Source organism: Pseudomonas syringae group sp. J248-6 (genome assembly GCF_032586995.1).
In the GTDB taxonomy this organism is placed as follows: domain Bacteria; phylum Pseudomonadota; class Gammaproteobacteria; order Pseudomonadales; family Pseudomonadaceae; genus Aquipseudomonas; species Aquipseudomonas amygdali.
The window spans coordinates 9,799-65,988 of record NZ_JAWHOP010000028.1; the positions used below are offsets into that span (position 1 = coordinate 9,799).

Genomic DNA, 56,190 nt, shown 5'->3' on the forward strand with positions numbered 1-56,190 from the left:
TAATCCCAACTGTCGTGCCGAAGCTCTTCAGCCATCGTGCGATGCTCCGCGTCGCATGCCGTTCTGGACGCTCCGCGTCCTCTCCTGAATAAGCGGTGTGGCGTAAATCCATGACGCAGAGCGTCACGAACGGCATTCCCATGCTGGAGCGTGCGGAACGATAATCCAACTGTCGTGCCGAAGCTCTTCAGCCATCGTGCGACGCTCCCGCGTCCGATCTTGCATTTGCGGTGCGGATTTATGACACTTTTATTTCAATGAATCCCACCCTGTGCGATGCTGGCGCCAAGGCTAATAGCCGACTAAAAGCTTAGTAGAGCGTTACACCCTTTCCCCGCTCGCTACATGCACATCTTTCAATTCATCGCCTGAACGGGCAAACCTCAGGGGGCTTTCAGCATGCTGACCCTGCTCGATTTGCTATCTGCCGTCGCCCTGCTGATCTGGGGCACGCATATCGTGCGCACTGGCATCCTTCGTGTTTACGGTGCACAACTTCGTCGTTTACTCAGCCAGAACATGTCCAAGCGACCACTGGCGTTCATCGCCGGCATTCTGGTGACAGCCATGGTGCAGAGCAGCAATGCCACTGCCATGCTGGTGACCTCATTTGTCGGCCAGGGGCTGATGACGCTGACACCGGCGCTGGTGATCATGCTCGGCGCCGATGTCGGCACGGCATTGATGTCCCGCGTGCTGACGTTCGATCTGTCGTGGCTGTCGCCGTTGCTGATTTTCCTTGGCGTGGTGTTCTTTCTGTCGCGCAAGCAGACCCGTGCCGGTCAGTTGGGGCGGGTCGGTATCGGCCTGGGCCTGATCGTGCTGGCGCTGCAATTGATCGTCGCAGCGGCTGCACCGATCACCCAGGCGGCCGGGGTCAAGGTGTTGTTTGCCTCGTTGACCGGCGACCTTCTGCTGGATGCGCTGGTCGGTGCCATGTTTGCGCTGATCTCCTATTCCAGCCTCGCGGCAGTTCTGCTGACGGCCACCTTGGCGGGCACGGAAGTCATTGGTCTGCCAGTGGCGATCGGCCTGGTGATCGGTGCCAATATCGGCAGTGGTCTGCTGGCGTTTCTCAGCACCAGCATGCAGAACGTTGCTGGTCGGCAAGTCGCGTTGGGCAGCCTGCTGTACAAACTGTTCGGCCTGTTGCTGATCATTCCGGTGCTCGACCCGCTGGTTGCCTGGATCGACACGCTGGGCTTTCGTCCGCAGGAGTTGGTGATCGGCTTTCACCTGATCTACAACACGTTGCGCTGCCTGATCATGCTGCCTACCGTCGGCCCGATGGCGCGGTTGTGCGCGGCCTTGCTGCCGCAGCAGAACGAGGTCGGTGGCCTGGCCAAACCTCGCCATCTGGACCTGACCGCATTGTCGACGCCCAGCCTGGCACTGGCCAACGCGGTGCGCGAAACCCTGCGCATGGGCGACTTGATCGAGAGCATGCTGGGCTCGATGCTCGCGGTGCTGCGCGGCACGCAGACGGCGGTCACTCAGGAAGTGCGGAGTCTCAACGATGACGTGGAAGTGCTCTATAGCGCGATCAAGCTTTACCTGGCGCAGATGCCGCGTGAAGACCTCGGCGAGCACGACAACCGACGCTGGGCCGAGATCATCGAGCTGACCATCAATCTGGAACTGGCCAGTGGCCTGATCGAACGCATGCTGCGCAAGATCCAGCAGCAGAAGACCTCGCACCGCCGCTCATTCTCGGAAGTCGGCCTGGAAGAACTCGCCGATCTGCATATCCAGTTGCAGTCGAACCTGCGTCTGGGGCTCTCGGTGTTCCTCAGCGGTGACGAGGAAAGCGCGCGTCAATTACTGCGTGAAAAACGCCGTTTTCGAGCCCAGGAACGCCGTCTGGCGCATGCTCACGTCAGCCGCCTGCGGCAGAAGGTTGTGCAGAGTATCGAGACCAGTTCGCTGCACCTGGAACTGATTGCCGACATGAAACGCCTGAACTCGCTGTTTTGCAGCAGCGCTTATGTGGTACTGGAAACGGCCGACACCGGGGCCTTGTCGAGCGAGAGCGAGCCCGAACGATCACTATGAACGTAAGGGCCGAGGTGAAGTCTGTTAAACATACCGGCCCGCCAGGAAAGCTGTTTTATGCGTTGCCTGCTGTTCGCTTGTCTGCTCCTCGGTTCACTCCCTTCGTTTGCCCTTGACCGCCTTCAGGTCGAGGGCTATCTGCTGCCCAATGGTTTGCAAGTCCTTCTCAAGCCCGGTTCCGAAAAGGGTCACGTCGCCATCCGCCTGGTGGTAGGCATCGGTTTCGATGACTTCCCCTGTCAGGACAAGGAGCTGCCGCACCTGCTGGAACACTTGCTGTTCAGCGGCGTGGATGACAGCGGTGAAGGGGGGCTGGAGGAGCGCATGCAGGCACTGGGCGGCGAGTGGAACGCCTTCACCAGCAACGCCGATACCACCTTCGTGATTGAAGCGCCTGCGCGCAACCAGCGCAAGGTGCTCGACCTGCTGCTGGAGATCATGACCAGAACCGAGCTCAGCCAGGCACGACTGGACGGCGTCAAACGCGTTGTAGAGCGCGAAGACGGCGGGCACTTTTCACACCTGCAGCGCCTGCTTGACCGGCGTGACTCGGGGCGCAGCGCCAGCAGTCAACTGGCGGTGGAGCTGGGCCTCAAATGCGCCGAGCGTCCTGAAGTGGATGGTATCAAGCTGGGCCATATCGAAGACGTCTTCGCCAACTGGTACGCGCCCAATAACATGACGCTGATCGTGGTTGGCGATCTGGACAAGCTGTTGCCGGCCTATCTGGAGCGCACTTACGGCAAACTGGCACCCACCGACCCCATCGATCACCCGCCGCTGGCGCAAAGCACGGGTTCAGCCGAGCCGCGACGCGAGCTTGAGCGCGGCGGGCTGGGCGAGAGTGTCAAGCTGCACCTGATCTACCCCGAGCCACAGCTCGACGACCAGCACGACGAAACCTGGGAGCTGGTCAAAGCCTATCTTGACTGGACGCTCTACACTGAGCTGCGTCTGAAACATAGCTTGTCGTACGGTCCTTCTGCCGAGCGGGAAGTGTTCGGCGATGTCGGGTTTTTGAGCCTGAATGCCGATGTCGAACGTGACGATGCCGATGAAGCCGAGCAGGACATCCGCAATATGGTCGAGCGCCTGCAAAAAGAAGGCATGCAGCCCGCTACATTTGCGCGGTTGCAACAGCTCGCCATCGACCGGCAATCGTGGGCCACACAGGGCAATAGTGCGCTGGCCGACTATTATTGGAGCGCGCTAAATGATTACGAAAACGGGCGCTTTGAGGACCCGGCCAAACGCATCAAGGCGGTGAAACTGGAGACAGCCAGTCAGGCCATGCGCCAGCTGCTCGCCCAGCCGGGCTACATGCGAATTGAAAAGCCTCTGTTCAGTTATGACGGCCTGTATTGGCTGATTGGCGGGGTGCTGGGCCTGATAGCCTTGTTGGCCGTGTGGCGCTGGCGTGTACGCAATAAATAGAATTCTGACGCCGAACTGCATTGGTGGTGTTGGCTGCGCGCCGCGCTTGTTACGCTGCGCGGTTTTTTGTATGAACAGAACCGAGTGACCCCTCCGATGCTTGACGTGAATCGCTATGTGACACCCGTGCTCAACTTGATGCAGCGCTACCCGGGGCTCATTGCAGCGTTTGGTTTCGTTTCCGGTATCGCCAGTTTCATTCTGGTCGATCGCCAGGCAGGACTGGCCACCTGGATTGCCGTGGTGATGCTGATCAGCTGGCTGTGGCTGATGGTCGAAAACACCATGGTCGGGCTGCTCAACAAGGCGCTGGGCCGCGAGATTCCGCAGGGTTTGCTGCGCTACGGCACGCAGATGATCCATCAGGAAAGCCTGTTTTTCGTGTTGCCGTTCTTTTTCATCACCACCACCTGGAACAGTGGTCAGGCGGTATTCACTGCGGTGCTCGGCGCCGCCGGGCTGATCTCGATCATCGACCCTCTCTACTACAAGTGGCTTGCGCCCAGACGCTGGCTGTTCATGACGTTGCACACTCTGACACTGTTCGCGGCACTGCTGACCGCGCTGCCGATCATCCTGCACCTGACCACCGCCGAGAGTTACAAACTGGCGCTGGGCGTGGCGATGCTGCTGTCGGCACCCAGCCTGATGTCGAACTTCCCGCTCAACACCTGGCGCAGCGCACTGGCCGTGATCAGCATCATCCTGGCCATCGGCGCGGCGGGCTGGTTGCTGCGCTCCTGGGTGCCGCCTGCGACGCTCTGGTTGACCGAAGTGGCGGTCAGCCCGGACTTTGATAACAAGAACCGCACACCGGGCGACAGTATTTCGCTGATCAGCGCCAAACAGCTGCGCAACGGCGGCCTGTATGCGTACACCGCCATCAATGCGCCGCGCGGTCTGGATGAGCGTATCTACCATGTGTGGTGGCATGAAGGCGAAGAGATGGACCGCATCGCGCTGGATATCCACGGCGGCCGCAAGGAAGGCTATCGCGCCTGGACACGCAAACAGAACTTCCCGGAGGACGTGACAGGGCGTTGGCAGGTGAGGGTGCTGACCGAGGACGGCCAGATGATCGGCGTGCTGCGCTTTGTGGTCACCGACAACGATCAACCGGCCGTTAAACGACCTACCGGGCGGATAATCAAACTCAAGCCGGGCGGCGACTCGGCTGAAGAAACCACACCTGAATCTGCACCCGCCGATCAGGCGAAGCAGGAAAAGCGGGAGGCAGCGCCTGCCGAGTCGGCACCTGCTGAATCTGCACCTCAGGCTCCGGCGCAGTGAGCCGTCAGGAAGCAGTCGCGCCGAAGAACCAGTAGCAGACGAAGATCGCGGCCACCACACCGGCAAACTCGGCCAGCAGTGCGCAACCCACTGCATGGCGAGCGCGCTGAATGCCCACAGCGCCAAAGTACACCGCTAGCACGTAGAACGTGGTTTCGGTGCTGCCCTGAATCGTTGCGGCGGCCAAGGCTGCGAAGCTGTCGACACCCTGGGTCTGCATGGTTTCGATCAACAGTGCCCGGGCGGCGCTGCCGGAGAAGGGTTTGACCATCGCGGTCGGCAACGCATCGACGAAGCGTGTATCCAGCCCCAGCCACTGCACCACATGCCGAATGCCTTCCAGGCCAAAGTCCAGCGCGCCGGATGCGCGCAGCACACCCACTGCGCAGAGCATGGCGACCAGATAAGGCAACAGGCTTTTGGCGACGTCGAAGCCTTCCTTCGCACCTTCGACAAAGGCCTCATAGACCAGCACCTTGCGTAACGTGCCGATGATCAGAAACATCATAATCAGGCCGAACAGCGTGAGGTTACCCAGAATGGACGACAGGCCCGCCAGCGCAGCCGCCGACAGCGTGCCGAGAAAGGCCATGAAGGTGCCCAGCAGCAGGGCGCCGGGGATGAGGTAGGCGAGCACCACCGGGTCCCACAGACGCAGACGCTGCATGAGCGCGACCGACAGCAGGCCGACGATGGTCGAGACGCTGGTAGCCAGCAGAATCGGCAGAAATACCAGGGTAGGGTCGGGAGCACCCTGCTGGGCGCGGTACATGAAGATAGTTACCGGCAGCAGCGTCAGCGAGGAGGCGTTGAGCACCAGAAACAGGATCTGCGCGTTACTGGCGGTGGTCTTGCTCGGGTTGAGTTCCTGCAGCGAACGCATGGCCTTCAGACCGATAGGCGTGGCGGCGTTGTCGAGCCCTAGCGCATTGGCGGCGAAGTTGAGGGTAATCAGCCCGAGTGCCGGGTGGCCGGGCGGCACTTCCGGCATCAGGCGCAGAAACAGCGGACCGAGAACCTTGGCCAGCCAGTCGACGATGCCCGCCTTCTCGGCGATGCGCAAAAAGCCCAGCCACAGCGTCAGTGTGCCGAACAGCAGCACCATGACCTCGACCGACAGTTTGGCCATGGCAAAGATACTTTCGACCATCGCCGCAAAAATGCCGGCGTTGCCGCCCACCAGCCACTGCACCAGCGCGGAAATCGTCGCCACGACAAAAAAACCAAGCCACAGGCCATTGAGCATCGGATAAGTCCCTCACAAGATGCGGCGATGATAGCGGCGGGGTGCGCTGGAGGGAAATCGGCGGAGGCCGTACGGCGCAATCAAGAGCGGACGCAGAGCGTCCAGAACGGCATGCGACGCAGAGCGTCGCACGATAGTTGCGATTATCGTTCCTCACGCTCCAGCGTGGGAATGCCGTGGGTGACGCTCCGCGTCACAAATCTGAGAGGCGCCGCATACTCAAGATCGGACGCGGATCGTCCAGAACGGCATGCGACGCGGAGCGTCGCACGGTAGTTGAATGGTCGTTCCTCACGCTCCAGCGTGGGAATGCAGTGGGTGACGCTCTGCGTCACAAATCTGCGCTGCGCCGCACACTCAAGAGCGGACGCGGAGCGTCCAGAACGGCATGCGACGCAGAGCGTCGCACGATAGTTGAATGGTCGTTCCTCAGGCTAAAGGAATGCCTTGGTTGTATTCAGCGCCCGGCCAGCAGTTCCTGACCGCGGACCACGGCGGTGCGGACCTGTTCGGGTGCGGTGCCGCCGATGTGGTTACGGGCGTTGACCGAGCCTTCCAGGGTCAGCACGGCAAACACGTCCTGCTCGATCTGATTGCTGAACTGACGCAGTTCTTCCAGGCTCATTTCTGCCAGGTCCTTGCCGGTTTCCACACCATATTTCACGGCATGGCCGACGATTTCGTGGCAGTCACGGAACGGCAGACCACGACGGACCAAATAGTCGGCCAGATCGGTCGCGGTCGAGAACCCGCGCAGCGCCGCTTCACGCATGATGGCGTGCTTCGGTTTGATTGCCGGGATCATGTCGGCGAACGCACGCAACGAGTCACGCAGGGTGTCGGCGGCATCGAACAGCGGTTCCTTGTCTTCCTGATTGTCCTTGTTGTAGGCCAGAGGCTGGCCTTTCATCAGGGTCAGCAGGCCCATCAGGGCACCGAACACGCGGCCGCTCTTGCCGCGTACCAGCTCAGGCACATCGGGGTTTTTCTTCTGCGGCATGATCGAGCTGCCGGTACAGAAGCGATCCGGCAGATCAATGAACTGGAACTGCGCACTGGTCCAGAGCACTAGCTCTTCGGAGAAGCGCGACAAGTGCATCATCGCGATGGACGCCGCCGAGCAGAATTCGATAGCGAAGTCGCGATCCGAGACGCCGTCCAGCGAGTTACCGCCCACGACGTCGAAGCCCAGCAGTTTGCAGGTCAGTTCGCGGTCGATCGGGTAGGTGGTGCCTGCCAGCGCAGCGCTGCCCAGAGGCATGCGGTTGAGACGCTTGCGGCAGTCGACCAGACGCTCGTAGTCGCGGCTGAGCATTTCGAACCATGCCAGCATATGATGACCGAATGTAACGGGCTGGGCGGTCTGCAAATGGGTGAAACCGGGCATGATGGTTTCAGCTTCGCGCTCGGCCTGGCCCAGCAGGCCTTGCTGCAGACGCGTGATTTCGCTCAGGATCAGGTCGATTTCGTCGCGCAGCCACAGACGGATATCGGTGGCGACCTGATCGTTGCGGCTGCGACCGGTGTGCAGCTTCTTGCCGGTGATACCGATGCGATCGGTCAGGCGTGCTTCAATGTTCATGTGCACGTCTTCCAGATCGACGCGCCACTCGAACTGGCCGGCCTCGATCTCGGCCTGGATGGTGTTCAGGCCGTCAACGATGGTGTCACGCTCGGCGTCGGTCAGAACGCCCACCTTGGCCAGCATCGTGGCGTGGGCAATGGAGCCCATGATGTCGTGGCGATACAGACGTTGATCGAAGGTGACGGAGGCAGTGAAACGCGCGACAAACGCGTCGACGGGTTCACTGAAGCGGCCGCCCCAGGACTGATTGGTCTTGTCGGTGCTCATGGATTCGCTCGTTGCTAACAGAAAGTGGCGTGCCCGTTACCTGGCACAAGGGCGATTGCGATGATAACAGGGTTGATGCATTTTTATCCCCGGACAGCTTGCCGCTGACGAGGCCAGGGCAGAGACTGGAGGCATGCGAATCGAACCTGTGAAACACGATGCCCGGCCTGTGCCCGGCAAAGACTTTTTCCTCCCCGAACTGTGCCTGCCGCAGGCATTGCTGGTGCTTGTCGTTCTGGCGGAGCTGCTGGTGCTGGTTCTGGTGCTGGTAGAACCGATGCGTACCGGCTTCGACTGGGTACGTCTGGCGCTGATGTCGCTGTTCGTGCAATGGATCGTACTGCTCTCCGCAGCGCTGCTGTGTGGTTTGCGACCCTGGCTGGCGCGCCTGACACCGGGGCTGGCAGGCATGCTCAGCTGCCTGCTGGTGGTCGGCCTGACGTTGCTGTGCACAGCCGTCACCGATGTCTGTCAGCTCACCGGACGGATCTCGATCGGCGGGATGGTCGAGCGCTACCTGCGCTACTCGACCATCGCGTTGATCATGTCCGCCCTGATGCTGCGCTATTTCTATCTGCAGAGTCAGTGGCGCAAGCAGCAACAAGGCGAGCTGCGCGCCAGGATCGAATCGCTGCAGGCGCGGATCCGCCCGCACTTTCTGTTCAATACCCTCAACAGCATTGCCAGCCTGGTTGCCAGCAACCCGGTCAAGGCAGAGCAGGCGGTACTCGACCTTTCAGACCTGTTTCGCGCCAGTCTGGCCAAGCCCGGCAGCCTGGTAACGTGGGGCGAGGAGCTGGCATTGGCAAAACGATATTTATCGATTGAGCAATATCGTCTTGGCGAGCGTCTACAGTTGGACTGGAGGGTGAGTGCAATTCCCGATGACTTGCCGATTCCCCAGCTAACCTTGCAGCCATTACTTGAAAACGCTTTGATTTATGGCATTGCTCCGCGAGTCGAGGGGGGCGTTGTAACGGTCGAAGCGAACTATGAAGGGGGAGAGTTCATATTGAGCGTCAGTAATCCCTATGAAGAAGTTGCCAATCGGCAGACTTCCAACGGTACTCAGCAGGCTCTGACGAATATAGGCGCACGTATTGCGGCACTTTTTGGCCCGCATGCCAGTCTGAGCGTGGAGCGCCGTGACGGTCGTCACTACACCTGTCTACGCTATCCTTGTGCGAGACTCACGCAGGAAGCCAGAGCTATATGAATGTCCTGATCGTTGATGACGAACCCCTGGCCCGCGAGCGATTGAGCCGCATGGTCAATGAGATTGAGGGTTATCGAGTACTGGAACCCAGCGCCTCCAATGGTGAAGAAGCCTTGGCGCTGATTGAAACTCACAAACCGGACGTGGTGCTGCTCGATATCCGCATGCCGGGTCTCGATGGCCTGCAGGTTGCAGCGCGCCTGTGCGAGCGGGAAGCGCCGCCTGCGGTCGTGTTTTGCACTGCCCACGATGAATTCGCCCTGGAAGCTTTCCAGGTCAGTGCAGTCGGCTATCTGGTCAAGCCTGTGCGCTCCGAGCACCTCGTCGAAGCATTGAGGAAAGCCGAGCGGCCAAACCGCGTGCAACTGGCGGCGTTGACCCGTCCGGCTGCAGAAAGCGGATCGGGCCCGCGCAGCCATATCAGCGCGCGGACCCGCAAAGGTATCGAGCTGATTCCACTTGACCAGGTTATCTACTTCATCGCCGATCATAAGTACGTGACCTTGCGTCATGAGGGTGGCGAAGTGCTGCTGGACGAGCCGCTCAAGGCGCTGGAAGACGAATTCGGCGACCGTTTCGTGCGCATTCACCGCAATGCACTGGTGGCCCGCGAGCGAATAGAACGGTTGCAGCGCACGCCGCTGGGGCATTTTCAGCTGTTTCTCAGAGGGCTTAATGGCGATGCGTTGATCGTCAGTCGCCGCCATGTAGCCGGTGTACGCAAGATGATGCAGCAGCTCTAGAGCTCCCCGCTCTGGAGCCTGGGCATCAAAACCGAGTCACGGAACTGGTCGGTTTTTCAGATCTGTGTGTTCTCCGGTTTGTCTGCGGGGCACCGTCCTGCCCCCTCAGCCGCTGGCCGATTCGGTGATCGAAGTCAGTGGGCTGACGCAAGTTTTCAGTCGGCGCTGAAGCCACCCTGGCTGAGCTGTTATTATCCGTCGCATTCACTCAGTACGGATTGTTCAATGTCCTCTCGCGAAATCCGCATCGCCACGCGCAAAAGTGCGCTGGCACTCTGGCAGGCAGAATACGTAAAGGCCCGTCTCGAACAGGCTCATCCCGGCCTGCTCGTGACGCTGGTGCCCATGGTCAGCCGTGGTGACAAGCTGCTCGACTCCCCACTGTCGAAAATCGGCGGCAAGGGTCTGTTCGTCAAGGAGCTGGAAACAGCGCTTCTGGAAGACAACGCCGATATCGCCGTGCATTCGATGAAAGACGTGCCGATGGATTTTCCACAAGGCCTGGGCCTGTTCTGCATCTGCGAGCGTGAAGACCCACGCGATGCGTTCGTGTCCAACACCTTTGCCAGCCTGGACGAACTGCCAGCCGGCAGCATCGTCGGCACCTCCAGCCTGCGCCGTCAGGCGCAATTGCTGGCGCGTCGTCCCGATCTGCAGATCCGCTTCCTGCGTGGCAACGTCAATACGCGCCTGGCCAAGCTCGATGCCGGCGAGTACGACGCCATCATTCTTGCCGCCGCGGGCCTGATCCGCCTGGGCTTTGAAAATCGTATCACCTCGGCAATCAGCGTTGACGACAGCCTGCCAGCGGGCGGCCAGGGTGCGGTGGGTATCGAATGCCGCAGCGTTGATGCCGAAATTCATGCCTTGCTTGCCCCCCTGCATCACGAAGACACCGCCGTGCGCGTGATTGCCGAACGCTCGCTGAACAAGCACCTCAACGGTGGCTGCCAGGTGCCTATCGCCTGTTATGCCGTGCTGGAAGGCGATGACGTCTGGTTGCGCGGGCTGGTGGGCGACCCGTCCGGGAGTGTATTGCTGCACGCCGAAGCCCGCGCGCCACAGACATCCGCCCAGGCGCTGGGTGTGCAGGTGGCCGAAGCACTGCTGGCGCAGGGTGCCGCCGACATTCTGAAAGCGGTGTATGGCGAGGCCAACAACGAATGAACACCTGGCGCCTGTTGCTGACCCGCCCGGCCGAAGAATCGGCAGCGCTGGCAAACGTGCTGGCCGAGGCCGGTATCTTCAGCAGCAGCCTGCCTTTGCTCGAGACCGAGCCATTGCCCTTGACGCCTGCACAGCGTTCGATCATTTTCGAGCTGCTCAATTATTGTGCAGTGATCGTGGTCAGCAAACCTGCGGCGCGGCTGGCCATCGAGCTGATCGACGAAGTGTGGCCACAGCCACCCATGCAACCCTGGTTCAGTGTGGGTTCAGCAACCGGGCAGATACTGCTTGATTACGGGCTCGATGCGAGCTGGCCGGAGCAGGGCGATGACAGCGAAGCCTTGCTTGAGCTGCCACGTTTGAAACAGGCGATTGCCGTACCGGGAAGCCGTGTGCTGATCATGCGCGGTGACGAAGGACGCGAACTGTTGGCCGAGCAATTGCGCGAGTTGGGGGTGGGAGTTGATTACCTGCCGTTGTATCGTCGCTACCTGCCGCAGCATGCCCCCGACGCCCTGCCGCAACGTGTTGCGGTGGAACGCTTGAACGGGCTGGTGGTCAGCAGTGGGCAGGGTTTTGAACATTTGCTTCAGCTGGCGGGTGATTCATGGCCGGACCTGGCCGATTTGCCACTGTTCGTACCAAGCCCCCGGGTTGCCAGCATTGCGCAGGCAGCTGGAGCCCGGACCGTTATTGATTGTCGTGGCGCCAGCGCCACGGCATTGCTGGCAGCGTTGCGGGATCAACCTCAGCCTGCCGTCAAGGCGTAATGATCGACACTTGTCGTTTACGCTATTACGCCAAAATGCAAAGGATGGGATACGTGAGCGAAACAGCCTTGCCTAAAGACGATGAATCGGTTTTGAAAACGCCTGCACCCAAGCCTGACCCAGTACGTGCCGAGCGCACCGGCAGCCGCAGCAGTGGCCTGGTATTCCTGGCCTTGCTGCTGGGTATCGCGGGTGTCGCGGTCGCAGGCTGGGGGGTCTGGCAACTGCGCATGCTGCAAGCAGGCCACCAGCAGCAGCGCGGCCAGGTTGAAGACATCGCCGAGCAGACGCTGGTACTGGCTCAGAATGATCAGCAACTGAGCGCACGCCTCGCGCAATTCCCGCCTGCCGATCAGTTGGCAGACAGCAGACGTCTGGTCGCGCAATTGCAGGGCGATCAGCAGCGCCTCAGCCAGCGACTCGAAACCGTGCTGGGCGCGAGCCGCAAGGACTGGCGCCTGGCCGAGGCCGAGCATCTGCTGCGTCTGGCCAGCCTGCGTCTTTCAGCACTGCAGGACATCAACAGTGCTCAGGCGCTGGTTCAGGGTGCCGACGAAATTCTGCGTGAGCAGGACGATCCCGGCTCCTTTGCGGCCCGCGAGCAACTGGCCAAGAGCCTTGCCGCCTTGCGCAGCGTTGAGCAGCCAGACCGCACCGGACTGTTCCTGCAACTGGCCGCCCTCCGCGAACAGGCTGAGCAGCTCAACAAGCTGGCACCTGAATACGAAGACAAGGGCGAGTCTCTTCTGGGCCTGACCGCCGACAAGACTGAACAAAGCCGGTGGACGCAGTGGTGGGACGAAATTTCCCACTACTTCCGTATCGATTTCAACGCCGACAAGGATATCCGCCCGGTATTGGCAGGCCAGAGCCTTTCCCAAGTGCGCCTTGCCCTGAGCCTGGCGCTGGAGCAGGCGCAATGGGCGGCGCTCAACGGTGAGCCGCAGGTCTACACCAAGGCCATTACCGAAGCGCAGAGCGTTCTGAAGGCCAACTTCGATCAGGACGACCCACAGAGTAAAGTGCTCGGCCAAGGGCTTGAGGCTCTGGCCAAACAGCCCGTATCGGTCAAGACCCCTGATCTGGCGCAGAGCCTTAGCTCGGTGCAGGCTTACCTTGAACGCCGTCATGCCGCGGGCCAGCCAGCCGAGGCGCAACAGGGGACCAGCCGATGAAGCGCTTTTATGTGCTGTTATTCATCGCTATCGCCGCCGCGGCGCTGATTGGTGTCGCCATCGCCGAGCATTCCGGCTACGTGCTGATCGCCTATCAGAACTTCCGCTATGAATCGAGCCTGTGGGCAACGCTGGCGCTGCTGGTCGCAGTTCTGCTGGTGATCGCCCTTCTGCGGCTGGTCATCACGCTGCTGACGACATCAGGCCGCGTGGTCAACCCATGGTCGCGTCGTAACCGCCGTCGCCGTGTGCAACTGGCTATCGAGCATGGCCAGATGGACCTTGCCGAGGGACGCTGGGCCAGCGCACAACGTCATCTGCAACGGGCGGCGGAAGCCGATGCCCATCCACTGCTTTACTACATTGGTGCCGCCCGCGCGGCCAATGAGCAGGGGCGTTACGAAGACTGCGATGCCTTGCTGGAGCGTGCGCTGGAGCGTCAGCCACAAGCCGAACTGGCAATTGCCCTGAATCACGCTCAACTGCAACAGGATCGTGGCGACACCGAAGGTGCGCTCACCACGCTGCTGGCAATGAAAGAGCGTCATCCACATAACCCTCAGGTGCTTCGCCAGTTGCAGCGTCTGTATCAGCAACGTGGCGACTGGTCCGATGTTGTTCGTCTGATGCCGGAGCTGCGCAAGGACAAGGTCCTGCCAGCCAAGGAGCTTGCCGAGCTGGAACGCCGCGCCTGGGGCGAGAACCTGACCCTGGCGGCGTACCGCGATGGTATCGAAGGCTCACCCACCGGGCTGCCATCGCTGGAAAGCGCCTGGCAAGGACTCGCCTCCGCACAGCGTCAGGAGCCGCAACTGGTGCTGGCGTATGCCGATCAATTGCGTCGTCTGGGCGCCGAAGCACAGGCTGAAGAAGTGCTGCGTAGCGCCCTCAAGCGCGAATACAACAGCCATCTGGCGCGTCTGTATGGCCTGGTGCGCGGCAGCGATCCGCTGAAACAACTGCAAACGGCAGAAGGCTGGCTCAAGCACCATCCTGCCGATCCAAGCCTGTTGCTGAGCCTGGGGCGTATCTGCCTGCAAGGCCGACTGTGGGGCAAGGCGCGGGATTATCTGGAGAGCAGCCTGCGTCTGGAACGCAACCCCGAGACCTGCGCAGAGCTGGCTCGTCTGCTGGCCCAACTGGGTGAGACGGATCGCAGCAATACGCTGTTTCAGGAAGGCCTGGGCCTGCTCGACGAGCGCTTCCTGTCGCGCCCTGTGCCTACGCTGACCAAAGCATAAAGCTGTCGGAGAGCCCCGTGAGAGGGCTCTCCATGCTGTCTCGGCGACAACAGAAACCAGTTCGTGAGAATCTTCCTACGCCGATGTGTAAAAGAACCACGTAGTAGTGTGTTTGTTTTCCCAGATAAACAGCGAAGTATCCGCACGCCGCCACCTTGAATGCGCCGCACCCTTTCCTCTACCGTAATCGCCTCGTCCTTTGTTACGGATTTGCCATGTATCTGGCTCGCACACGCTTCCTGTTTTTCCTGGCATCGCTGGCCTGTGCATCAATCATTGGCACCGCCTTTTATCTGCAGCAAACCTTCGGCCTCGACCCTTGCGTCCTTTGCCTGATACAACGCGCGGCAATCATCGCCTGCGGTGTGTTGGCATTGTGCGCTGCCTGCCACGCTCCCGGCCCGACAGGCATGCGGCGCTACAGCCTGGGCTTTCTGCTGATCGCGCTGACAGGGCTTGTTACGGCAGGCGCTCAGGTATGGCTGCAAACCGCCTCGGCAGATCAATTGATACCTTTCATTACCAGACTGGAGCATCTGTTAAGCCTGCTCTCACTGGACATGTGCATTGACCGGCTGCGAAGCGATGCAATGTTTTGCGCAGAAATCACCTGGACCCTGTTCGGTATAAGCCTGCCGGAGTGGAGTCTGCTGGCATTTACCGGCCTTGCGCTGTTACCCCTGTATCCTCTTTTCAGCGAATTCAGCCACTGGCTGGCGACCAAAGATCGGGCCAGGTATTAAACGCTTGTATGAACTTTATCTCCTGCGTACCTTGAAGGCCTTGTCGAGCGGGCATAATCTGGCCCGCACGCGTCACTGGAAATATGCTGTCCTGGCGCATCTATCAGGCCAGGTACAGGCTAACCGCCAGGACCGGCCCAGGACTGCATGCCCCTGAAGGGAAGAGAGAAGACCATGCTGGAAAGTTGTCAGAATGCTCAGGAACGCTGGGGCGGAGTCAATAAGCTGATTGATCGCTGGCTTCAAAGCCGCCTCGAACTGGTCGAAGCCTACGATGCGCTGGGCGACACGCCCCAGGCTTTGGCAGCCGATCTTGAAGGCTTGCAGAACTTCTGTGGAGTTCTTGTCGATTACGTCTCGGCCGGCCACTTTGAGGTCTATGAACAGCTGGGTGATGAAGCCCGCGCGTTCAACGACGAGCGTGGGCTCGAGCTGGCTGACACGATCTACCCGCGCCTGGACGTCATTACCAAATTTGCGTTGACGTTCAATGATCGTTGCGACAAGGGCGACTGCTCGGACGCTACCGTGGTGGCCAAGGAATTCAACCAGCTGGGGCAACTGCTGCACGAGCGCTTCGAGCTGGAAGACTGCCTGATTGAAGTGCTGCACAACTCCCACAAGGAAGAGATCGCCGCGCAGGTGTGACCGCTCGCATGCAGAGGCTACAAAACCGCCAAGGGTGCTTTTGCACCCTTTCGCGTTTCTGGATTCCGGATTTACATCCGCTTACTGTGAAACGGCAATCAGCTCGATTTCAAATACCAGCGGAGTGAACGGATCGATCAGGTCGCCAGCACCCTCAGCGCCGTAGGCTTGATCCGAAGGAATCACCAGTCGCCATTTAGCGCCGGTCGGCATCGTCTGCAATGCGCTGGTCCAGCCGCTGATCACGCTGTCGAGCCGGAACCATTGCGGCTGGGTGCTCTGATCGAAGATCGTGCCGTCCGGCAAACGACCCACATAGCGCACTTCAACCCTGCCATTGGCATCAGGTTTGGGCCCCGTGCCAGGTGTCAGCTCGGTCATGAGAATCCCGTCCGCCAATACCTTCACACCCGGCTTGGCCTTCTCGCTGTCCATGAACGTGCGCTCTGCCTTGAGGGCTGCTTCGGTAGGCGCGTCTGTGCCTGCGGTCTCGGCCTGCGCGATTGCGGCGTCATGCTCACGCAGGACCTGGTCGATACGCTCCTGCTTGAGTGCCAGCGGCTTGCCCTGATAAGCCTGTTTCAGACCGTCGACAAGTGCCTTGAGATCAAGGTCAGGGACTTCCTGATGCAAGCGTTCACCCAGGCTTGCACCCAGGCTGTAGGCGAGATCATGACCATCATCGGCCGCCGCAGGTGGTGCTTCGGCAGCTTGAGCCAGGGGTAGCAAGAGGAACAACGACGTTAACAGGTAGCGCGACATTAATGCTCTCCGGCCTGGGAAGGCAGCGATTATGCCAGCGCCAGCGCGTGTAGTGACGAGTCTTGCGAAGTGAATTTCACAATGCCTGTGCATCGTGTCAGGCAATCATTTTTTGCAGTATGCAACAGCGCCCCCTGGATGCTGTCAAGATGCGCTAGCGGCGATGCGCGCAGAAGCCTAGTATGAGCCGCAATTTCGTCACCCAGGAGGTAAGTCATGTCGGCCAAAAAGAAGCCAGTAAATACTCCGTTGCATTTGCTCCAACAATTATCGGGCAGCTTGCTTGAACATCTGGAAGACGCCTGTTCCCAAGCCTTGGCTGATGCCGAGAAACTGCTCGCCAAGCTTGAGAAACAACGCGGCAAGGCGCAGGAAAAACTGCACAACTCCCGCATCAAACTGCAGGACGCTGCCACCGCCGGAAAATCCAAGGCACAGGCCAAGGCCAAAGACGCCGTTTCCGAGCTGGAAGAGTTGCTCGATGCCCTCAAGGATCGCCAGACCGAAACCCGCACCTACATTCTGCACCTCAAGCGCGATGCCCAGGAGAGCCTGAAGCTGGCCCAGGGTATCGGTCGCGTGAAAGAGGCGGTCGGCAAGATCCTGACCACTCGCAATGCCAAGCCTGCTGCCCCTAAAGCCGCCGCCAAAGCAGCGACTGCCGCTACAGCAAAAGCACCTGCAAAAACCGCAGTGAAAGCGGCCGCTGCCAAGCCTGCCGCCAAAACTGCTGCCAAGCCTTCGACGGTCGCCAAGCCTGCAGCCAAACCTGCGGCAACCAAGGCCCCGGTCAAAGCTGCCGCCAAACCTGCCACCCGGGCAGCGGCAGCAGCGAAGCCTGCCGCGGCAAAAACAGCCGCCGCCAAGCCGGTTACGGCTAAACCTGCTGCCACCCGGCCGGCTGCCAAAGCGGCTGCGGCCAAGGCACCTGTCGCCAAAACGACGGCAAGCAGCGCTGCCAAACCAGCAGCAACAAAAACTCCGGTAGCCAAACCAGCGGCGAAAGCCCCGGTGAAAGCGCCCGCGAAGGCCGCGACCAAAGCACCAGTCAAGGCGCCTGTGAAAGCAGCAGCCAAGCCTGTCGCCAAACCTGCGGCCAAGCCAGCAGCGAAGCCGACCGCCGCCAAACCGGCTACGCCAGCGCCTGCTGCCGCTGCCAAGCCGACGACGCCTGCACCTGCCGCGCCATCTGCTGCACCGGCAACACCTGCCAATGGCGCAACGCCAACCAGCGCTTCCTAAGTCTGGTCGACGGCAAGATCAACCGCGATGCGCAGCAACTGCAGCGCATCGCGGTTTTTTTCTGCCTCTCCGTCAGCGAGCTCGATCAGCCATTCCTCTGCATTTCTCGCCTCACCCGCTGGCCAGTCTCCAGTCAGTGCCTCAAGTTTCAGCATCAGACTCTGTTCGGCCTCCAGCTCCAGCGTCTTGACCTTCATTCGCAACGTCATCAGCACCGCGTCCTCAAGCGCTGCATTGCGCCATTGATTACGCAAATCCCGCAGCGGACGCACCACTTCATCGTGCCAAGGGGTCGCCAATTGCCTTATTTGCGCTAATCGCTGCGCATTGCACGCCACGTCGCGCGTGCCGAGCCATACCCCGCAAAGCACCATGCACACGTTGGCCCCGTTGGCTTGCAGCGTCAGACAAGCCTGCTCTACACCCGGACGGGCATAGAAATCGAGGGTGAAACTCCAGAGCGCTGAAGGCATAGTGATCCACCTGTTCAGGACGAAGCTGGTAGACTCCGCCGCCATTATGATTCGACTTCAAAGCCTTACCTTACAGCGTGGTCCGCAACGTCTGCTAGAAGACGCCGAGCTGACTCTGCACGCCGGCCATAAAGCCGGTCTGATCGGTGCCAATGGCGCCGGTAAATCCAGCCTGTTCGCCTTGCTGCGTGGCGAGCTGACGCCCGACGCCGGTGACTGCCTGCTGCCCGCCGACTGGCGTATCGCGCATATGCGTCAGGAGGTCGACACCCTTGAGCGCCTGGGCGTGGACTACGTGCTCGACGGCGACGAGCGCCTGCGCGAGGTTCAGCGTCTGCTGGCCGAAGCGGAAGCCGCGCAGGACGGCGCTGCTCAGGCGCGTCTGCATTCGGAGCTCGACAGCGCCGACGGTTATACCGCAGACGCGCGGGCGCGCAAGCTGCTGGCCGGGCTGGGTTTCACCAACGAACAGATGGAACGTCAGGTCGGCAGTTTCTCCGGCGGCTGGCGTATGCGCCTGAACCTCGCGCAGGCGCTGATGTGCCCGTCCGACCTGTTGCTGCTCGACGAACCGACCAACCACTTGGACCTCGACGCCATTCTATGGCTTGAAGACTGGCTCAAAAGCTACCCCGGCACCTTGCTGCTGATTTCCCACGACCGGGATTTTCTGGACGCTGTGGTCGATCACATCGCTCACGTCGAGCAACGCAAGATCACCCTCTATCGTGGCGGCTACAGCGCGTTCGAGCGCGCTCGTGCTGAACGTCTGGCCCAGCAGCAACAGGCCTACGAGAAGCAGCAGGCGCAACGCGCGCACATGGAAAAGTACATCGCGCGCTTCAAGGCCCAGGCCACCAAGGCCCGTCAGGCACAAAGCCGGATCAAGGCACTGGAGCGCATGGAAGAGCTGTCCGCCGCGCACGTCGATTCGCCGTTCAACTTCGTTTTCCGTGAATCCGACAAGATCTCCAGCCCGTTGCTGGATCTGTCAGACGCGCGTCTGGGTTACGGCGACAAGACCATCCTCGAGAAGGTCAAGCTGCAACTCACGCCGGGCGCGCGCATCGGCCTGCTGGGCCCCAACGGCGCGGGCAAGTCGACGTTGATCAAAAATCTGGCTGGCGAGCTTGAGCCGCAGAGCGGTCGACTGGTTCGAGGTGAAAACCTCACCGTCGGCTACTTCGCCCAGCATCAGCTTGACTCACTGGATGCCAAGGCCACGCCATTGCTGCACTTGCAGCGTCTGGCACCGACTGAACGTGAACAGACACTGCGCGACTTCCTCGGCGGCTTCGATTTCCGTGGCGCGCGTCTGGATGAGCCGGTGCTGAATTTCTCCGGTGGCGAGAAAGCGCGTCTGGCGCTGGCGCTGATTGCCTGGGAAAAGCCCAACCTGTTGCTGCTCGATGAACCGACCAACCACCTGGACCTGGAGATGCGCCTGGCGCTGACCATGGCCTTGCAGGAGTTCGGTGGCGCGGTACTGGTGGTGTCTCACGATCGGCACTTGCTCAAGAGCACCACCGATGACTTCCTGCTGGTGGCTGACGGCCGCGTACAGGAGTTCGACGGCGATCTGGATGACTACACGCGCTGGCTGGCCGATTACCGCCTGCGCAACGCCCCGGTCAGCACCACGCCAGTCAACGCCGACAAGACTGACAAGAAAGCCCAGCGTCAGCAGGCAGCGGCCTTGCGTCAGCAACTGGCACCGCACAAGCGTGAAGCCGACAAGCTGGAGCGTGACCTTGGGCTGGTGAATGAAAAACTCGCCAAGGTCGAAGAAGCGCTGGCGGATAGCACCAACTACGAGGCGGCCAACAAGGACAAACTGCGCGACCTGCTGGCCGAGCAGGCAAAGTTGAAAGTACGTGAGTCCGAGCTGGAAGACGCCTGGATGCAGGCACTGGAACTGCTGGAGTCCATGCAAGCCGAACTGGAAGCATTGTCGTGAGTGGGGCGGGAAAGTGATGGATATGTTGGGCTTGCCGGTATCCGCGTACTGGCTTGAACCGTTGCTGATCGGTGTGCAGATTCTGCTGATCCTGTTGGCCGGTTATGTATTGCAGCGCATCGTGGGCGGTTTTCTGACCGGTCTGGGCGAGCGCTACCCATTGCCGCCAGAGCTGCTGGTGCCGGTGCGTGGCGGCTTGCGCTGGTTGATCATGGGCAGCGCTTTCGTCTTCGTCCTCGGCCGGCTCGGGGTATCGGCTACGGTGCTGTGGACGGCCCTGTCCGGCTTTGTCGCCGTCGCGGCGGTGGCATTCTTCGCGATGTGGAGCGTGCTGTCGAACCTGCTCTGCGCCATTTTGATCTTCACCATCGGCCCGTTCCGCATCGGTGACATGGTCGAGCTGGTCGATACGCTGGACAAGCCGGGCGTGAAGGGGCGGGTGGTCGCCATCAATCTGATGTTCACCACCCTGATCGAGACCCCGGAAGCCGGTGGCGCGCTGGTTCAGGTGCCCAATAGCCAGTTTTTCCAGAAGTCGGTCCGGCGCTGGCGCGGCAGTGATCTGTTTCCACAGATGGTGGTTGCGAAGCAGCCTGACGAGCAGGATTAAAAATAGTTAGCCTTCCAAAGCGTTAACCACTAATTTATCGGGCATTCGACTTTGCTTGAGGTGTGTTATGGCGCTTGAAACGTGGCTGGGCTTCTTTGCAGCCTGCTGGATTATCAGCCTTTCCCCTGGCGCAGGCGCTATCGCCTCCATGTCCTGCGGCCTGCAATACGGTTTCCTGCGCGGCTACTGGAATGCCCTGGGGCTGCAAATTGCCCTGGTGGCGCAAATCGCGATTGTTGCTGCCGGGCTTGGCGCGGTATTGGCAGCTTCCGAGATGGCCTTCACGCTGATCAAGTGGTTCGGCGTGGCATACCTGGTCTATCTCGGCATCAAGCAATGGCGTGCATTGCCTACTGACCTTGGCGACGAGTCTGCCGTGCGTCCTGTCGGCAAACCGATGACACTGGTGATCCGCGGTTTTCTGGTCAATATCAGCAACCCCAAAGCCCTGATCTTCATGCTGGCGATTTTGCCGCAATTCATCGAACCGGCTGCTCCGCTGCTCATCCAGTACGTCATCATCGCGACGACCATGGTCGTGGTCGATCTGATCGTGATGGCCGGCTACACCGGGCTGGCGTCGAAGGTGCTGCGCATGTTGAAGACACCTCGCCAGCAGCGTCGCCTGAATCGTACGTTTGCCAGTCTGTTCGTAGGGGCCGCGGGGTTTCTGGCCACGCTGCATCGCGGTACGGCGTAAATCTGCCAACCTCTTCAAGCCTTTGAACGGGCAAACGTCCTGTTCAAAGGTTATCTGAAAGCCGAATGTAAGATTCAGTAACAAAAATAGACCTCGACTCTTGAGTAGTGCTCTTGCGGCGTTAACAATGCACCGCATCGCATTCCTGTCGAGATTCTGCAATGCCCCTCCGTTCTCGTTTCCTTGCCTGGCTGCTGATGCCACTACTGGCGCTGTGCAGCGGCGTCACGCTGGCTGATCCTGTCGAGGGCGCAGCCCAGGCGTTGCATCTGCTGGATTATCTGGGTGCCGACTACCCGGCCACTGTGGCGGATGGCAAGGTCGTGAATACCGCGGAGTATCAGCAGCAGGTCGACAACCTGGCAGCGCTGCAAAGCCTCGTCGTGGCCCTGCCGCAACGCGCAGAGCGCGCTGATCTGGAGCAGGCCGTCACGCAGCTGAAAAACGCCGTGGCGAGTCGACAGGACGGTGTACAGGTCGCTCGTCAGGCGCGGCAGTTGAGTGCGAAGCTCGCACTTGCCTACGAAGTCAGCCAGGCCCCGGCCATTACTCCGGACCCGGCCCGTGGTGCGCCATTTTACGCTCAGCATTGCTCGGTCTGTCATGGCGATAGCGGCGCAGGCGACGGCCCGGCAGGCATCGGTCTGGAGCCGCCTCCCTCGAACCTGCGTGACTCGGCACGGCTGGATCGCCTGAGTCTTTATGATCTCTACAACGCGACCGGGCTGGGCATCGCCGGGACCGACATGCCCGCATTTGCCGATCAACTGGACGACCGCCAACGCTGGGACATCGCGACCTATATCGCCGGTTTCAGTGCGCAACCGGTTGCCAACCCGGCCAAGACCTTCAACATCGCCGACCTGGCTCGCCAGACACCTGCCGAAGTTCAGACAGCCGAAGGGCCGGATGCCAGCGCAACCTTCCGTGCCCAGCGCGCGCAGCCGCCACAGGTGCAGCGCGGCCCGGCGCAACTGCTGGATTACACCAGTGTAACGCTGGACAAAAGCCTGGCTGCCTACAAGAGCGGTGATCGCGAGCAGGCCTATGACTTGTCGGTGGCAGCGTATCTGGAAGGTTTCGAACTGGTCGAAAGCTCACTGGATAACGTCGACGCCAATGTGCGCAAGGACACTGAAAAAAGCCTGATGGCTTACCGACAGTCCTTGCAGGACAGCCTGCCGCTGGCGCAGGTTGCCCAAAAGCTGGAAGCAGCCAAAGGCAAGCTCAAGGAATCGGCGGGGCTGTTGGGCAGCGATGGTCTGAGCCTGTCGCTGAGCTACGTTTCGGGGCTGTTGATTCTGCTGCGTGAAGGGCTGGAAGCGATTCTGGTACTGGCGGCGATTCTGGCGTTTCTGCGCAATACCGGCCAGCAGTCTGCGGTGCGCAGCGTCAACATCGGCTGGGGTCTGGCTTTGCTGGCAGGGCTGGGTACCTGGGCGCTGGCGGCGTATGTCATCGACGTCAGCGGCGCACAGCGTGAATTGCTGGAAGGTGCCACCGCGCTATTTGCCAGCGTAATGGTGCTCTGGCTTGGTGTGTGGATGCACGACCGTCGTCATGCCGCCGCATGGCAGGACTATGTCAAAAGCAGTCTGGTCGGCGGCGGTGGTCGTTTCGGCTTCGCGGTGCTGGCGTTCTTCTCGGTGTATCGCGAGCTGTTCGAAGTCATCCTGTTCTATGAAACCCTGTGGTTGCAGGCAGGACCCGCCGGGCACGATGCCGTGCTGGCGGGTGGTGCCACGGCGCTGGTGCTGCTCGTGGGCCTGGCGTGGGTCATCCTGCGCGGTTCGGCGAAGCTGCCGCTGTCGCTGTTCTTCGGCATCAACGCTGCGCTGCTGTGCGCGCTGTCAGTGGTGTTTGCCGGTCATGGCGTAAAGGCACTGCAGGAAGCGGGCATATTCGGTACAAGGCCCGTGCCGTTCTTCGAGTTCGACTGGCTGGGCATTCATGCTGACCTGTACTCGCTGAGCGCACAGGCCATTGCCCTGACCGCCATTGCGGTGCTGTACGGCAGAAGTCGTCTGGCAGAGAAACGCAGGCTCCAGGCGGCAGGCTGAGGCTTCGCCTTCTTCATGGGCAAGCGGTGCACGCCGCTTGCCCATGAACGAGTCGATACCGTTCCAGCCTGTTACTCGCGTGTTTTAACTTCCTGTACAAACAACCACCTGCCATTTCTGTCAGTAGACGCATTTTTAGTCGCGCCCTACTGTAGGGAAACGCCAACTCGGCTGCCGGGTAATGGCGCATTTACCTGAGAACGAGGTGGGTGATGGCAAAGTATGAGATACGGTTGTGGGCTGAAGATATCGAGCAACATAACCATCCTGTAATAGCCATCCAGTTTTATGAGGACGACGACCTGCAAGAGCAAGCCTGGGTCAGGCTGCACCCGCACGGAAATCACAAGATTTTCGGCGAGCTGGGCAGGGATGAGGAAGTGCTGACGGTTCTGGCGCTAGCCTTCAGGAAGAAGGTGGCTGAATTGGCCGATTGGTAATTTCTGTCGCTGATAACCTGAGGCGGCGAGCTATAAAAAAGGTTCGTTCAAACGAACGAACCTTTCAGTTTGACCCGACCGATCACGTCACTCAGGATCCACCGGCTTCTTCAACTTCGGATTCGGAAAAAACTGCACACCCTGCACCTTCGGGTCTGCCGGTTTGACCACCACCTTGTTGACCCGCGTGCCCAGCTCCTTCGGTATCGAAATACCTTGCTCGTTGAGCGTATCGCTGTAGCCGCAGCCGACGCACTCGCGGTGCGGCACGTCGTTTTCGCTCCACATCATGAGCTTGTCAGGCTCGCTGCACGCCGGGCAGACAGCCCCGGCGATGAAGCGTTTCTTGGTAATGACTACCGGTGTATCGGTCATGCTGCCGCGTCCTCACTCAAGCCACTGTGACGCAAGAGTGCGTCAATCGACGGCTCGCGTCCGCGGAAGTCGACGAACAGCACCATCGGCGCCTGTGAACCGCCACGGGCCAGAATGGCTTCGCGGAAGGCACGGCCGGTTTCAGCGTTGAGCACACCGTCTTCCTCGAATTTCGAGAACGCATCGGCAGACAGCACTTCGGCCCACTTGTAGCTGTAATAACCGGCTGCATAGCCGCCTGCGAAGATGTGCGCGAAGCTGTTCGGGAAGCGGTTGTAGGCAGGCGGACGCATGACCGACACTTCATCACGAACGCCTTCCAGCACTTCAAGTACGCTGCGGCCATCGCCGTGGGTGGCGTGCAATTCAAAGTCGAACAGCGAGAACTCCAGCTGACGCACCATCATCAGGCCGGACTGGAAGTTCTTGGCGGCGAGCATTTTCTCCAGCAGGTCCTGCGGCAATGGCTCGCCGGTTTCGTAATGACCGGAGATCAGCGCCAGGCCTTCGGGCTCCCAGCACCAGTTTTCCATGAACTGGCTCGGCAACTCGACTGCGTCCCAGGCCACGCCGTTGATACCGGATACGCCGGCATGATCGATGCGGGTCAGGAGATGATGCAGGCCATGACCGAATTCGTGGAACAGCGTGGTGACTTCATCGTGGGTCAGCAGCGCAGGCTTGCCCGCGACCGCAGGCGTGAAGTTGCACACCAGATTGGCCACCGGGCTTTGCAGCGTGCCTTCAGCCGTGCGACGGCGATCACGAGCGCCGTCCATCCAGGCACCGCCACGCTTGTTGGCGCGCGCATACAGATCGAAGAAGAAACGCCCGACGTGCTGGCCGTTTTCCTTGATCTCGAACAGACGAACATCCGGGTGCCAGGTGTCGAAGCCTTTCTGCTCGGCAATCTCGATGCCGTACAGACGCTGGACAATGGCGAACAGGCCGCCAAGCACTTTATCGATGGGGAAGTAGGCGCGCAGGATTTCCTGGGAAACGCTGTAGCGCTGTTCGCGCAGCTTCTCGCCGTAGAAACCGCTGTCCCAGCTTTGCAGATCCGGGCAGCCCTGTTCGGCGGCGTAGGCCTTGAGCTGCTCCAGGTCCTGGGCCGCGAAAGGCTTGCTGCGTTTGGCCAGGTCACGCAGGAAGCTCAGCACCTGATCGCTGGACTCAGCCATCTTGGTTGCCAGGCTCAGCTCGGCGAAGTTCGCGTAGCCAAGCAGTTGGGCCAGTTCCTGACGCAGGTCGAGGATCTGCTCCATGACAGGGGTATTGTCGTTCTTGCCCGCATTCGGGCCTTGATCCGACGCGCGAGTGCAGTATGCCGCATAGACTTCTTCACGCAGTGCGCGGTCTTCGGCGTAGGTCATCACCGCGTAGTAGCTCGGGAATTCCAGCGTGATCAGGTAGCCTTCCAGATCCTTGGCCTTGGCGGCGGCAGCCATCTGCTGTTTGGCAGAATCGGTCAGTCCGGCGAGGGCGGACTCATCGGCGACCAGCTTGGTCCAGGCCTGAGTGGCATCGAGCAATTGGTTGGAAAACTGGCTGCCCAGCTCCGACAGCTTGCTCTGCACTTCGGCGTAACGCTTCTGCTGTTCAGGCGGCAGATCGATGCCGGACAGGCGGAAGTCGCGCAGCGATTGCTCCAGAATGGTCTTCTGACCGACGTCGAAGGTGGCGGCTTCAGGGCCGTTGGCCAGCGCTTCATAGGCCTGAAACAGCGCGCGATTCTGGCCCATCTCGGTGGAGTAGGCGCTCAATGCGGGCAGGCACGACTCGTATGCCTCGCGCAGCTCAGCGCTGTTGCACACGGCGTTCAGGTGGCTGACCGGGCTCCAGGCAGCGCCCAGGCGGTCATTCAATTCGTCCATCGTCAGGACCAGCCCGGCCCAGGTCGGTGTCGACCCCTGTTTAGCGAGGATGTCGGCAATCGCGGCACGGTTGTCCGCCAGGATTTTTTCAACAGCAGGTTTGACATGTTCGGCACGAATCGCCGAAAAGGGTGGCAGGTCGTACGATTGCAGAAGAGGGTTGTTCGCGCTCACGGTTTTGCACCTTGGCTGGAAGAAACACCCAGCCATCTTAATTACAATCGACGCCGACCGCAGCAACCAAACCCGCTCTGCACGCCTATCACTGCCAAAGAAGGAGCCTATCGTGGCCATTCGCAAGTTTCAGGAACACACCCCGGCCCTCGGCGAACGGGCCTTTGTCGACCATTCAGCGGTGGTTATCGGCGATGTTGAAATCGGTGCCGACAGCTCCGTCTGGCCATTGACGGTGGTACGCGGCGACATGCACCGCATCCGCATTGGTGCCCGCACCAGCGTGCAGGACGGCAGCGTGCTGCACATCACCCACGCAGGCCCCTTCAACCCGGACGGTTTCCCGCTGCTGATCGGCGACGAAGTGACCATCGGCCACAAGGCCATGCTGCATGGCTGCACAATCGGCAACCGCATCCTGGTCGGCATGGGCACGACGATCATGGACGGCGCGGTTGTCGAAGACGAAGTCATCATCGGCGCAGGCAGCCTGGTACCGCCCGGTAAAGTGCTGGAAAGCGGCTTTTTGTACGTCGGCCGTCCGGTCAAACAGGTGCGTGCATTAACCGACAAGGAAATCGCCTTTTTTCCGTACAGCGCCACTAATTACGTGAAGCTCAAGGATCAGCATCTGGCTGAGGGGTTTGATCAGGCCTGACTATCGTTCCTACGCTCCAGCGTAGGAATGCATCCCGTGGCGCTCTGCGTCACAAATCTGCACAGCGCCGCTCACTCAAGATCGGACGCAGAGCGTCCAGAAAGGCATTACCACGCGGAGCGTAGTAACGAGAATCCATCAAGGCATCAACCGCTGTAGCGCCGCCTTGCGCGCCTCGACCGGCATCCCTCCCAACTTCTCCACAGCATTGAAAAACGCCACCCAATCGCCATTCACCTGCCTGAACAACGCCGCAAACGCTGGCACCCACTGATCATAAAGGCCAAACGGCAGCAGCTTGGCGTTGTTCATCGGGCTGTTGATCCAGGCATCAAAACGCTTGTCGCCCGCCCATTGCTCATCACGCAACTTGCGGTAGTCACTGCGCAACCGCTCAAACTCTTCAGCCTTGCGCGCGCGCATCACTTCAGCAGACAGCGGCTGGCGATACAACGCCTTGAGCCGCTCCCGAGTATCGAGCACCAGTTGCGTAAACTGATCACGCCGTTCGGACTGCGAAACACTCTCCGGCGGCAACCCCCGTGCCGCACGCCACTGCCGCGTACCTTCCTGTTCGACGAAGCTGGCGTAGGACTCGTTGAACTCGGTGTCGTCTTTCACATAAAACCGCTGATGCGCCAGTTCATGGAAAATCAGCGTGGCCAGACGCTCGTCACCCCAGCCCATCATCGAACTGAGAATCGGGTCATTGAACCAGCCCAGTGTCGAATAGGCTTCCACACCACTCAAATACACATCCTTACCCGCCTGCCGCTGCAACGCCGCCTCACCACGCGCCCCGCCAGGGCTGTAATAACCGCGATACGCGACACACCCGGCAATCGGAAAACAATGCGTGACAGGCTCCAGCGAAAACTCGTCGGTCGCGAACACATTCCACACCACATAAGGCCGCCCCAGATCCGCATACAGGCGATAGCTCTGGTTATCCGGCAGATGCAAATGCTCAGTGGCAAACGTCCGCGCCAACTGTGAACGGGCCAGACGCTCACGCAGCCCGGCATCCCGCTTCGGGTCAGCGACGATCTTCGCCACCGGTTCGCGAGCCTGCAGCAATTGCCACTGTCCTTGAGCCAACTGACCGTAGTAGGAAACGCTGGAACAGCCGGCAAGCAGCGTGACGGCCGTCAGCGCTGGCAGGTGTCGAAGGCGTGGCAGGGAGAATGTGGCCATGAAGGAAGTGCTTTGGTGGCTTGGGTACGGTGATGTTATGCAGGAGGGGAGTGGGGATGTGCAACTGTTATGAGGATTGAAGGTTACAGAGACTCAAACCACTGACGAGCTGGAACGCACCAAGCTGTGCGCCCGTGTAAAAAGCTATTTTCATTAGACACAAACAGAAAACCCACCGTTCAGGTGGGCTTTAGGTATTGCTATATCATCTGTCCGTGGGGGGAGGCGTAAGCCAGCTAGGCCCTCGGCTAGTGGCCTGACTATAAGGAGATTTGCAGTTGTCGTCAATGTCAGCTTTAGAGGTCGCAAAAGCAATCAGATTGTCCATTTCCTCTGCCCGGATTTCGACGTATGAAAACGCAGCACTCGCTGTAGGCCGAGGTCTTGATGAGGCCATTACTTTATATGCCTGGAACGCCCTCGTCTCTGCAGCGTTCCTTACGCCTTTACATCTGTGCGAGGTAATTGTTCGTAACGGTGTTGCAGACGCAATCGCTTCGGTCTACGGCCCCCGATGGCCTTGGAGCCCTGGTTTCGAACAGAGCTTGCCGAATGTTACAGGCCCGGTTTTCAAGCCAAAACAAGAGCTTGCAAGAGCCAGACAGAAATGTGGCACAACCGGCGCCGTTATCGCAGAGTTGAAATTCGTCTTTTGGGAAAAAATGTTCACAAAACGGTTTGAAGGTCGTATCTGGGCCCCTTACCTATACCGCTTTTTCCCAAACCTCGAAAAATGTTTCACTGTATCGACCCACCGAGCAAAGATCGCGGCTGATCTCGAACAAATTCGATTGCTTCGAAATCGAATTGCTCATCATGAGCCGATATTCTCACGAAACCTGAAAAGCGATTTTGCTGTTATCCAACGTTTGACTGAAACACGCTGCGTGGTTTCTGCAGACTGGATGAATGGCCAACAGCAAGTCGTGTCAACGTTCGCCACCAAACCTTTTTAAGCAGAGGTACAACCTCCGTGCCATTCCGTCTTCTGATACCGCCAATCGCATTTACTCTATCCATCCTCGCCGGATGTGCAGGTCCCTTGCCTGCGGTCAGCACGGACATGGCGTGGGTCGACATGCGCACCATCACCGGCCAGTTGATCATGGGCGACAAGCTGGATGGTAAGAACACCTACGACGGGCGTTACTTTCAGGTGACGCCGGGCAGCCATGAGCTGCAGGTGCGTTATGACTATGAGTACCGGTCGGGCGGGCTGGGGATGATCAGTGACGAGTACACCGAGATCACTTGTTACGTCAGTGTTCGATACGACCACTTCGCTGCCGGGCAGCGCTATATGCTGGAAGTACGCTCACTGGCGAACAGCGTCGACGCCTGGCTTTACGATGCAGAGCGCAAGGTGGTGGCCGAAGAGGAAGAAGAGGGCGGGGTGCACTGCATCTGATCAGCGATCGTTACGCTGGTAGATGATCTTTTTACTGCCGTTGTCGCAGCTGCCGACGACCATGTTGGGGTCGGTGGCTTCTTCGTTGCTGACGATTTCAAGCGTGTAGGACGTGACGTTGTTGGCCTGGATCTTGGCTTCGATTTCATCCTTGAGTTCTTCACAGGATTTCGGTGCCGCCAAGGCGCTGGTCGCCAGCAAGGTACAGGTCACTGCCAGAATAAAACGTTTCATGCTCGACTCCTGATCAAAATCAAACCATGCGCCAATGAACGCATGACCGATGAAGCAAGCCAGCTTTATACAGGAGATGAAGGAGCGCACAAGGCGCTCCCGCAAAGCTCGCTGTGAATCAGCTCAACAACGTAGCGTCCAGAGTGATCTTGGCGTTCAGCACCTTGGAAACCGGGCAGCCTTCTTTGGCCTTGTTAGTCAGTTCGTCGAACTGCTGCTGTGTAGCGCCTGGTACCTTGGCCTTGAGGGTCAGGTGCACGGCAGTAATCGAGAAGCCGCCATCGACCTGATCCAGAGAAACCTTGGCGTCGGTATCAATGCTTTCAGCCTTAAGGTCCGCTTCTCCGAGAATCATGGACAATGCCATCGAGAAGCAGCCTGCGTGGGCCGCGCCGATCAATTCTTCGGGGTTGGTGCCTTTGCCGCCTTCAAAACGAGCGTTGAAGCCGTAAGGCGCTTCACGCAACACGCCGGTTTCCGTGGAAATGCTGCCGATACCGCTTTTCAGATCACCTTCCCAGTGGGCGGATGCTTTCTTGACGATGCTCATGGTGGCTCCTTCTTGGAATGAATTTGGATCGATGCTGTTACAAGGTTCTGAGGATGGACGGCTCTGGAAAGTTCAACCGTCGGAAAGACCAAGCGTTTAAGTAGGTTTTTATCTACCTGCCATTGAAAAGCCAGACTTGCGCCCGCACTGCTGTTTCATCGTGGGCAGCTCCAGCAGCCAGCCCATCACAATTTGAGGAGCTACCCCGGCCTATGAAACGTCTGGCAGATGTAAAAATTTCCACCCTTGATCTGGTGCCGGTGCGCCACGACAAAGGGCCCGCCGATTCCCTGCGCAACTCGCTCAACCTTGCCCAGCATGTTGAAAAGCTGGGTTACAACCGCTTCTGGGTGGCCGAGCACCACAACATGGACGGCATCGCCAGTTCAGCGACCTCGGTGCTGCTCGCCTACCTGGCAGGCGGCACGTCGACCATTCGTGTCGGGGCTGGCGGAATCATGCTGCCCAACCATGCACCACTGGTGGTTGCCGAGCAGTTCGGCACGCTGGCCAGCCTGTATCCCGGTCGGATTGATCTGGGGCTGGGTCGCGCGCCGGGTTCCGATCAGATGACCGCTCGCGCCTTGCGCCGCGAACGCTCCGGCAGCGCCGAAGATTTTCCGGATGACGTCACCGAGCTGATGGAATATCTGGGGCCGCGTACGCCTGATCAAAAAGTGATCGCTGTTCCTGGCTCAGACACCAACGTGCCGATCTGGCTACTGGGCTCGAGCCTGTTCAGTGCTCAACTGGCAGGCATGCGCGGTTTGCCGTATGCCTTCGCGTCGCATTTTGCGCCGCGTTACATGCATGAGGCGATTCGCGTGTACCGCAATCACTTCCAGCCATCGGCCGTGCTCGACAAACCCTACGTGATGCTCGGCGTCCCGCTGTCCGCGGCAGACACCGACGAGCACGCCGAATACCTCGCGACATCTGTTTACCAGCGCATCCTGGCGCTGATGCGCGGGCACAGTCTGATGCAGCGCCCACCGGTCGAATCCATGGACGGCCTGTGGCTGCCGCATGAACGTGAAGCGGTGGCGAGCTTCCTGGGGCTGGCGATGGTTGGCGGCCCGGACAAGATCCGCGCCAAACTGGATGTGCTGCTTGAACAGACCGATGCCGATGAACTGATCTTCACGTGCGACATGTATGAGCACGAGGACAGGCTGCGGTCCTACGAGATTCTGGCGCAGGTCGCACAAGGCTGATAGCAACCTTTCGGGTAACAACGCGGGCTTCAAAAACAGCATCGCCCCGGACTGGATGACAGTCCGGGGCGATGCTGTTCGTGAAACCTGCAAACGGGATTAACCGGGCGAACCGACCGAAGTCAGGCCCGGCTGGCAATCAACCGCGCTGGTAAACGATTTCCTTGGTGCCGCCTTCGCAGGTGCCGACGACTTCTTTGTCGGCCGCGCTGCCTTTCTCGACCACCTCCAGCGTGTAGGACGTTACGCCCTTCGCCTGGAGTCTGGCGTCGATTTCACTTTTCAACTCTTCACATGGCTTGCCTGCCGCGAGGGCAGTGCCTGCAATGCTCAGCAAGCCTACAGCCAACAAAAACTTCTTCATGGGTAATCCCTCTCGTCCGGCCAAATGAAGACGCCATCGGAACAGGCGCCCATTGAAAACCCCCACGCCCACACATCAACCGTGTGGCCATATCTGAGTGTGTAGCGCAGGTTATGGCAATCGGCCAGCCGAAAGGTTCAGAAGGGCATCAGCTATTGGTAATGCGGAAGCCGACTTTCAAGGTGACCTGGAAATGCGCGACTTTGCCGTTTTCGATATGGCCGCGGGTTTCGGTCACTTCAAACCATTCCATCAGGTCGAGGCTTTTGCTGGCTTCGGCCAGGGCGTTGTTGATGGCGTCTTCGATTGTGGTAGTGGAAGAGCCTACGATTTCAACTTTCTTGTACGTGTGATGATCCGACATGGCAGTTCTCCTGAGGTCTGAAAAAGACGCGATATAGAGCGCGCTCCCTGCTTCTGTCAGGAGAAGGCGCGCAAAAGTTCAGACCTTTGCAAAAATCCCATCGCACTTTCCAAAAAGCCCGGAGTCGGAAACAACACGCCCACTCATCATTGCAGGAGAAACACCATGGCTACTACGTCACTTCGCAAAGCCTCGTTGCAGAGTATGGAAGCTGAGATCGAGAGCCTCCTGAAGTCCCTCGAGGGCCTGAAAGCCGACGCTACCGACGAGTCGCGCAAGACACTGAAAAATCTGAAAGCCAACGCTGAAAGTGCACTGAGCCATTCGCGCAGCCTGCTCAGCGATGTCTACGAAGACGTTAAAGAGAAAACCCGCGAAAACGCACTGGCAACCCGTGATTACGCTCAGGAACACCCTTGGACCACCGCTGGTGTTGCGGTAGGTGCCATTGGCCTGATCGCTGCCTACATGCTGTTCAAGCGCGGTAACTGATCAGTTTTTGATCGGTTCCCCGGACCGCTTCAGCTCATTTTTTAACCACTGAGCAAGCTGCTGCGCCCGTCCATCGGCCGCACGTCTGGGTACCCAAAGCGCCAGCTGCGCCGGGGTTTCACTGAACCCCCAAGGCGCAGCCAGGCGACCGGCCTTCAGGTCATCGATGACCAGAGGCTCGGGCGCAATTGCAATGCCAAGGCCCGCCACGGCCGCCTCCAGCAAATAATACAAATGCTCGAAACCTTGTCCGTAACGCAATGACTGCGGGTCGATACCGTTCTGCTGCGCCCAGCTTGGCCACGCCTGCGGACGCGATGTGGTTTGCAGCAACGACTCTTCCAGCAACGTTTCGGCAGGTGCATCGCACAAGCGCTCGAATCGCGCGAAGCGTGGGCTCAAGACTGGTCCGATTCGTTCGCTCGCCAGTTCGAACACTTGCATGTCTGCAGGCCACGGCGGCTCGGCGAATATCAGCAATGCATCCAGGCCGGGCCGGCGCGGATCAAGGTCGCCTTCACCTGCCGACAGGTGCAGGCGCAGGTCCGGCAACTCGGCATTAAGGCGGCTCAAACGCGGTATGAACCAGCGCGCCAGCAGGCTGCCGGAACACCCCAACACGAATGGCGCGTCTGCGCTGCCCTTGCTCAGTTCGGCACATACGCCGCGCAGCCGGTCGAATGCTTCGCCACTCACATCGCGTAACCGAATGCCTGCATCTGTGAGTTTCAAGCCTCGTCCGTCCTTGTTGAACAGGCTTACACCCAAGTGTTCTTCAAGCACTTTCAATTGGCGACTGACAGCACCGTGGGTCACGTTCAGCTGTTCAGCGGCCTGACTGACGCTGCCAAGTCGGGCGGTACTTTCGAAGGCACGCAGGGCGTTGAGGGGAGGAAGGTCGCGGCTCATGATCTGTGAGTTTTCCTGACAGGTTGCAGCGATCTTATCGGTTTTCATCCAGCCGTGCGCTGGTTAAAGTGGACCCATTGCCAATACGGCTCAACCCATTCGCCCAATACTGCAACTGGAGCACTTCATGACCCAGACCAACTTCCGCAGCGGCCCCGACGCCAACGGCCTGTTCGGCTCATTCGGCGGCCGCTACGTGGCTGAAACCCTGATGCCGCTGGTGCTAGACCTCAACCGCGAGTACGAAGCCGCCAAGGCCGACCCGGAGTTCGCCAAGGAAATGGCCTACTTCCAGCGCGATTACGTGGGCCGTCCAAACCCGCTGTACTTCGCCGAGCGCCTGACCGAGTTCTGTGGCGGCGCGAAAATCTACTTCAAGCGTGAAGAGCTCAATCACACCGGCGCGCACAAGATCAACAACTGCATCGGCCAGGTATTGCTGGCCAAGCGCATGGGCAAAAAACGCCTGATCGCGGAAACCGGCGCGGGCATGCACGGCGTTGCTACCGCTACCGTCGCGGCTCGTTTTGGCTTGCCTTGTGTGATCTACATGGGCGCGACCGACATTGAGCGTCAACAGGCCAACGTGTTCCGCATGAAGCTGCTGGGCGCTGAAATCGTGCCGGTCACTTCCGGCACCGGCACCCTGAAAGATGCGATGAACGAAGCCCTGCGTGACTGGGTGACCAACGTCGACGACACCTTCTACCTGATCGGTACTGTGGCAGGCCCGCACCCATATCCCGCGATGGTGCGTGATTTCCAGGCCATCATTGGCAAGGAAACCAAAGAGCAGATGCTGGAGAAGGAAGGTCGTCTGCCGGACAGCCTGGTCGCCTGTGTCGGCGGCGGTTCCAATGCCATGGGCCTGTTCCATCCGTTCCTTGATGACGCCAGCGTAGAAATCATCGGCGTTGAAGCGGGCGGTCACGGCGTCAGCACCGACAAGCATGCGGCCAGCCTCAATGGCGGCGTACCGGGCGTGCTGCACGGCAACCGTACCTACCTGCTACAGGATGACGACGGACAGATCACCGACGCGCACTCGATCTCTGCAGGCCTTGACTATCCGGGTATCGGCCCGGAGCACGCCTTCCTGCACGAAGTGAAACGCGTCGAGTACGTCAGCATCACCGATGACGAAGCGCTGGATGCCTTCCATCAATGCTGCCTGCTCGAAGGCATCATCCCGGCACTGGAAACCGCTCACGCACTGGCCGAAGCCATGAAGCGGGCAACCAACCTGCGCGACGACCACCTGATGGTCGTGTGCCTGTCCGGGCGCGGTGACAAAGACATGCAAACCGTCATGAACCATATGGCAGCCGCCGAAAAAACTCAGGAGCAGCTGGTATGAGCCGTCTCGAACAACGTTTCGCCCAACTGAAAACCGAAGGTCGTGCGGCGCTGGTCACCTTCATTACAGCCGGCGACCCAGGCTACGACACCTCGCTGAAAGTCCTGAAGGGCCTGCCTGCTGCGGGTGCTGACGTGATCGAGTTGGGCATGCCGTTCACCGATCCGATGGCCGACGGTGTGGCGATTCAGCTAGCGACCCTGCGTGCTCTGGACGCTGGCCAGACCCTGCAGAAAACCCTGCAGATGGTCAGCGAATTCCGTGTCGACGATCAGACCACGCCGATTGTGCTGATGGGTTACTACAACCCGATCCACCGCTTTGGCGTCGAAGCCTTCGTGGCGCAGGCAAAAGAAGCGGGCGTTGACGGTCTGATCATCGTTGACCTGCCTCCCGAGCACGACGCCGAACTGGCAACGCCTGCTCAGGCATCCGGTATCGACTTCATCCGCTTGACCACGCCAACCACCGACGATGCGCGCCTGCCGCGTGTGCTGGAGCGCAGCTCCGGGTTTGTCTACTACGTGTCGGTTGCCGGTGTGACCGGGGCGGGCTCGGCAACCACCGAGCATGTCACTGAAGCCATCGCGCGCTTGCGCCGCCACACCAGTCTGCCGATCAGCGTCGGTTTCGGTATCCGCACACCCGAGCAGGCTGCAGCCATTGCTCGTCTGGCAGACGGCGTTGTAGTGGGCTCGGCGTTCGTTGATAAGATCGCCACTGCCGAGTCACCTGAAAAGGCAATCGATGGCGTGTTGACCCTGTGCGCCGCATTGGCCGAAGGCGTACGTAACGCACGCAGCGGCTGAGGGTAAAGTTTCTGATACAGAGGAATCAAAGCGCTATCAGCGGTTCTATGTAGCACGACACAAGGGGTTCATGACCAATGTCATGAACCCCTTTTTGCTGCATTGAGTGAAGCTGAGGAAGCACCATGAAACTGCCAAACCGTTTTATCACCGGGCTGGGTATCTTGATGATCAGCGCCAGCCCGCTACTGCAAGCGGCGCCGCCTGACCAGCGCGGTGATGGCCCGGACGACAACCGCGGCGGCCAGCAGCAGGGACCGCAGAACAACGGCGGCCATAACGAGCGCGCTAATGACCACGGCCCGGGCAACGATAACGGCAGGGGTCCAGACAAGGGCCCGGGTAGCCAGCCACGCAGACAGGCCCATCAGGACAACCGTGGCGGCAACCGCCCTCCACAGGATTTCGGCCCGGTACGCGAGACCTTCCAGCAGCACCGCGACGTCATCGGCCGAGGCCAGCCGCTGCCACCTGGCGTACACATCGCCAAGGGCCGTCCGTTGCCACCTGGTTATGGCAAACGCCTGGACAACCGCTCGTTGCAATACCTGCCACATTATGACGGCTACGAATGGCGCCGCCTGGGCACCGACGTCGTACTGATCGCCGTGGGTTCGGGGATTGTGTATGCGATTCTGGATGGTGTGTTGAATTGATGGTCTGCTGACGCCCTTGAATGCGCGGTGACACACAGACTTGTGACGCGGAGCGTCACGAACGGCATTCCCACGCTGGAGCGTGAGGAACGATAATCTCGACTATCGTGCGACGCTCCGCGTCGCATGCCGTTCTGGACGCTCCGCGTCCGATCTTGAGGGCCCAGCGCAGAAACCAGCCCGCCTCAACCCTGCTGCTGATTAACCCGCGCCAAAAACGTCATCAACGCACCTGACACAAAATCCGGGTTTTCCAGATTGGCGATATGACCCGCCTCAGGCACCAGCACGTAAGGGCAGCCAATCAGGCCGGCCATCTCACGGGTTTCTTCAGGCGGGCGCGGGATATCCGCATCGCCACACATCACCAGCGTGGTGTCGGCATTCAGTTGCTCTATCAGCCCAAGCCGGTCATCGCGACCAAAGATCATCCGCCCCAAGGGCACGACAGTCTGGCGCAACTGCTCTGCCTTCATACCCGCCAACGCCGCGCGGAACGCCTGATACACCGGCGATTGCGGGTCAATGCCTGGCCGGAAGAAGATCGGCACTACGATGTCCAGCAGCGGCTCAGGAAAGGCACCGGCCTCTTCCAGCTTGTCGAGCAACGAGAAATAGTAGGCTTTCTTGGCTTCCGACTCTTTGCCCAGGTAAGTGTCCATCAGCACCAGCCCGGTGATGCGTTCTGGCGCCAGCAGCGCAGCAATCGCCCCCCACATGCCGCCCACCGACAACCCGACGATGCTGCAACGCTCGATATTCAAATGATCCAGCAGCGCCAGCGCATGACGGGCCAGATCATCGAGATTGCGGGTGCCTTCCGGAAAACCGCTGGAATCCCCATGCCCCCAAAGGTCCGGCACAATCACCCGATACCGGCTGGCCAGCGTGTCGATCTGCGCACGCCACATCGCCTTGTCCCAAAGGTAACTGTGACCGAGCAAGACAACCGGCCCGGTGCCTTGGTCAGCGTAGTGAAGGGTCTTACCGTCGATGAGTAGATCCGGCATTTCTGATGATCCTCTGTCTGGTCTTTCAGCATTCATTTCAGGCAGCCCGTGAAAGGCAGCTTATCGATGTTGACGCGTATGCATGACCATTTTGTTGAAATTTGCGCTGCAACGGACCGAGTGGTCATTTTTCAGCGGAGCTATCTTACACCGATCTTTTCGACGAGGAATGCGCTTGTAATTGCTGAAGGAAAACGGCCGAGAAGCTGGCTATCAGCCACTTAGAGCGCCCAGATTCAAAGGCCGAACCGCGCCCATCCAGATGGCATGGTCGGTATGGTCGCGCAGCTCATCGCCCGTCAACGGATGCAGAAACACCACCAGCCCATTGCGATTCAACGCGAGCCATAAAGTAACGTCAGCCAACTGCTCATGCCCGAACGCCAACTGACAACTCCAGTCCGGATGCGGCCCAACCAGCTTTTGGTGAACGCGGCCCATCTGCAGCGCAAATTTCTCGGTCGCGGCTTCGCACAGGGCTCGGGCCTGGTTCAGGGTTTGGGCGTTGAAATAGATATGGGCGTGGTAGCCGTGGGTGTCTTGCATGTATGAGTCCTTCCTGACCAAAAAATGAACGCCTGCTTACACCGCAATCGACGGCAACGGCCTGCCCGCCAGCGAAACCCCGCTCAACGCCTGCTCACTCGCCAGCCAGTCCATGAACTGCTGGACGATTTGCACTCGCCGTTTGCGCTGGGGCAAAACCACGTAATAGCCTTGTCCGGAAATAGCGGCTCCGGCGATGGGGCGGCAGAGCAGGCCTTGGTCGAGGAGGTCGTCGACCAGGTGTTTCCAGCCGATGGCGACGCCTTGTCCGCCAATCGCGGCCTGGATGAGCAGGGTGTAGTTGTCGAAACGCAGCTGGCCGGGCGTAGGGGCCTGGGGGATGTCGAGGGCGCGGAATACGCCTGCCCAGTCGAACCAGTTGTTGCTGCTTTCGCCGCGCAGGTGCAAGAGCGGAAAGTCGCGCAGTGCTTCGTTGGGCAGCGGCGTCTGGCGACCCGCGATCAGTTGCGGGCTGCACACCGGAAAGACTTCTTCGCTGAATAGCCAATGGCTTTCGCCCTGCTTGAAGCGCCCGTCGCCGAACAGTACGGCAACGTCGATATCTGCGCGTAACATGCTGTGGGTACGCTCGCTGGTGACCAGGCTGACATCCACGTCCGGGTTGACCTTGTGGAAACGGTGCAGGCGCGGCATCAGCCAGTAGGCGGCGAAGGCGAAGTCGGTCGCCACTTGAAGCACTTCGTGCTGGTGCTGTTCGGTGATCGCTATCAGCCCGCTGTCGATCGATTGCAGGCCAGCCTGCACATGACTGAACAATATTTCGCCGGCTTCGGTAAGCTCGATACCGCGATAGATCCGGTCAAACAGGCGGGTGGCCAGCTGTTCTTCAAGGCGCTTGATCTGCTGGCTGACGGCAGGCTGGGTAGTGCCCAGTTCGATAGCCGCCGCAGTGAAGCTGCGCAAGCGAGCCGCGACTTCAAAGGCACGCAGCAGGTCGAGGGACATATCGCCAAAAGCTTCAAACATAAGCGGTGCTTATCCTAGGCATTGCTGCGCATGGGCTTTACCATCAAACACGAGGACTTCATCCTCGTACCCAGCACTTTCGCATAACTTTTCACAATGGGATGCAGCGATTACATGAAGCGCAAAAATATTCTGTTCATCATGGCCGATCAAATGGCCGCGCCAATGTTGCCGTTTTACGCCCGGTCTCCAATCCTGATGCCGAATCTGAGCCGCCTTGCTGCCGATGGCGTGGTGTTCGATTCAGCGTATTGCAACAGCCCTCTGTGCGCGCCATCGCGTTTCACACTGGTCAGCGGTCAGCTGCCAAGCAAGATCGGCGCGTACGACAACGCAGCCGACTTCCCGGCTGATATTCCGACCTACGCTCACTATCTGCGTGCGCTGGGCTACAAGACCGCTCTGGCAGGCAAGATGCATTTCTGTGGACCGGATCAACTGCACGGTTACGAAGAGCGCCTGACCAGTGACATTTACCCGGCCGACTATGGCTGGTCGGTCAACTGGGACGAGCCGGATGTGCGTCCGAGCTGGTATCACAACATGTCTTCGGTGTTGCAGGCCGGTCCGTGCATTCGTACCAACCAGCTGGATTTCGATGAAGAAGTGCTGTTCAAGTCCCAGCAGTATCTGTACGACTACGTACGCCAGGACGGCAACGCGCCTTTCTGCCTGACCGTTTCCATGACTCACCCTCACGACCCTTACACCATCCCCATGCCGTTCTGGGACCTGTATAGCAACGACGAAATCCCGATGCCCACGCCGCATGCCAATCAGGCCGCGCTGGACCCGCATTCGCAACGGCTGCTCAAGGTCTATGACCTGTGGGACAAGCCGATGCCGACCAACAAGATTCGAGATGCGCGCCGCGCCTACTTCGGCGCGTGCAGCTATATCGATCTGAACGTCGGCAAGCTGATGCAGACGCTGGATGAAGTCGGGCTGGCGGAAGACACCATCGTGGTGTTCTCCGGCGATCACGGCGACATGCTGGGCGAGAAGGGCCTCTGGTACAAAATGCACTGGTTCGAAATGGCCGCCCGCGTGCCGTTGGTGGTGTACTCGCCGGGCCAGTTCAAGCCGGGGCGGGTCAGTGCGTCGGTGTCGACTGCCGACTTGCTGCCGACCTTTGTCGAAATGGCCAACGGCAAACTGGACGCCGGGTTGCCACTGGACGGACGCTCGCTGATGCCGCACCTGAAACGCAAGGGTGGGCACGATGAGGTATTCGGCGAGTACATGGCCGAAGGCACGACCAGCCCGTTGATGATGATCCGTCGCGGCGCTTACAAATTCATCTATTCGGAGCAGGACCCGTGCCTGCTCTTCGATGTGAAGAAGGACCCGAAAGAGCAGAAGGATCTGAGCCAGTCACCCGCCCATGAAAAGCTGTTCAATGACTTCCTGGCCGAAGCTCGGGCCAAGTGGGATATACCGGCGATACACCAACAGGTGCTCGCCAGCCAGCGCAGAAGGCGCTTCGTCGCCAAATCGCTGGCAACCGGCAAGCTGAAGAGTTGGGATCACCAGCCACTGGTCGACGCCAGTCAGCAGTACATGCGCAACCACATTGATCTGGACGATCTGGAGCGTAAGGCACGTTTTCCGCAACCTTGACCCTGCCCACACCAAAAAAATCAAAAGGGGTACATCAATGAAGAAGTTATCCACAGCCGTTGCGGTCGCGGTCATGACATTCGGCAGCCTTGCGGCGCAGGCAGAGGACGCTAGTTGCAGCACCGTGAAAATGGCCGATCCGGGCTGGAGTGACATTGGGGCCACCAATGCTATCGCCAGCGTGGTGCTTGAAGGTCTGGGCTACAAGGCCAAGGTCGACACCCTCGCGGTGCCGATTGCCTACGGCGGTTTGAAGGACGGCAAGCTGGATGTTTTTCTGGGCAACTGGATGCCGGCGCAGCAGGGCTTTTACGACAAGTTCGTGGCGACCGGCGATGTAACGCAATTGGCCAAGAACCTCGAAGGCACCGAGTTCACCCTGGCCGTGCCGGACTATGTGTGGGACGCCGGCGTGCATGATTTTGCCGACCTGAATAAATTCGCTGACAAGTTCGACCAGAAGATCTACGGCATTGGCTCTGGTGCACCTGCCAATCTCTCGCTGCAGGAGATCATCAAGAAGAACGAATTCGATCTGGGCAAATGGAAGCTGGTCGAGTCGAGCGAGACGGCGATGCTCGCCGAGGTCAATCGCAACGTGAAGCGCAAGGCGTTTGTGGTCTTCCTCGGCTGGACCCCGCATCCAATGAACGTGCAGATCAAAGGTATGCATTACCTCAAGGGCGGCGAGAAATACTTTGGCGATACCGGCTCGGTCTTCACCCTGACCCGCAAGGGTTATGCGCAAGCCTGTCCGAACGTCGGCAAGCTGCTGACCAATCTGAGCTTCACCCTGGACATGGAAAACAGCATCATGGCCGAAGTGGCGAACAGCAAGGTCAGCAACAGCGCAGCGGCAAAGGCCTGGATCAAGGCCAATCCGGCGGTGCTGGACAAGTGGCTGGAGGGCGTGAGGACGTTTGATGGCAAGGATGGGCTGGCGGCGGTGAAAGCCAGGTTGTAGGCGTAAGGTCTTGAGCACGCGGCGTGGCGCAAATCTGTGACGCGGAGCGTCACCCAAGGCGTTCCCACGCTGGAGTGAGGAACGATAGGTGTCCGACTATCGTGCCCATGCTCCGCGTGGGTATGCCGTTCTGGACGCTCTGCGTCCTCTACGTTCAATTCACTCGAGGGACCGATGCGCTGGCTAAATCGCCATAAAATTCTACCGTTTCTAGCCTGGCTGCCGCAGCAGAGCCGCGCCAGTGTCGGGCGTGATGCGCTGGTGGGCCTGAGCGGTGCCATTCTGGCCCTGCCGCAGTCCATCGCTTACGCACTGATCGCCGGGCTGCCTCCGGAGTACGGTCTGTACGCCGCGATTGTTCCTGTTCTGATCGCCTGCCTGTGGGGCTCGTCCTGGCACCTCATCTGTGGGCCGACTGCGGCTATTTCCATCGTGCTGTATGCCAGTGTCAGTCCGCTCGCCGTGCCGGCCAGTCAGGACTACATCATGTTGATCCTGTTGCTGACGTTCATCGCCGGTGTATTCCAGCTATTGCTGGGAATGATGCGCTTCGGCGCGCTGGTGAATTTTGTTTCGCACTCGGTGGTGCTCGGTTTCACACTGGGCGCTGCAATAGTCATTGCACTCGGGCAGATGCCCAATCTGCTGGGCATTGATCTGCCGAGTCAGACTACCGCCCTTAGAAGCCTGACCGCCGTTTTAGAGCATCGTGGAGAGGTCGATCTACCTTCACTGACACTGGGCCTGTTGACCCTGGCGCTGGGCATCGGGCTCAAACTCCTGGTGCCTCGCTGGCCAACCTTATTGATTGCATTGGTATCGAGCAGCCTGTTGGTGTGGCTGTGGCCGGCGATGTTCGGCCATGTCCGTGTGGTCAGCGCCTTCGTCGGCCATCTGCCGCCCTTCAGCCCGTTGCCGCTGGATCTCGAACTGATCCTCAAACTGCTGCCGACGGCAGTGGCGGTGGGCATGCTCGGGCTGGTCAACAGCCTGTCGATTGCCCGCTCGCTGTCGGCACGTTCGCAGCAGATGCTTAACGCCAATCAGGAAGTCCGTGCACAAGGTCTATCGAATATGGTCGGCTCGCTGTTTTCCGGCTATCTGTCAGCGGGCTCGTTCACCCGTGCGGCGCTGAGTTACGAGGCAGGTGCGCGCTCGCCGTTGGCCGGGGTATTTTCCGCGCTATGGGTGGCGTTGTTCGCAGTCGCCGGAGCCTCGTTGATCTCGCACATTCCGATCCCGGCCATGGCCGCCTCAATTCTGCTGATCTGTTGGGGGCTAGTGGATCGCCGTGGCATTCGTGCGCTGTTCCGTGTCAGCCGCGCCGAGTTTTTCGTGATGGCGCTGACCTGTCTGGCCACTCTGCTGCTGGAGCTGCAAACCGCGATTTATGCCGGTGTGCTGGCCTCGCTGTTCTTCTACCTCAAACGCACCTCACAACCGCGCGTGCAGCAATGGCGCGAAGGCGACGAGGACGTGCTTCGGGTCGGCGGCTCGATCTTTTTCGGTGCCAGCCACTACCTGCAAACCCGCCTGCAACGCACTGAAGGGCTGCGTGTGGTGATCGACGCGCAGCAGATCAACTTCATCGATTACTCAGGCGTGGAAATGCTTCATCAGGAAGCCAGGCGTCTGGGCCGTCAGGGGCGATTACTGATCCTGCGCAATGCCAGGCCGCAAGTGATCGAGGAATTGCACAAGCTGGAAGGGCCGCAGAACTGCCCGATTCTGTTTGAGGATTGAGCCATAACTCATCGTCCCGATGCTCTGCGTCGCAAGAGGACGCGGAGCGTCCAGAACGGCATGCCAACGCGGAGCATTGGCACGATAGTCTCTCAGTCAACCAGCCGCCAGCAGCCTGCGCAACTCGGCCAGTACCGGAGCCGAGTCCGGGCGCACGCCGCGCCATAGCAGGAAGGCTTCTGCTGCCTGCTCCACCAGCATGCCCAAGCCATCAACCGACTGTGCCGCACCATGCTCAGTAGCCCAGCGGCAAAAAGCAGTAGGCTCTTTGCTGTACATCATGTCGTAGCAGAAGGTCGCATCGGGCTGGATAAGGCTCGGGGACATCGGCGGCAGCTCTCCAGCCAGACTGGCAGAGGTGGCATTGATGATCACGTCCACCGGTTCTTCAAGCCAGTCGAAGCTGCTGGCAAACACAGGGCCAAGATCCGCAAATTCCTGCGCCAGTCGTTCGGCTTTTTCAACGGTGCGATTGGCAATCACCAGCACTGCGGGTTGCTCCGCCAGCAAGGGTTCAAGCGCGCCACGAACCGCACCACCCGCGCCTAGCAACAGAACCCGCTGACCACGCAGGCTGCGCCCGCAGTTGACTGTCAGGTCGCGCACCAGCCCGGCACCGTCGGTGTTGTCACCCAGCAGCGTACCGTCATCGAGCTTGCTCAAGGTGTTCACCGCTCCCGCACGCTGCCCGCGTTCGGTCAGGCTATCGGCCAGGCGATAGGCTTCTTCCTTGAACGGCACCGTCACGTTGGCACCACGTCCGGTCTGGAAAAACGCCTGGGCAAACGCGGTGAAATCATCCAGCGGTGCCAGCGACGTCTGGTAATCCAGCGCCTGCCCGGTTTGCTCGGCGAACAGGCGATGAATCAGCGGCGACTTGCTGTGACCGATGGGGTTACCAAAGACGACATACCGGTCCATCAGTTGTCCGCCAGCCAGTCGCGATCAGTCAGGAAGTAATCGGTCAGGCGCGCTTCTTCGCTGCCCGGCGCGGCTTTCCAGTCGTAGCCCCAGCGTACTTGCGGCGGCAGCGACATAAGGATCGATTCGGTACGGCCACCCGATTGCAGACCGAACAGCGTGCCGCGGTCGTACACCAGGTTGAACTCGACGTAGCGCCCCCGACGGAATTCCTGAAATTCGCGCTGCTGCACGGTATAGGCCGCAGCCTTGCGACGCCGCACGATCGGCAGATACGCATTAATGAACGCATCACCGATGGCGCGGATGAAGGCGAAGCTGGTGTCAAAATCCCACTGGTTCACGTCATCGAAAAACAGACCGCCGATACCGCGCGGTTCATCACGATGCTTGAGGTGGAAGTAACTGTCGCACCACGCCTTGTAGCGCGGGTAGACATCATCGCCGAAGGGCGCACAGGCACGTTCGGCCACCCGGTGCCAGTGCACGCAGTCTTCCTCGACGCCATAGTAGGGCGTCAGGTCGAAACCGCCACCAAACCACCAGACTGGCTCCTCGCCTTCTTTCTCGGCAATGAAGAACCGCACGTTGGCGTGAGACGTCGGCACATGCGGGTTGTGCGGGTGAATCACCAGCGACACGCCCAGCGCCTCGAAACCACGCCCGGCCAGCTCAGGCCGGTGGGCACTGGCCGACGGAGGCAGGTTGCTGCCGAACACGTGAGAAAAGTTGACACCACCTTTCTCGATGACCGCGCCATTCTCGATCACCCGCGTGCGACCACCGCCGCCCGCCGGACGCGTCCAGGCATCTTCCACAAAGTGTGCGTTGCCATCTTCCTGCTCGAGCGCGGTGCAGATCCGGTCTTGCAGGTCGAGCAGGTAGGCTTTTACGGCCTCGGTACGGGTACTCATGAGGATCCCTTACGGCTGACGTCAAACGGCTGAGCCCCCGCAGCAAAAGAGGCGCAGGCAAATTGGCGCGTAGCATACCATCGGCAGCGCGGGCTGGCAGTTGACGAAGACCGGGGGAAGGAGTCCGATAGGTGCTTTCGGAACTTGTTTTAACCATCAAGGAGAGAGCACATGGCAAAGCGTATCCAGTTCAGCACTGTCGGAGGACCCGAGGTTCTTGAATATGTCGATTTCGAGCCAGAGGCTCCAGGGCCGCAGGCGGTGGTTGTGCGCAACAAGGCCATTGGCCTGAATTTCATTGATACCTATTACCGTAGCGGGCTGTATCCAGCGCCCGAGTTGCCTTCAGGGCTCGGTGCTGAAGGGGCGGGTGTGGTCGAGGCGGTGGGCGATGAGGTGACGCGCTTCAAGGTCGGTGATCGTGTTGCCTACGGCACCGGGCCTTTGGGCGCGTACAGCGAGTTGCATGTGCTGCCTGAGGCGAATCTGGTGAAGCTGGCGGACTCGGTCAGTTTCGAGCAGGCCGCTGCGTTGATGCTCAAGGGCCTGACCGTGCAATACCTGCTGCGCCAGACCTATCAGGTGAAGCCGGGCGAGATCATTCTGTTTCATGCGGCGGCGGGTGGTGTCGGCTCGTTGGCCTGTCAGTGGGCCAAGGCATTGGGCGCGAAACTGATCGGCACGGTCAGTTCACCGGAGAAGGCCGCTCACGCCAAGGCGCTGGGTGCCTGGGAAACCATCGACTACAGCCACGAAGACGTCGCCAAACGTGTGCTGGAACTCACCGACGGCAAGAAGTGCCCGGTGGTCTACGATGGCGTGGGACAGGACACCTGGCTGACCTCGCTCGACAGCGTGGCACCACGCGGGCTGGTGGTGAGCTTCGGCAATGCGTCAGGGCCGGTCTCAGGCGTGAATCTGGGGATTCTGGCGCAAAAGGGCTCGGTATATGTCACCCGCCCGACACTGGGCACCTACGCGAACAATGCGCAGAACCTGCAGGCCATGGCTGACGAGCTGTTCGACATGCTCGCCAGCGGCAAACTCAAGGTCGACAACATTCAGCAGTACGCGTTGAAGGACGCCGCCAAGGCGCAAACCGAGCTGTCCGCTCGGCGCACCACTGGCTCGACCATTCTGATTCCCTGAGCCAGCGTCAGCCAGCGCGCATGACCTGGCCGGTCGCGATATCACGGATCACGCTGGGGTTTCGGCGGCCGCCTAGGCTGCCGCCCAGCACACCGTCGATCTGACCCCGGAAGTACTGCTCGACGCGCAGCCGCGAACGGGCAGCCGGACGACCTGCCGGGTTGGCCGATGTGGAAATCAACGGGCCGACCAACGCGCACAGTTCGCGCACCGTAGGGTGGTCGGTGACGCGCAGCGCCACGGTTTCATGAATGCCGGTGATCCACTCGGGCAGCAGGTTCTGATGCGGCACCAGCCAGGTATTGGGCCCTGGCCAGGTGCTGGCCATGCGGTCGAGCCACAATTGGGGGAAGTCTTCGAACAGAAAGTCGAACTGACGAATGTTGTCGGCGATCAGTATCAGGCCTTTTTCCACTGGCCGTGACTTGATCGCCAGCAAACGATAAACCGCTTCTTCATCCCATGGATCACACCCCAGGCCCCAGACTGCCTCGGTCGGGTAAGCAATCACCGCACCGGCTCGAATATCCTGAGCGGCTTGTTGCACACGCCAACTGCTGACCATTGTTTGTCTCTCCGCTAAATCCTGACGGCAGTTTAACCTCAGGGCGCTCTGGCGAACCATCGTCCCGCTTCACAGCTTATTCTGCCGTCCAGTTCCAGCTCGGTCAGGCCCGCCAGTACCTTGGGCAACGGCCAGCCGCTGGAGACCGATAACCCCTCGCTGGTATGCGGCGCAGCGTGCAACAGCGCCAGAAGTGGATGGTCGCAAGGCACCGGTTTGGCAGGTGTCTCGGGCGCTGCAGCGGGCGCAACGCTCTTCCAGTGCTGCAAGCCTTCAAGAATGTGCTCAACGGTCTCGACCAGCGTTGCGCCGTCGCGTATCAACTGGTGGCAGCCCTTGGCACCCGGGTGGTGAATCGAACCCGGTATCGCATACACCTCTCGCCCATGCTCGGCGGCCAGTCGCGCGGTAATCAACGAGCCGCTGGCAACACTGGCCTCGACCACCAGCACGCCGAGCGACAGGCCGCTGATGATTCGGTTGCGCCGAGGGAAGTTGCTGGGCTGTGGTTCAGCGTCCAGCGGGAACTCGGAAATCACCGCGCCACCTTGCGCCGCCATCTGCGCTGCGAGCGCACGATGCTGCTGTGGATAAAGTTTTTCAAGCCCGGTGCCCAGTACGCCAATTGTATGCCCACCGACATCCAGTGCGCCCTGATGCGCGGCCCCGTCAATGCCGCGCGCCAGACCGCTGGTGATCACAAAACCGGCACCCGCCAGGCTGCGCGCAAAAGCTCTGGCAGTGTCCAGCCCGGGTCTGGAAGCGCGACGACTGCCGACCATGCCCAACTGCGGACGCTCAAGGATAGAAGGGTCGCCGGCAATGAAGATCAGCGGCGGTGGGTCGGCGATCTCGGCCAGCAGCGCGGGGTAGCAAGGGTCGTCCCACATCAGCAAATGCTGGGCCGGACGCTCCAGCCAGGCCAATGCAGCACTGGCACCGTCCCTGACGGAAGGGGCTCGACGCGCCTCGGCGCAGGCACCTGGAATACCCAGCGCACGCCACGCACTGGCCGGTGCGCTCAGCGCAGACGACGCAGAACCGAAGGCTTCGATCAGCCTGGAAAAGCGTTTCGGTCCTATCTCGGGCAAGCGATGCATGCGCAGACGGGCTTCCAGCTCTGCTGGCGAAGAGAGGGCATTTTCGAACAGTGGCATAAGATCGTCCCTGATCCATTGTGCATCTCAGATGATGCACAAACCTGTGGATAACTCTGTTGACAACAATTTGATAAGTGTCTGGCTCGTCACACAAATCCGTCGCAGAACTGAAACATACCTTTAGGGATTTCGAACCTTGTCCATGATGGCCAAAGATCGGTTGGCTTGCAGGACCAAGGCGTAACTAAGCTTGTCGTACGTACGGAAAACCATGAGCAGGCCAGACCGTTCGTCAGGGATTTTTACCTGTTCACCGGTGATCCGGTCGCGCACTGTCTCGCTGGTTTTGTAGATCGCCAGCACGTTGCCCTCGGCCAGCCCGTCACGTTTGCCTTTGTTGAGGGTGACCACATCCAGCACGCTGACCTGGGTCACCCCGCGTGGCACATCCAGAATCAAACCTTCTATCGGCGTTTGCGGGGCGCTGGGCAGGAAAGTCGAGTTGATCGCTCGCTCTTCGCTGCTGAACAATCGGTCGCCCAGGCGCACTTCCTGCGTAGAGCGCTGCAGAACCAGAGTCGAGACGTCGCCCTCGGAGGCAACCACCTCAGCGCTGCCGATGTCATCCGCGTTGATCCCCAGCACTTCCTTGGTCTGTGGGTCGGTGTAGGTCTTGCCCTGTCGGAAAATGCCGTAGACGGTGTGCGCCGGGTCCAGCGTGCCCCGTGCATAGGCCCGGTCACCGCTACCGCTGAGCACGCGCTCGGCATTGCCCGCGACGATGTAGGGGGCCTTTTCGAACTGCTCGGCATTGTCGACGATGCGATTGCTGATCAGGAATGCGTTGATCGCCCCCAGCGGAATGCTCGGAATGGCCTCGACCATCGGCGTACTGCGCACACGCGGTGACAATTTGATGGTCCCGCGCGACTCGCCGCGGTTGAGCGTCACGCGCGGCTGACCATCGACCCAGGTCAACGCGAGAGTGTCACCGGGGTAGATCAGGTCGGGATCATGGACTTGCGGATTGGCCCGCCATATCTCGCGCCATTTCCACGGTTCACGCAAAAACTTGCCGGAAATGTCCCAGAGTGTGTCCCCGGCGACAACGGTGTAGCTCTGCGGATAGCCTTCCCTGAGTTGCACTTGCGCCTGAGCAAGACCGCTGGCGGTCAACAGCAGCAGGGCGAGTAGTGATTTCCTCATGCGGTGAATCCCTTTATCATGTTGCCTCACGCGAACCCTAGAGTCCTGTCCTGGGCTGCCTGCCTTGAACTCCCGGGCCCGGCACCCAACATTGACTTTACCTTAACAGTGCAGCTCTTACGTATATGGCCATTCTAAACATCCTCGAATTTCCCGATTCGCGCCTGCGCACCATCGCCAAACCTGTGGCGATGGTAGACGAAGGCATTCGCCAGTTGGTCGACGACATGTTTGAAACCATGTACGAAGCGCCCGGCATCGGGCTGGCAGCCACGCAGGTCAATGTCCACAAGCGTGTGGTTGTCATGGACCTGAGCGAAGACCGCAGCGAACCGATGGTCTTCATCAACCCTGAAATCGAAAAACTGACCGATGAAATGGATCAGTATCAGGAAGGCTGCCTGTCGGTACCCGGTTTCTACGAGAACGTCGACCGTCCGCAAAAGGTCCGCGTCAAAGCGCTGGACCGTGACGGCAAGCCTTACGAAATGGTTGCCGAAGGCCTGCTCGCCATCTGCATCCAGCATGAGTGCGATCACCTGAACGGCAAGCTGTTCGTTGATTACCTCTCTAACCTCAAGCGCGACCGGATCAAGAAAAAACTCGAGAAACAGCACAAGCTGAACGCTTGATCCTTCGTCCCTCCAAAAGGCCTGCACAAGGCCTTTTTGTTTTTTTAGAACGAGAAGCCCATGACTGAGCCACTGCGCATCGTCTTCGCCGGCACCCCGGAATTTGCCGCCGAACACCTCAAGGCCCTGCTCGACAGCCCTTACCAGATCGTCGCCGTGTACACCCAGCCTGATCGCCCGGCCGGTCGTGGACAAAAGCTGATGCCCAGCCCGGTCAAGCAACTGGCACTGCAGCATGATATCCCGGTCATGCAGCCGCCCACGCTGCGCGCCCCTGAGGCGCAGGCAGAACTGGCTGCGCTCAAGCCTGATGTGATGGTGGTAGTCGCCTACGGCTTGATTCTGCCGCAGGTGGTTCTGGATATCCCGCGTCTGGGCTGCATCAACAGCCATGCGTCGCTGCTGCCACGCTGGCGTGGTGCTGCGCCGATTCAGCGCGCGGTGCAGGCCGGTGATGCCGAGAGCGGTGTGACCGTGATGCAAATGGAAGCAGGTCTGGACACCGGGCCGATGCTGCTCAAGGCCGTAACCCCGATCACCGCACAGGACACCGGTGGCACGCTGCATGACCGTCTGGCCGAACTCGGCCCACCAGCGGTGTTGCAGGCCATTGCGGGGCTGGCGGATGGTTCGCTGGTCGGCGAGGTTCAGGACGACAGCCTGGCCAATTACGCTCACAAATTGAACAAGGATGAGGCGCGTCTCGACTGGACACGTCCGGCCGATGAGCTGGAGCGTCTGATCCGCGCCTTCAACCCGTGGCCGATCTGCCACAGCACGCTGAGCGAAGAAACCCTGAAAGTGCTGGCAGCCGATCTGGCCGAAGGGCAGGGCGTACCGGGAACTGTCCTCAGCGCCAGCAAGGACGGCCTGATCGTCGCCTGCGGCCAGAACGCCCTGCGCCTGACCCGTCTGCAACTGCCGGGTGGCAAGCCGCTGAATTTTGCTGATCTGTTCAACAGCCGTCGCGAGAAATTCGCCATCGGCACGGTGCTGGGCCAATGAACCCGCGTCTGGCCGCCGCCAAGGCACTGGCTGCTGTGCTCAGTGGCAAGGCGTCGCTGAACAGTTCGTTGCCTGCTCAACTGGACAAGGTCGAGGTGCGTGATCGCGGTCTGACTCAGGATCTGGCGTTCGGCACCGCACGCTGGCAGCCACGCCTGTCGGCACTGGCAGCCAAACTGTTGCAAAAACCCTTCAAGGCCGCTGATGCCGACGTCGAAGCGTTGCTGCTGGTGGGGCTTTACCAGCTGTTTTACAGCCGAATTCCTGCGCATGCGGCCATTGGTGAAACCGTTGGCTGCGCTGACAAGCTGAAAAAACCGTGGGCCAAAGGCTTGCTCAACGCCGTGCTGCGCAACGCGCAACGTGATGGCGAGGCGCTGCTGATCGAGCTGGAACACGACCCGGTGGTGCGCACCGCCCACCCGCGCTGGCTGCAAAAAGCCCTGAAAGCCGCCTGGCCGGAACAGTGGGAAGCCATCTGCGCGGCCAACAATGCGCATCCGCCGATGATTTTGCGGGTCAACCGTCGGCATAACAGCCGCGACCAGTACCTTGAGCTGCTGAATACTGCCGGGCTGCAAGCCAGCGCGTGCACCTTCAGTCAGGACGGCATCGTACTGGCCGAGCCCTGCGACGTGCGCTCGCTGCCGGGCTTTGCCGAAGGCTGGATCAGCGTTCAGGACGAAGCCGCGCAACTGGCCGCTGACCTGCTGGAGCTCGCGCCCGGGCAACGCGTACTCGACGCCTGTTGCGCGCCAGGTGGCAAGACCTGCCATTTGCTGGAAGTGCAGCCGCAATTGAGCGGCGTAGTGGCGGTGGACCTCGAAGCCAAGCGCCTGGTGCGCGTGCGTGAAAACCTTGATCGTCTGGGTCTGGACGCCGAGCTGATCGCTGCCGACGCCCGCGAGACAGCGCAGTGGTGGGACGGCAAGCCGTTCCAGCGCATCCTGCTCGACGCCCCGTGCTCGGCGACAGGTGTAATCCGTCGCCACCCGGACATCAAGCTGACCCGTCAACTGGATGACATCGCCGCGCTCGCCAGCCTGCAGGGCGAACTGCTCGACGCGTTGTGGCCTACGCTGCAAGTAGGCGGCATGCTGGTTTACGCGACCTGTTCGACACTACCGACTGAAAATACCGACGTCATCGAGGCGTTTCTGGCCCGCACCTCCGGGGCCAGAGAACTGGATATCGCCGGTCAGGCCGGACAGCCACCCGCAGGTATCAAGCAAGCCCATGGTCGCCAGCTGCTTGCCCAGCAAGGCGGCCACGACGGTTTCTACTACGCCAAACTGATCAAGATCGCGGATCAAGGTCGAGGCGGCGCGGGAGTAAGCAGGTGAAAATCATCATTCTGGGTGCAGGTCAGGTAGGCGGTACGCTGGCCGAGCATCTGGCGGGCGAAGCCAACGACATTACCGTGGTCGACACCGATGGCGACCGGTTACGCGATCTGGGCGACCGCCTGGATATCCGTACCGTGCAGGGCAAGGGCTCCTATCCCGCAGTTCTGCGCCAGGCGGGCGCGGACGACGCCGACATGCTGGTCGCGGTGACCAGCAGCGACGAAGCCAATATGATCGCCTGCCAGGTGGCCCACACGCTGTTCCACACGCCGACCAAGATCGCGCGCATCCGCGAAGCGGCGTACCTGACACGCGCGGGCCTGTTCGATAAAAACGCGATTCCGGTCGACGTGTTGATCAGCCCGGAACAGGTGGTCACCAATTACATCAAGCGCCTGATCGAGTACCCCGGCGCGCTACAGGTCATCGATTTCGCCGAAGGCAAGGCACAACTGGTCGCGGTCAAAGCCTATTACGGCGGTGCCTTGGTGGGTCAGCAGCTGCGCCAGTTACGTGCGCACATGCCCAATGTCGACCCCCGTATCGCGGCGATCTATCGGCGCGACCGGGCGATCCTGCCCCACGGCGATACGGTCATCGAAGCCGACGACGAGGTGTTCTTCATCGCCGCCAAGGCCGACATTCGTGCGGTGATGGGTGAACTGAGGCGTCTGGACGAGAACTACAAGCGTATCGTCATCGCAGGCGGTGGCAACATCGGTGAGCGTCTGGCTGAAGCCATTGAAAGCCGCTATCAGGTAAAGATCATCGAAGTAAACCCGGCGCGCTGCCGCTATCTGTCGGAGCATCTGGACAGTACGGTGGTGCTACAGGGCAGCTCATCGGATCGCGATTTGCTGATGGAAGAAAACATCAACAATACCGACCTGTTTCTGGCGCTGACCAACGACGATGAAGCCAACATCATGTCGTCGCTGCTGGCCAAACGCCTGGGCGCACGCAAGGTGATGACCCTGATCAACAACCCGGCCTATGTCGATCTGGTACAGGGCGGTGAGATTGATGTGGCGGTCAGCCCCCAACTGGCAACCATCGGCACGCTGCTGGCTCATGTACGACGGGGCGATATCGTCAGCGTGCACTCGTTACGGCGCGGCGCAGCCGAAGCCATCGAGATCGTCGCGCACGGCGACCCGAAATCCAGCAAAGTGGTCGGTCGCGCCATCAAGGACATCAACCTGCCGACCGGCACGGCAATCGGTGCGATCATCCGCGACGAACAGGTGCTCATCGCCCACGACATCACCGTGATCGAATCCGGTGACCATGTGATCATGTTCCTTGTGGATAAAAAGTGCATCCGTGAAGTGGAGCGGCTGTTTCAGGTGGGGTTGAGCTTTTTCTGAACAGGTCCTGAACAGCCTGCTCCCTGACTGAACCTCTTGCCGACCTGTCTGGTCGGCAACGCTCGTCGACTCGGACGAATTCTCTCTAAGCGCGCGTATCACACATACGCGCGCTATGCCTTTGACGGGCGTTACCAGAGAGAACATAAGCAATGCCTGAATCCAAAGTCCCCCTTCAAGGCTCACAAACCGACGGCACACCTGCGGGTGGCTGGCCTGCGCTCAGCGCGGTCAATAAGCACCTGTTGCACCAGCATGTGCTGATCAAGGGCAACCGCACGCTGATGTCCATGAACAAGCCTGGCGGCTTCGACTGCCCGAGTTGCTCCTGGCCGGACCCGAAGAAGCCGCACACCTTTGAATACTGCGAGAACGGTGCCAAGGCACTGGCCTGGGAATCGACCAAAAAACGCGTGACGCCTGAGTTTTTCGCCCGGCATACGGTCAGCGAACTGGCGACCTGGAGCGATCACGAGCTGGAAGCAGAAGGCCGTATCACCGAGCCGATGCGCTACGACGCCGCCACTGACAAATACCTGCCCGTCACCTGGGACGAAGCGTTCGCCGAGATCGGCGAAGAGCTGCGCGGCCTGAGCGATCCGTGGAAGCTGGAGCTGTACACCTCCGGGCGCACGTCAAACGAAGCCGCATTTTTGTATCAGCTGTTCGGTCGGCTGTACGGCATGGCCAACTTCCCTGACTGCTCGAACATGTGCCATGAAACCACCACTGCGGCGCTGCCCGAGTCGATCGGGGTTGGCAAAGGCACCACGACGCTGGAAGATTTCGAGAACGCCGACGCGATTTTCATCATCGGCCAGAACCCCGGTACCAACAGCCCGCGCATGATGTCCGAGCTGCACGCGGCCGCAAAACGGGGTGCCAGCATCATTTCGTTCAACCCGCTGCGGGAAAGGGCGCTGGTACGCTTTGCGGCGCCGCAGGACCCGCGCGACATGCTCAGTCTTCATGGGGTGGAAATCAGCTCGCAGTACCATCAGGTCAGGATCGGTGGCGACATGATCGCCCTGCAAGGCGTTTGCAAGGCCGTGATCGAAGCCGATGACGTGGCGCAGCGTGAAAACCTGCCGCGCGTCCTTGATGTGGCGTTCATTGAAGAACACACCCATGGCTTTGAGCAGTACGCCGACTATTGCCGGCAGTTGCCGTGGGACATCATCGAGCGCCATTCGGGTCTGACGCGTCAGGCCATCGAAGAGGTAGCGGCAGTCTATAAACGCTCGAAGGGGGTTATCTGCTGCTGGGGGATGGGCGTCACTCAGCACAAGCGTGGCGGTGATGCGATGCAGCAGATCATCAACCTGCTGCTGTTGCGCGGCAACATCGGCAAGCTCGGTGCGGGGGCTTGCCCGGTACGTGGACACTCCAACGTACAGGGCGACAGGACGATGGGCATCTATGAAAAGGCCGGAGAACCGTTTCTGGCCAGCATGAGCAAGGTGTTCGGTTTCGAGGCGTCCAGAAAAAAAGGCCATGCCGTGGCCCAGACCTGTGAAGCCCTGTTGCGTGGCGAGGTGGAAGCACTCATTTCCATGGGCGGCAATTTCTTCCGCGCTATTCCGGACACTGATGTGATCTGCCCGACCGTCAGCCGCCTGAAAATGACGGTGCTGGTCAACACCAAGCTCAACCGCAGTGCGACGGTACATGGACAGAAAGCCTTTCTGCTGCCATGCGTGGCGCGTTCGGAACGCGACCTGCAGAACGGTGTGGCGCAGACCATTACGGTCGAGGACGCGATGTCGATGGTGCACGGCTCGACCGGCATGCTCGAGCCTGCGTCGAAGCATCTGATTTCCGAGGTCGCCATCATCGCCGGTATCGCCAAAGCGACGCTTGCGCCCAATCCCAAGGTGGATTGGGACAGTTATGTGGGCGACTACGCCAGGATTCGCGACAAGATCGAAGAAGTGTTGCCCGAGCAGTTTTATGACTTCAATCAGCGCATCCTTGAACCCGGAGGTTTTCGATTGCCCAATGCCGCCAGTGAGCGCAAATGGGACACCGAGTCGGGCAAGGCCAACTTTCTCTTTCCCGAAGGCATCTACGACGAAGACGACACGCCGCCGGGCGCGGAGCATTTGCAGTTGATGACGATCCGCAGCCATGACCAGTTCAATACCACGGTGTATTCCAACGATGACCGTTATCGGGACATCCTTGGCGACCGCATGGTGGTGATGCTCAACCCACAGGACATCGAACGCCTGGGGCTGAAGGCCGGGGACTACATTGAGTTTCAGACGGCGCTCGACCCGACCACGACGCGGCGTGCAGCGGGTTTTAAAGTCATCCCCTACGACGTGCCGCAAGGCTGCTGCGCAGCCTACTACCCGGAAACCAACGGGCTGCTGCCACTGGCCAACCGGGATAAACACGGCAACACCCCTGCGGCCAAATCCATCCCGGTGAACCTGGTGCGGATGAGTTCGGAGGGGACGCAAGTGGCACTGGAACGGCGCGGGTTGATTGCGGTGGCCAGTTGAGGGAAACACCATCGTGCGGCGCTTCGCGTCCGATCTTGAATGCGCGGCGCGGCGCAGATCTGTGACGCGGAGCGTCACGCAAGGCATTCCCACGCTGGTGAACTGCCCCCAAGAAGTTGGACACCAATCCGACCTCATGGGGGTGTTCAAATGGG

55 protein-coding genes (1 of these 55 only partly in view) are annotated in these 56,190 nt (G+C 60.1%); 35 read left to right on the top strand and 20 right to left on the bottom strand.

Annotated features, from left to right (window positions below; translation table 11 throughout):
* Positions 1-399 precede the first annotated feature (399 nt).
* The 3 genes from RYC17_RS24090 to RYC17_RS24100 all read left to right on the top strand — a co-directional run bounded on the left by RYC17_RS24090 (position 400) and on the right by RYC17_RS24100 (position 4,776).
* Positions 400-2,052, top strand: coding sequence for a Na/Pi cotransporter family protein (locus RYC17_RS24090; RefSeq protein WP_316904598.1), 1,653 nt, complete (start codon positions 400-402; stop codon positions 2,050-2,052).
* 57 nt (positions 2,053-2,109) lie between these two features.
* Positions 2,110-3,486: a pitrilysin family protein gene (locus RYC17_RS24095; protein ID WP_316904599.1), complete on the top strand. Its 1,377-nt coding sequence runs from the start codon at positions 2,110-2,112 to the stop codon at positions 3,484-3,486.
* 96 nt (positions 3,487-3,582) lie between these two features.
* On the top strand, positions 3,583-4,776 hold the full coding sequence (locus RYC17_RS24100) for a DUF5924 family protein (protein ID WP_316904600.1): 1,194 nt from the start codon (positions 3,583-3,585) through the stop codon (positions 4,774-4,776).
* A gap of 4 nt (positions 4,777-4,780) precedes the next feature.
* Here RYC17_RS24100 and RYC17_RS24105 read toward each other — a convergent pair whose 3' ends face one another.
* The gene (locus RYC17_RS24105; protein ID WP_316904601.1) at positions 4,781-6,022 is read right to left on the bottom strand and encodes a nucleoside recognition domain-containing protein; all 1,242 of its coding nucleotides are present in this window, start codon (positions 6,020-6,022) and stop codon (positions 4,781-4,783) included.
* Positions 6,023-6,479: 457 nt separating this feature from the next.
* Complete coding sequence (gene argH / locus RYC17_RS24110) at positions 6,480-7,874, bottom strand: argininosuccinate lyase (protein WP_219170696.1); 1,395 nt, start codon at positions 7,872-7,874, stop codon at positions 6,480-6,482.
* A 133-nt stretch (positions 7,875-8,007) separates the two neighbouring features.
* Here argH and RYC17_RS24115 point away from each other — a divergent pair, with 133 nt between their 5' ends.
* The 8 genes from RYC17_RS24115 to RYC17_RS24150 all read left to right on the top strand — a co-directional run bounded on the left by RYC17_RS24115 (position 8,008) and on the right by RYC17_RS24150 (position 15,577).
* A complete protein-coding gene (locus RYC17_RS24115) occupies positions 8,008-9,090 on the top strand; it encodes a sensor histidine kinase (RefSeq protein WP_044321083.1) in 1,083 nt (360 codons plus the stop codon).
* On the top strand, positions 9,087-9,833 hold the full coding sequence (locus RYC17_RS24120) for a LytR/AlgR family response regulator transcription factor (protein WP_002551374.1): 747 nt from the start codon (positions 9,087-9,089) through the stop codon (positions 9,831-9,833). Before RYC17_RS24115 ends, RYC17_RS24120 begins: the two co-directional genes overlap by 4 nt.
* Positions 9,834-10,058: 225 nt before the next feature.
* A complete protein-coding gene (hemC, locus tag RYC17_RS24125; protein WP_058402445.1) occupies positions 10,059-11,000 on the top strand; it encodes a hydroxymethylbilane synthase in 942 nt (313 codons plus the stop codon).
* Complete coding sequence (locus tag RYC17_RS24130; RefSeq protein ID WP_058402446.1) at positions 10,997-11,770, top strand: uroporphyrinogen-III synthase; 774 nt, start codon at positions 10,997-10,999, stop codon at positions 11,768-11,770. The genes hemC and RYC17_RS24130 overlap by 4 nt, the downstream gene beginning before the upstream one ends.
* 53 nt (positions 11,771-11,823) lie before the next feature.
* Entirely contained in the window at positions 11,824-12,945 is a 1,122-nt protein-coding gene (locus tag RYC17_RS24135) for a uroporphyrinogen-III C-methyltransferase (protein WP_057403653.1), read from the top strand.
* On the top strand, positions 12,942-14,186 hold the full coding sequence (locus RYC17_RS24140; protein ID WP_122259342.1) for a heme biosynthesis protein HemY: 1,245 nt from the start codon (positions 12,942-12,944) through the stop codon (positions 14,184-14,186). The genes RYC17_RS24135 and RYC17_RS24140 overlap by 4 nt, the downstream gene beginning before the upstream one ends.
* Positions 14,187-14,401: 215 nt before the next feature.
* Entirely contained in the window at positions 14,402-14,929 is a 528-nt protein-coding gene (locus RYC17_RS24145) for a disulfide bond formation protein B (protein WP_005732781.1), read from the top strand.
* A 174-nt stretch (positions 14,930-15,103) separates the two neighbouring features.
* On the top strand, positions 15,104-15,577 hold the full coding sequence (locus RYC17_RS24150; RefSeq protein ID WP_057405717.1) for an Rsd/AlgQ family anti-sigma factor: 474 nt from the start codon (positions 15,104-15,106) through the stop codon (positions 15,575-15,577).
* An 81-nt stretch (positions 15,578-15,658) separates the two neighbouring features.
* Here RYC17_RS24150 and RYC17_RS24155 read toward each other — a convergent pair whose 3' ends face one another.
* On the bottom strand, positions 15,659-16,339 hold the full coding sequence (locus tag RYC17_RS24155; protein ID WP_002551367.1) for an FKBP-type peptidyl-prolyl cis-trans isomerase: 681 nt from the start codon (positions 16,337-16,339) through the stop codon (positions 15,659-15,661).
* Positions 16,340-16,555: 216 nt separating this feature from the next.
* Between RYC17_RS24155 and RYC17_RS24160 the strand changes: the two genes are divergently transcribed.
* The gene (locus RYC17_RS24160) at positions 16,556-17,581 is read left to right on the top strand and encodes an AlgP family protein (RefSeq protein WP_058409841.1); all 1,026 of its coding nucleotides are present in this window, start codon (positions 16,556-16,558) and stop codon (positions 17,579-17,581) included.
* Here the strand turns inward: RYC17_RS24160 and RYC17_RS24165 are convergent.
* A complete protein-coding gene (locus tag RYC17_RS24165) occupies positions 17,578-18,054 on the bottom strand; it encodes a TIGR02444 family protein (protein ID WP_057403657.1) in 477 nt (158 codons plus the stop codon). The genes RYC17_RS24160 and RYC17_RS24165 overlap by 4 nt on opposite strands.
* Before the next feature lie 46 nt (positions 18,055-18,100).
* On the opposite strand from RYC17_RS24165, the gene abc-f reads away from it, so the two are divergent.
* The 5 genes from abc-f to RYC17_RS24190 all read left to right on the top strand — a co-directional run bounded on the left by abc-f (position 18,101) and on the right by RYC17_RS24190 (position 23,821).
* Positions 18,101-20,011: a ribosomal protection-like ABC-F family protein gene (gene abc-f, locus RYC17_RS24170; protein WP_005743916.1), complete on the top strand. Its 1,911-nt coding sequence runs from the start codon at positions 18,101-18,103 to the stop codon at positions 20,009-20,011.
* A gap of 16 nt (positions 20,012-20,027) precedes the next feature.
* Positions 20,028-20,621: a mechanosensitive ion channel family protein gene (locus tag RYC17_RS24175; RefSeq protein ID WP_058402450.1), complete on the top strand. Its 594-nt coding sequence runs from the start codon at positions 20,028-20,030 to the stop codon at positions 20,619-20,621.
* Between the two features lie 67 nt (positions 20,622-20,688).
* Positions 20,689-21,321, top strand: a complete 633-nt coding sequence (locus tag RYC17_RS24180; protein ID WP_058402451.1) for a LysE family transporter — start codon at positions 20,689-20,691, stop codon at positions 21,319-21,321.
* A 161-nt stretch (positions 21,322-21,482) separates the two neighbouring features.
* Entirely contained in the window at positions 21,483-23,381 is a 1,899-nt protein-coding gene (locus RYC17_RS24185) for a cytochrome c/FTR1 family iron permease (RefSeq protein WP_058402452.1), read from the top strand.
* A 212-nt stretch (positions 23,382-23,593) separates the two neighbouring features.
* Entirely contained in the window at positions 23,594-23,821 is a 228-nt protein-coding gene (locus tag RYC17_RS24190) for a hypothetical protein (protein WP_002551360.1), read from the top strand.
* An 87-nt stretch (positions 23,822-23,908) separates the two neighbouring features.
* On the opposite strand, the gene RYC17_RS24195 is transcribed toward RYC17_RS24190, so the two are convergent.
* Together RYC17_RS24195 and prlC are read right to left on the bottom strand one after the other, a co-directional pair.
* Positions 23,909-24,196 (bottom strand): YheV family putative zinc ribbon protein, encoded by a 288-nt coding sequence (locus tag RYC17_RS24195; protein WP_058402453.1) that lies wholly within the window; start codon positions 24,194-24,196, stop codon positions 23,909-23,911.
* Positions 24,193-26,244 (bottom strand): oligopeptidase A, encoded by a 2,052-nt coding sequence (prlC, locus tag RYC17_RS24200; protein WP_316904602.1) that lies wholly within the window; start codon positions 26,242-26,244, stop codon positions 24,193-24,195. Before prlC ends, RYC17_RS24195 begins: the two co-directional genes overlap by 4 nt.
* A 112-nt stretch (positions 26,245-26,356) precedes the next feature.
* On the opposite strand from prlC, the gene RYC17_RS24205 reads away from it, so the two are divergent.
* The gene (locus RYC17_RS24205; RefSeq protein ID WP_058402455.1) at positions 26,357-26,902 is read left to right on the top strand and encodes a gamma carbonic anhydrase family protein; all 546 of its coding nucleotides are present in this window, start codon (positions 26,357-26,359) and stop codon (positions 26,900-26,902) included.
* A gap of 138 nt (positions 26,903-27,040) precedes the next feature.
* On the opposite strand, the gene RYC17_RS24210 is transcribed toward RYC17_RS24205, so the two are convergent.
* Positions 27,041-28,096 carry an aminopeptidase gene (locus RYC17_RS24210; protein ID WP_316904603.1) on the bottom strand — a complete coding sequence of 352 codons (1,056 nt, stop codon included), beginning with the start codon at positions 28,094-28,096 and terminating at the stop codon, positions 27,041-27,043.
* A gap of 287 nt (positions 28,097-28,383) precedes the next feature.
* On the opposite strand from RYC17_RS24210, the gene RYC17_RS24215 reads away from it, so the two are divergent.
* Positions 28,384-29,052: a hypothetical protein gene (locus RYC17_RS24215; protein WP_316904615.1), complete on the top strand. Its 669-nt coding sequence runs from the start codon at positions 28,384-28,386 to the stop codon at positions 29,050-29,052.
* A gap of 107 nt (positions 29,053-29,159) precedes the next feature.
* On the top strand, positions 29,160-29,504 hold the full coding sequence (locus RYC17_RS24220; RefSeq protein WP_316904616.1) for a hypothetical protein: 345 nt from the start codon (positions 29,160-29,162) through the stop codon (positions 29,502-29,504).
* Here the strand turns inward: RYC17_RS24220 and RYC17_RS24225 are convergent, their stop codons facing one another.
* Together RYC17_RS24225 and RYC17_RS24230 are read right to left on the bottom strand one after the other, a co-directional pair.
* Positions 29,505-29,738, bottom strand: coding sequence for a DUF1161 domain-containing protein (locus tag RYC17_RS24225; protein ID WP_057403677.1), 234 nt, complete (start codon positions 29,736-29,738; stop codon positions 29,505-29,507). It abuts the gene before it with no gap.
* A gap of 118 nt (positions 29,739-29,856) precedes the next feature.
* A complete protein-coding gene (locus RYC17_RS24230) occupies positions 29,857-30,288 on the bottom strand; it encodes an OsmC family protein (RefSeq protein ID WP_316904604.1) in 432 nt (143 codons plus the stop codon).
* A 212-nt stretch (positions 30,289-30,500) separates the two neighbouring features.
* Here RYC17_RS24230 and RYC17_RS24235 point away from each other — a divergent pair, with 212 nt between their 5' ends.
* The gene (locus RYC17_RS24235; protein ID WP_004660365.1) at positions 30,501-31,502 is read left to right on the top strand and encodes an LLM class flavin-dependent oxidoreductase; all 1,002 of its coding nucleotides are present in this window, start codon (positions 30,501-30,503) and stop codon (positions 31,500-31,502) included.
* A gap of 139 nt (positions 31,503-31,641) precedes the next feature.
* Here the strand turns inward: RYC17_RS24235 and RYC17_RS24240 are convergent, their stop codons facing one another.
* Complete coding sequence (locus RYC17_RS24240) at positions 31,642-31,866, bottom strand: DUF1161 domain-containing protein (protein ID WP_058402460.1); 225 nt, start codon at positions 31,864-31,866, stop codon at positions 31,642-31,644.
* Between the two features lie 148 nt (positions 31,867-32,014).
* Positions 32,015-32,230, bottom strand: coding sequence for a dodecin (locus RYC17_RS24245; RefSeq protein ID WP_003318455.1), 216 nt, complete (start codon positions 32,228-32,230; stop codon positions 32,015-32,017).
* Positions 32,231-32,395: 165 nt separating this feature from the next.
* Here RYC17_RS24245 and RYC17_RS24250 point away from each other — a divergent pair, with 165 nt between their 5' ends.
* A complete protein-coding gene (locus RYC17_RS24250) occupies positions 32,396-32,722 on the top strand; it encodes a YqjD family protein (protein ID WP_003318456.1) in 327 nt (108 codons plus the stop codon).
* On the opposite strand, the gene RYC17_RS24255 is transcribed toward RYC17_RS24250, so the two are convergent.
* Positions 32,723-33,679: a LysR family transcriptional regulator gene (locus RYC17_RS24255; RefSeq protein WP_316904605.1), complete on the bottom strand. Its 957-nt coding sequence runs from the start codon at positions 33,677-33,679 to the stop codon at positions 32,723-32,725. It lies immediately after the preceding gene.
* Positions 33,680-33,758: 79 nt separating this feature from the next.
* On the opposite strand from RYC17_RS24255, the gene trpB reads away from it, so the two are divergent.
* From trpB to RYC17_RS24270, 3 genes are all read left to right on the top strand, one after another.
* The gene (gene trpB / locus RYC17_RS24260) at positions 33,759-34,988 is read left to right on the top strand and encodes a tryptophan synthase subunit beta (RefSeq protein ID WP_316904606.1); all 1,230 of its coding nucleotides are present in this window, start codon (positions 33,759-33,761) and stop codon (positions 34,986-34,988) included.
* Positions 34,985-35,797 (top strand): tryptophan synthase subunit alpha, encoded by an 813-nt coding sequence (gene trpA, locus RYC17_RS24265; RefSeq protein WP_058402463.1) that lies wholly within the window; start codon positions 34,985-34,987, stop codon positions 35,795-35,797. The genes trpB and trpA overlap by 4 nt, the downstream gene beginning before the upstream one ends.
* Before the next feature lie 125 nt (positions 35,798-35,922).
* Complete coding sequence (locus tag RYC17_RS24270) at positions 35,923-36,453, top strand: anti-virulence regulator CigR family protein (protein WP_316904607.1); 531 nt, start codon at positions 35,923-35,925, stop codon at positions 36,451-36,453.
* Between the two features lie 185 nt (positions 36,454-36,638).
* On the opposite strand, the gene RYC17_RS24275 is transcribed toward RYC17_RS24270, so the two are convergent.
* The 3 genes from RYC17_RS24275 to RYC17_RS24285 all read right to left on the bottom strand — a co-directional run bounded on the left by RYC17_RS24275 (position 36,639) and on the right by RYC17_RS24285 (position 38,996).
* Positions 36,639-37,463, bottom strand: coding sequence for an alpha/beta fold hydrolase (locus RYC17_RS24275; protein ID WP_316904608.1), 825 nt, complete (start codon positions 37,461-37,463; stop codon positions 36,639-36,641).
* A gap of 213 nt (positions 37,464-37,676) precedes the next feature.
* Positions 37,677-38,009: a DOPA 4,5-dioxygenase family protein gene (locus RYC17_RS24280; RefSeq protein WP_058402466.1), complete on the bottom strand. Its 333-nt coding sequence runs from the start codon at positions 38,007-38,009 to the stop codon at positions 37,677-37,679.
* Positions 38,010-38,045: 36 nt separating this feature from the next.
* Entirely contained in the window at positions 38,046-38,996 is a 951-nt protein-coding gene (locus RYC17_RS24285) for a choline sulfate utilization transcriptional regulator (protein ID WP_058402467.1), read from the bottom strand.
* Between the two features lie 114 nt (positions 38,997-39,110).
* Here RYC17_RS24285 and betC point away from each other — a divergent pair, with 114 nt between their 5' ends.
* From betC to RYC17_RS24300, 3 genes are all read left to right on the top strand, one after another.
* Positions 39,111-40,616, top strand: coding sequence for a choline-sulfatase (betC, locus tag RYC17_RS24290; RefSeq protein ID WP_058402468.1), 1,506 nt, complete (start codon positions 39,111-39,113; stop codon positions 40,614-40,616).
* A gap of 37 nt (positions 40,617-40,653) precedes the next feature.
* On the top strand, positions 40,654-41,580 hold the full coding sequence (locus tag RYC17_RS24295; RefSeq protein ID WP_230017222.1) for a choline ABC transporter substrate-binding protein: 927 nt from the start codon (positions 40,654-40,656) through the stop codon (positions 41,578-41,580).
* 174 nt (positions 41,581-41,754) lie between these two features.
* The gene (locus tag RYC17_RS24300; protein WP_058402470.1) at positions 41,755-43,323 is read left to right on the top strand and encodes a SulP family inorganic anion transporter; all 1,569 of its coding nucleotides are present in this window, start codon (positions 41,755-41,757) and stop codon (positions 43,321-43,323) included.
* A 96-nt stretch (positions 43,324-43,419) separates the two neighbouring features.
* On the opposite strand, the gene aroE is transcribed toward RYC17_RS24300, so the two are convergent.
* Both aroE and hemF read right to left on the bottom strand, forming a co-directional pair.
* Positions 43,420-44,244: a shikimate dehydrogenase gene (gene aroE, locus RYC17_RS24305; RefSeq protein ID WP_316904609.1), complete on the bottom strand. Its 825-nt coding sequence runs from the start codon at positions 44,242-44,244 to the stop codon at positions 43,420-43,422.
* A complete protein-coding gene (gene hemF / locus RYC17_RS24310) occupies positions 44,244-45,158 on the bottom strand; it encodes an oxygen-dependent coproporphyrinogen oxidase (protein WP_054985572.1) in 915 nt (304 codons plus the stop codon). The genes aroE and hemF overlap by 1 nt, the downstream gene beginning before the upstream one ends.
* A gap of 171 nt (positions 45,159-45,329) precedes the next feature.
* Between hemF and RYC17_RS24315 the strand changes: the two genes are divergently transcribed.
* Positions 45,330-46,307, top strand: coding sequence for a quinone oxidoreductase family protein (locus tag RYC17_RS24315; protein ID WP_058407688.1), 978 nt, complete (start codon positions 45,330-45,332; stop codon positions 46,305-46,307).
* A gap of 7 nt (positions 46,308-46,314) precedes the next feature.
* Here the strand turns inward: RYC17_RS24315 and RYC17_RS24320 are convergent, their stop codons facing one another.
* From RYC17_RS24320 to RYC17_RS24330, 3 genes are all read right to left on the bottom strand, one after another.
* Positions 46,315-46,872, bottom strand: a complete 558-nt coding sequence (locus RYC17_RS24320) for an L-threonylcarbamoyladenylate synthase (protein WP_004662860.1) — start codon at positions 46,870-46,872, stop codon at positions 46,315-46,317.
* A gap of 38 nt (positions 46,873-46,910) precedes the next feature.
* The gene (gene dprA / locus RYC17_RS24325) at positions 46,911-48,029 is read right to left on the bottom strand and encodes a DNA-processing protein DprA (protein WP_058402473.1); all 1,119 of its coding nucleotides are present in this window, start codon (positions 48,027-48,029) and stop codon (positions 46,911-46,913) included.
* 123 nt (positions 48,030-48,152) lie between these two features.
* Positions 48,153-49,178, bottom strand: a complete 1,026-nt coding sequence (locus RYC17_RS24330) for a LysM peptidoglycan-binding domain-containing protein (protein WP_002551334.1) — start codon at positions 49,176-49,178, stop codon at positions 48,153-48,155.
* A gap of 125 nt (positions 49,179-49,303) precedes the next feature.
* On the opposite strand from RYC17_RS24330, the gene def reads away from it, so the two are divergent.
* The 6 genes from def to RYC17_RS24360 all read left to right on the top strand — a co-directional run.
* Entirely contained in the window at positions 49,304-49,810 is a 507-nt protein-coding gene (gene def, locus RYC17_RS24335) for a peptide deformylase (RefSeq protein ID WP_058402474.1), read from the top strand.
* A gap of 60 nt (positions 49,811-49,870) precedes the next feature.
* A complete protein-coding gene (gene fmt, locus RYC17_RS24340) occupies positions 49,871-50,815 on the top strand; it encodes a methionyl-tRNA formyltransferase (RefSeq protein WP_316904610.1) in 945 nt (314 codons plus the stop codon).
* On the top strand, positions 50,812-52,158 hold the full coding sequence (rsmB, locus tag RYC17_RS24345) for a 16S rRNA (cytosine(967)-C(5))-methyltransferase RsmB (RefSeq protein WP_316904611.1): 1,347 nt from the start codon (positions 50,812-50,814) through the stop codon (positions 52,156-52,158). Before fmt ends, rsmB begins: the two co-directional genes overlap by 4 nt.
* Complete coding sequence (trkA, locus tag RYC17_RS24350; RefSeq protein ID WP_316904612.1) at positions 52,155-53,528, top strand: Trk system potassium transporter TrkA; 1,374 nt, start codon at positions 52,155-52,157, stop codon at positions 53,526-53,528. Before rsmB ends, trkA begins: the two co-directional genes overlap by 4 nt.
* 152 nt (positions 53,529-53,680) lie before the next feature.
* Positions 53,681-56,035 (top strand): FdhF/YdeP family oxidoreductase, encoded by a 2,355-nt coding sequence (locus RYC17_RS24355; protein ID WP_316904613.1) that lies wholly within the window; start codon positions 53,681-53,683, stop codon positions 56,033-56,035.
* 150 nt (positions 56,036-56,185) lie between these two features.
* The coding region annotated (locus tag RYC17_RS24360; protein ID WP_316904614.1) for a transposase crosses the window boundary (this coding region is incomplete at its 3' end): on the top strand, positions 56,186-56,190 show 5 of its 284 nt. 279 nt of the annotated region lie beyond the right edge of the window.

Coding starts and splice junctions, on each gene's coding strand:
- RYC17_RS24090 (WP_316904598.1), top strand. CDS start 400: ATGCTGACCCTGCTCGATTTGCTATCTGCCGTCGCCCTGCTGATCTGG.
- RYC17_RS24095 (WP_316904599.1), top strand. CDS start 2,110: ATGCGTTGCCTGCTGTTCGCTTGTCTGCTCCTCGGTTCACTCCCTTCG.
- RYC17_RS24100 (WP_316904600.1), top strand. CDS start 3,583: ATGCTTGACGTGAATCGCTATGTGACACCCGTGCTCAACTTGATGCAG.
- RYC17_RS24105 (WP_316904601.1), bottom strand. CDS start 6,022: ATGCTCAATGGCCTGTGGCTTGGTTTTTTTGTCGTGGCGACGATTTCC.
- argH (WP_219170696.1), bottom strand. CDS start 7,874: ATGAGCACCGACAAGACCAATCAGTCCTGGGGCGGCCGCTTCAGTGAA.
- RYC17_RS24115 (WP_044321083.1), top strand. CDS start 8,008: ATGCGAATCGAACCTGTGAAACACGATGCCCGGCCTGTGCCCGGCAAA.
- RYC17_RS24120 (WP_002551374.1), top strand. CDS start 9,087: ATGAATGTCCTGATCGTTGATGACGAACCCCTGGCCCGCGAGCGATTG.
- hemC (WP_058402445.1), top strand. CDS start 10,059: ATGTCCTCTCGCGAAATCCGCATCGCCACGCGCAAAAGTGCGCTGGCA.
- RYC17_RS24130 (WP_058402446.1), top strand. CDS start 10,997: ATGAACACCTGGCGCCTGTTGCTGACCCGCCCGGCCGAAGAATCGGCA.
- RYC17_RS24140 (WP_122259342.1), top strand. CDS start 12,942: ATGAAGCGCTTTTATGTGCTGTTATTCATCGCTATCGCCGCCGCGGCG.
- RYC17_RS24145 (WP_005732781.1), top strand. CDS start 14,402: ATGTATCTGGCTCGCACACGCTTCCTGTTTTTCCTGGCATCGCTGGCC.
- RYC17_RS24150 (WP_057405717.1), top strand. CDS start 15,104: ATGCTGGAAAGTTGTCAGAATGCTCAGGAACGCTGGGGCGGAGTCAAT.
- RYC17_RS24155 (WP_002551367.1), bottom strand. CDS start 16,339: ATGTCGCGCTACCTGTTAACGTCGTTGTTCCTCTTGCTACCCCTGGCT.
- RYC17_RS24160 (WP_058409841.1), top strand. CDS start 16,556: ATGTCGGCCAAAAAGAAGCCAGTAAATACTCCGTTGCATTTGCTCCAA.
- RYC17_RS24165 (WP_057403657.1), bottom strand. CDS start 18,054: ATGCCTTCAGCGCTCTGGAGTTTCACCCTCGATTTCTATGCCCGTCCG.
- abc-f (WP_005743916.1), top strand. CDS start 18,101: ATGATTCGACTTCAAAGCCTTACCTTACAGCGTGGTCCGCAACGTCTG.
- RYC17_RS24175 (WP_058402450.1), top strand. CDS start 20,028: ATGGATATGTTGGGCTTGCCGGTATCCGCGTACTGGCTTGAACCGTTG.
- RYC17_RS24180 (WP_058402451.1), top strand. CDS start 20,689: ATGGCGCTTGAAACGTGGCTGGGCTTCTTTGCAGCCTGCTGGATTATC.
- RYC17_RS24185 (WP_058402452.1), top strand. CDS start 21,483: ATGCCCCTCCGTTCTCGTTTCCTTGCCTGGCTGCTGATGCCACTACTG.
- RYC17_RS24190 (WP_002551360.1), top strand. CDS start 23,594: ATGGCAAAGTATGAGATACGGTTGTGGGCTGAAGATATCGAGCAACAT.
- RYC17_RS24195 (WP_058402453.1), bottom strand. CDS start 24,196: ATGACCGATACACCGGTAGTCATTACCAAGAAACGCTTCATCGCCGGG.
- RYC17_RS24210 (WP_316904603.1), bottom strand. CDS start 28,096: ATGGCCACATTCTCCCTGCCACGCCTTCGACACCTGCCAGCGCTGACG.
- RYC17_RS24215 (WP_316904615.1), top strand. CDS start 28,384: ATGTCAGCTTTAGAGGTCGCAAAAGCAATCAGATTGTCCATTTCCTCT.
- RYC17_RS24220 (WP_316904616.1), top strand. CDS start 29,160: ATGGCGTGGGTCGACATGCGCACCATCACCGGCCAGTTGATCATGGGC.
- RYC17_RS24225 (WP_057403677.1), bottom strand. CDS start 29,738: ATGAAACGTTTTATTCTGGCAGTGACCTGTACCTTGCTGGCGACCAGC.
- RYC17_RS24230 (WP_316904604.1), bottom strand. CDS start 30,288: ATGAGCATCGTCAAGAAAGCATCCGCCCACTGGGAAGGTGATCTGAAA.
- RYC17_RS24235 (WP_004660365.1), top strand. CDS start 30,501: ATGAAACGTCTGGCAGATGTAAAAATTTCCACCCTTGATCTGGTGCCG.
- RYC17_RS24240 (WP_058402460.1), bottom strand. CDS start 31,866: ATGAAGAAGTTTTTGTTGGCTGTAGGCTTGCTGAGCATTGCAGGCACT.
- RYC17_RS24245 (WP_003318455.1), bottom strand. CDS start 32,230: ATGTCGGATCATCACACGTACAAGAAAGTTGAAATCGTAGGCTCTTCC.
- RYC17_RS24250 (WP_003318456.1), top strand. CDS start 32,396: ATGGCTACTACGTCACTTCGCAAAGCCTCGTTGCAGAGTATGGAAGCT.
- RYC17_RS24255 (WP_316904605.1), bottom strand. CDS start 33,679: ATGAAAACCGATAAGATCGCTGCAACCTGTCAGGAAAACTCACAGATC.
- trpB (WP_316904606.1), top strand. CDS start 33,759: ATGACCCAGACCAACTTCCGCAGCGGCCCCGACGCCAACGGCCTGTTC.
- trpA (WP_058402463.1), top strand. CDS start 34,985: ATGAGCCGTCTCGAACAACGTTTCGCCCAACTGAAAACCGAAGGTCGT.
- RYC17_RS24270 (WP_316904607.1), top strand. CDS start 35,923: ATGAAACTGCCAAACCGTTTTATCACCGGGCTGGGTATCTTGATGATC.
- RYC17_RS24275 (WP_316904608.1), bottom strand. CDS start 37,463: ATGCCGGATCTACTCATCGACGGTAAGACCCTTCACTACGCTGACCAA.
- RYC17_RS24280 (WP_058402466.1), bottom strand. CDS start 38,009: ATGCAAGACACCCACGGCTACCACGCCCATATCTATTTCAACGCCCAA.
- RYC17_RS24285 (WP_058402467.1), bottom strand. CDS start 38,996: ATGTTTGAAGCTTTTGGCGATATGTCCCTCGACCTGCTGCGTGCCTTT.
- betC (WP_058402468.1), top strand. CDS start 39,111: ATGAAGCGCAAAAATATTCTGTTCATCATGGCCGATCAAATGGCCGCG.
- RYC17_RS24295 (WP_230017222.1), top strand. CDS start 40,654: ATGAAGAAGTTATCCACAGCCGTTGCGGTCGCGGTCATGACATTCGGC.
- RYC17_RS24300 (WP_058402470.1), top strand. CDS start 41,755: ATGCGCTGGCTAAATCGCCATAAAATTCTACCGTTTCTAGCCTGGCTG.
- aroE (WP_316904609.1), bottom strand. CDS start 44,244: ATGGACCGGTATGTCGTCTTTGGTAACCCCATCGGTCACAGCAAGTCG.
- hemF (WP_054985572.1), bottom strand. CDS start 45,158: ATGAGTACCCGTACCGAGGCCGTAAAAGCCTACCTGCTCGACCTGCAA.
- RYC17_RS24315 (WP_058407688.1), top strand. CDS start 45,330: ATGGCAAAGCGTATCCAGTTCAGCACTGTCGGAGGACCCGAGGTTCTT.
- RYC17_RS24320 (WP_004662860.1), bottom strand. CDS start 46,872: ATGGTCAGCAGTTGGCGTGTGCAACAAGCCGCTCAGGATATTCGAGCC.
- dprA (WP_058402473.1), bottom strand. CDS start 48,029: ATGCCACTGTTCGAAAATGCCCTCTCTTCGCCAGCAGAGCTGGAAGCC.
- RYC17_RS24330 (WP_002551334.1), bottom strand. CDS start 49,178: ATGAGGAAATCACTACTCGCCCTGCTGCTGTTGACCGCCAGCGGTCTT.
- def (WP_058402474.1), top strand. CDS start 49,304: ATGGCCATTCTAAACATCCTCGAATTTCCCGATTCGCGCCTGCGCACC.
- fmt (WP_316904610.1), top strand. CDS start 49,871: ATGACTGAGCCACTGCGCATCGTCTTCGCCGGCACCCCGGAATTTGCC.
- rsmB (WP_316904611.1), top strand. CDS start 50,812: ATGAACCCGCGTCTGGCCGCCGCCAAGGCACTGGCTGCTGTGCTCAGT.
- RYC17_RS24355 (WP_316904613.1), top strand. CDS start 53,681: ATGCCTGAATCCAAAGTCCCCCTTCAAGGCTCACAAACCGACGGCACA.